This window comes from Xenorhabdus lircayensis (assembly GCF_016306625.1).
GTDB lineage: Bacteria > Pseudomonadota > Gammaproteobacteria > Enterobacterales > Enterobacteriaceae > Xenorhabdus > Xenorhabdus lircayensis.
The window spans coordinates 86,214-130,279 of record NZ_JACOII010000031.1; the positions used below are offsets into that span (position 1 = coordinate 86,214).

The following is a 44,066-nucleotide window of genomic DNA, read 5'->3' on the forward strand; positions in this document are numbered from 1 at the left end:
CGTCAATCTGTTGGGAAAGACAAGCAAGCGTACCCGCAATATCTTTGTCTTCCAGCATGCCAATCACACCACGAATCTTGCTGTCTGGTGAGCGAGGCCATTCTGTCAGTTTCTGCGCTAGATAACCCGCAGCATGGGGATTATGTGCTACATCCAAAATGACCAGAGGATTTTCCCTGACAATTTGGAAACGTCCCGGTAACTGGGCACTTTTCAATCCTGCATGGATCGCTCGCTCATCAATGGCTCGGCTGACTTTGTCGTCCTGCTGCAATAAACAGTGGATCACCCCCATCGCTGTCGCGGCGTTCGCCAGTGGCAAATTAGGTAAAGGCAACTCATTAAATTTATGAGAATTAGTTAACCATTTCCAGCTATTTGCATCCTGAGAGAAATTCCAATCAACGCCACGACGAAAGAGTTTTGCTCCCAATTCATCCGCAACTTCAGCAATTGAGTGTGGCATATCGGGCTCACCCACTACCGCAAAATGACTACGACGGAAAATGCCGGCTTTTTCGCGGCCAATGTGCTCGAGATCGGCTCCAAGCCAATCCGTATGATCCAGTGCGATGCTGGTAATTGCGGCAACATCCGCATCCACGATGTTAGTGGCGTCCAGACGACCACCCAGCCCGACTTCCAGAATCACAACATCAAGATCGGCTTCTTTAAAAAGCTGCAATGCCGCCAGGGTGCCATATTCGAAATAGGTTAATGAGATATCGCCACGCTGGGCTTCAATATCCGCAAACACACGGCAGAAACTCTGTTCTGTCGGTTCCTTACCCTGAATGCGCACCCTTTCGGTATAGCGCACCAAGTGCGGAGAACTATACACGCCAACTTTAAGCCCTGCTGCTAGAAAAATAGACTCAAGGGCATGGCAAGTTGTTCCCTTGCCATTGGTACCTGACACCGTGATGATTTTTGGCGCAGGATTCAACAAACCTAATTGCTTGCCGAGTTTGCCCACGCGCTCAAGCCCCATATCAATGGCTTGGGTATGCAGGTTTCCTAGATAGGAAAGCCACGTCATCAGTGGTGACGTGGCTTGAGGAGTTTGCAAAGTATCAGACATCTTCTTTATTAGTGTTGATATTTATATCAGCTTCGACATCAGCAGGTTCAACAACAATTTCTGCTATTGGCTCCGCTTTCATGCCCGGCTGCGGTTGGTGAGTCAACATGGCAAGCAGGTTAGCGATTTTCCCACGCATTTCTGGACGATGTACGATCATGTCAATCGCGCCTTTCCCCAGCAAGAATTCACTACGCTGAAAACCTTCCGGCAGCTTTTCACGCACTGTCTGCTCTATTACGCGAGGGCCAGCAAAACCAATCAATGCCTTAGGTTCAGCGATGTTGATATCACCGAGCATCCCCAAACTTGCAGTCACTCCACCCATTGTCGGGTTAGTCAGAACACAGACATAAGGCAGGCCACGATCTTGCATTTTTGCCAGCGCGGCACTGGTTTTTGCCATCTGCATCAGTGACATCAGAGCTTCTTGCATACGCGCCCCACCACTGGAAGTAAAACAGACGAACGGACAATTGTCTTCCAAAGACTGCTCAACGGCACGGACAAAACGCGCACCGACTACAGAGCCCATTGAGCCACCCATGAAGCTAAACTCAAATGCACCTGCCACAACTGGCATATCATGCAGTGCACCTTTCATCACGATCAGCGCATCTTTTTCCTGCGTCTGCTTCTGAGCCGCAGCTAAACGATCTTTGTATTTTTTGGTATCGCGAAACTTCAAGATATCTTTAGGTTCCAGCTCACTGCCTAATTCCGTGCCGGTGCCTTCATCCAAAAATGAGATCAGTCTCTGACGGGCTGAAATGCGCATATGGTGGTCACATTTTGGACACACTTCAAGGTTACGCTCTAATTCAGCACGATAAAGTACCTGACCACAACTGTCGCATTTTGTCCAAACTCCTTCAGGTATACTAGCCTTACGAGTTTGCATAATTTTGCTTTTATTTAGAATCTTTTCAATCCAGCTCATTAATGAACCTTTCCGTCTGAATCTGGCTTATGCCAGCTTTTGTTTTACGTGCCATTAAACCACAATGCCATTACAGTGTGGATAAAAAACTGCTCAAACCTGTTAACGGTTATCTACTTACTCTCTGCTGCTTTTTTCGATGCAGCACGGCGATGACGCCAAATTTCTATAACGCCAGGCAGAATAGAAATAAAGATAATTGCAACAATCAATAGTTTCAGGTTCTGCTGTATAATTGGCATATCACCAAATAAATAACCAGCATAAGTGAATAATAGCACCCATACAAATGCACCGATGACATTATAAGTAGCGAAATGGCGATAAGACATTTTCCCCATTCCTGCAACGAACGGTGCAAACGTTCTAATAATTGGCACAAATCTAGCCAAAATTATTGCTTTTCCACCGTGTTTTTCATAAAACTCATGGGTTTTATCTAAATAACTACGACGGAAAATCTTTGAATTTGGATTGGTAAATAATTTCTCACCAAAAATTCGGCCGATTGTATAATTTACAGCATCACCAATAATCGCTGCTGTAATCATCAAGGCCACCATAATGTGTACATTAAGGTCATTGGAATCTAATGCAGATAATGCACCTGCCACAAACAGCAGGGAATCTCCCGGTAAAAATGGTGTAACTACCAGCCCTGTTTCACAAAATATGATCAGGAATAAGATGCCATACACCCAATTACCATAATCCCCAATCAATTCCTTCAAGTGAGCATCAATGTGTAAAATAAAATCGACAATGAACTTCGCAAAATCAACAAAATGAGTTAAAAACTCCATAATATTCCTCGTTATGCTCGAACATCCCTGTCACATTTTGAAAATGTCAGATTAAATCATTAAATAGAAACTAAATTATTTTCCAAAAACAATGGCCCCATAATGGGTTCAGGTAAACCAAAGTGCTCAGAATAATCCACCGCAATTAAATATAATCCCTCAGCTTTGGCTGTTGCCGCAGCTTTTGTTCTGTCTTTCAGTGCCAACAGTTCAGCCATCCAGCCGATATCCTGGTTACCACAGCCAATTTCCAGCAAACTGCCAACGATATTACGTACCATGTGATGAACAAAGGCATTCGCCTTGATGTCCACGACAATATAATGCCCATGTCGGCTGACATTAATGTGCATCATATTGCGCCACGGTGAATTGGACTGACACTGCACTGCCCTGAAAGAAGTAAAATCGTTTTCTCCCAATAAGCTCTGTGCCGCTTCATGCATTTTTTTCTCATCCAATGGATAGTGAAAATGCGTGACGCCCTGTGCCAGTATCGCAGGACGATAGCGATGATTGAAAATCACGTAGCGATAACGGCGAGCCGTTGCACTGAAACGGGCATGAAATTCGTTATCCACCATGTTGACCCAGCGCACTGCAATATCCGGCGGCAAATGGGTATTAACCCCCATTGTCCATGCCGCATCTTTACGTTGTGCCGAGGTTTCAAAGTGCACAACCTGCCCAGTCGCGTGTACTCCCGCATCCGTTCTGCCAGCACAGAAAACTACAATCGGTTCATTCGCTACTTTCGACAGGGCTTTTTCCAAACATTCCTGTACGCTTCTCACTTCTTGCTGACGCTGCCAACCATAATAACGGCTGCCATCATATTCAATCCCCAGTGCAATTTTCACTTTCTTTGCCTCTGGCACAGACTGACTCAGCGCTGTATCAGACATCAGTAAAATTGCTCCTGCATCAATTTTTCTGCGATTTCAACCGCCATCAGTGCACCGCCAAAACGGATATTATCGGCAACCGACCAGAACTGTAGCATTTCTGGCATACCGTAATCATTGCGCAAACAACCAATGCTTAAACCATCACTGCCTGACGCATCCGTCACCTGAGTCGGATAATCACCTTCTTCTGAGACCTGAATTTCTTCAATACGTTCAAGTTCACCACGAGCTTCTTCTATACCAACCGGACGCAGCGTTTCCAGATTCACCATCTGCGCAATACCATAGAAAACGGAGGATTGGACACAACTGACGGAAACTGGCAGCCCTTCATCCTGCAATACCCTGCGAACTTGATCGACAATGCGACGTTCTTCACGCACAGTCCCTTCAACATCAGGCAATAAAGGCAGCAAATTGAAAGCCAATTGTTTGCTGAAACGGCCTTCATCCGGTGGGATACCACTCAATAAGCGGGCACTCTGACCTGCAAGCTCATTAATGGCCGCTTTGCCATGCACGGAAATCGGCAATATATTGGTCAACTGTAAACGTGCAATGCCAGCCGCTTCAATCAATGGCTTGATAGCAGTTAAAACTTGGTTTGTTGAGCTATCCGCCACAGCAACGATGTTACGGTTACGATACTCAGCCAACGCATGTGGGTTAACACTAGGGACAACCAAAGGCACATCCGGATCTGCCGCAAACAGGCCGCTGCTGTCAATGACCAGACAACCAGCTTCTGTGGCTTTTTCAATATGTTGTGCCGTTGCTTCCATCGTCGCTGCAAAAAACGCGAGTTGTACCTGTGACCAGTCAAATTCTGCTGCATCACGAACAGTGATGCTTTTGCCGTTAAAACGCTGGAGCTTTCCAGCACTTTGTTCACTGGCAAGAAGATGCAGTTCACCAACCGGAAATTGACGCTCCTGTAATAACGCCAATATCGCTTCACCTACTGCGCCTGTTGCGCCCAAGAGCGCAATATTCCAACCTTCAGACATGTTGGTTTTCTCCACTTCTTTTATTTTGCTGACAGGCAGGAGCCCCCGCCTGTATCAAATCAATTTTGCGTTAAACCCAATTTGGGATAGTAATTGAGCGCTTTTCTCTGAGTTACAATGCACCGTCAGGGAAGACCATTCCCGACGTTCTGGATAATGTTTACGTAACTGGTCAAAAGCTCCCTCCTGATCCGCCACCTGACGTAGAGGTGCATCATCACGGCGCACATCATACACTAAATGCATTAAACGCTTCAGGACGCTTTGTGTCACTTCACCCTGTACGGTGATCTGGCTAAAATCAGACGTAGGCAACAAATCGGTCAATTCTGTCTTGCGTGGTTGCCCCAAAAATTCACAATAAGCTTCGAAGACCTGAGTTGTGCCCCGAGCCTTGCCTTCCAAGGTATAACCCGCAATATGAGGCGTACCAATATCAACCAAGGCCAGCAGAGGTAGCGAAAGGTTAGGCTCTGGTTCCCAAACATCAAGCACAACACGTAATCTTTTCCCGCCTTGCAGTACGGAAAGTAATGCTTGATTATCAACCACCTCACCACGGCTGGCATTAATCAAAATTCGGTTGTCCGGTAATGCAGAAAGTAATTCTGCATCTGCCAGATGATAGGTCTGGTACGGGCCTGATTGATTAAGTGGCGTATGGAAAGTCAGAATATCCGCTTCCTTTACCAATTTTTCTAAAGGCCAAAATTCACCTTCATCACCACGATCGGCTCGGGGAGGATCACACAGTAAAGTTTTCACACCCAAAGCCGCCAGCCGGTCAGCCAAACGCCCCCCGACATTGCCAACGCCGACAATACCGACAGTTTTATCTTTGAGTTGAAATTGATCTTGTTCCGCCAATAGCATCAATGCAGAAAATACATACTCAACCACAGCAATCGCATTACATCCCGGCGCGGCAGAAAAACCAATCCCTGTCTGCGACAGCCATTGCTGATCAACATGATCCATACCCGCAGTGGCAGTACCCACAAATTTTACTGAACTGCCTTGCAATAAGGATTCATTGACTTTAGTGACAGAACGCACCATAAAAGCATCCGCATGTTCCAAAACCCTTTCAGGCACTGGACGACCCGGAATTGCCTGTACTTCGCCCAATTGCTGAAAGAGCTGTTCAGCATAAGGCATATTTTCATCAACCAATATTTTCACTTTTCTCATCCAACGACTTACATAGGCAGGATCTGCTATTCTGCCACTTTATCCGCATAAAACCTATATGCCCTTCATTTTTCAAGTTACAGAGAATCTGCAAAGTAACAAAGGGAATATGTCCTTTTCAATATCGGGTCAGCCTTTCCTGAAACGTTCTGGCGTCGTACCGGCAATCTGTTGAAACATGGCAATAAAAGCCGATGATGAGCTATAGCCCACATCAAACGCGACTTCATAAACATTTTTACCCTGTTCCAATAAAGAGATGGCATGCAGAAAACGCAGCCGCTGACGCCATTCGCCAAATGACATCCCCAATTCCTGCTGACAACGCCGTGATAAAGTCCTCTCTGAGGTATAACGCTTTTTTGCCCATTCCGCTAAAGAGCTATTATCCGCTGGATTGCGTTCCAACATCTGTAATATCGGGGCGAGTAACTTATCTTTTGAGGAAGGTAAATAAGTGCATTGCGTTGGAGAAAGTTCCAGTTGATCAATTAATATTTGTGCCAGACGCTTATCTTTTTCTGTTTCCGGCTGCCGGATCTTCCGTTCAAAAAAGTCCACCATAATGGCATTGAAAATGCGATTCAATCGGATAATACAAGGCTGTTGAGGTAAGGTATCAGTCCACGAAGGAGAAATATCGATTATCCAAAATCGCAGTGCTTTCCGATTATAACTCGAATGCGTGATATTTTTCGGTATCCAGATACAAAATTCCGGCGGAGCAAGGAATCTTTGCCCTCCCACCTGAGTTTCCATTACACCACAAACGACATAAATTAATTGCCCAAAAGGATGGGTATGCAATCTACATTCAGTATCTGCATTCAACGTTTCATCACGAAATGAGAGTGTATTTAGCATCATTGGCTGAAATACGGTTTGATTCGTCCCCGCCCGTTCGATCATTTTTACTCCCATAGCCTCTTATCCGTAAGGTAATTAAGGGTATATCCTTATATCTGCTTAAAATCCATTCGATATATATATCTTGTCTTAATTGCCACATCTGTTGTCTGATTATCAATATATAGAATAAATCGGTCACTGCTAAACTAAATAAACGATACACTTACATAGATAATCTAGCTCAATGAAGAATTTATTGTTCCCCCTCGTCGCTGTACTGATCTGGTCAATCAATGCCGTTGTCAGTAAAGCTGCCGCCACCTTAATTGAACCTGCTGCAATTGCTTTCTACCGATGGTTCATTGCCTTCCTGACTTTGACTCCATTTATCTTATTGCCCGTCCTGAAACAGCGAAAAATAGTTGCCCAATATTGGTGGAAGTTATTCATCCTGGGCACGCTGGGCATGGTGCTTAACCAAAGTCTGGCATACTACGCAGCCCATACTGTCAGCGCGACGCTAATCGGGATTTTCACTTCATTGATTCCATTATTAACCGTCATTATCAGCATCTTTGCCTTGCGAGTTGCTCCTACTGTTGGTATCACCCTTGGTACAATGTTGTCTTTGTTCGGCCTTATGTGGCTGGTCAGTAAAGGAAATCCGGCCTCTTTATTGCAACATGGTCTGGGGATCGGAGAAATGATGATGTTTATCGCAGCCGCTTCTTACGCCTTGTATGGCGTATTAACAAAACGCTGGGCAATTCCATTACCTAACTGGCAATCACTCTATGTCCAAATTGGGTTTGGTGTTTTATTACTTCTGCCCAACTTTATGATGACGGAAAATGTTCAGTTAACAGCCGATAATATTTCCCTTGTCCTATTTGCTGGCATTCCTGCATCGATTATTGCTCCCTATCTGTGGATACAGGGCGTGGTTCGCATTGGCGCAAACATGACTTCTATCTTTATGAATTTGGCACCCGTATTTACTGCCGTCATTGCTATTGTGGCTCTCCATGAAGAAATGCAAAGTTATCATCTAATTGGAGGAAGCATTGTGTTGGCAGGTGTAATACTCGCACAGCAATTACGCATCCCGCTCACTCGCAGAAAGCCTGAATACAACTCGAACTAGTAAACCTCCCAGTGCCTCACTGGGTAAAAGCTGGAGAGTGGCACCGTGATACAGGCTGATTTCTTTAACAATGGTCAGCCCTAATCCTGCCCCCTCCAGCCCTGCGGCGTTATCCAATCGGTTGAATGCCATGAGCGATTGGCTAATCTCTTCTTGCGCGATACCCGGCCCTGAATCATCAATTTCAAGGCAACAATATTTTTTGTCCGGCGTCATGTTCACCCTGCCTGTCACCATGCCCATTTTCGGGGTATATTTGATGGCATTGTCCAGCAAATTGGCGCACATTTCTGCTAACAGTACAGGCTCCCCTTTGATCCACAAGGCGTCTTCCCCTTCATAGCTCAAGTCAATATTTTTACTTTCTGCTTGCTGTAAACGGGAAAAGCAGGCTTGTTGCAACAGCTCCACAATATTGACTGGCTGATAATTTTGGATCGCCTCCTTTTCATGTAATTTAAGCTGTGATAGGTGCAATAAGCGATCGATCAGCGAAATCATGTTATCCAAGCTCTTGTTAATTGCTGTCAGGATTTTTTCTCTCTGTTCTGGCTTCTTATCACTGCGTGCCACCGCAACCTGTGTTTTCAATACAGCTAAAGGCGTCCTGAGCTGATGGGAAGCATCCGCGCTGAATCGCTCTTGGCGCCCAACCATTAATTTCAAGCGTTCGATATATCGGTTGAATGCCTGAAGTAAAGGGGAAAGTTCAGACCACGGTAAAATATCCGGTAATGGTGTGAGATCATTAGCGGAACGGCGGATCATAATGCCTGAAAGTTTTCGCAGCGGTTTAAGTAGCCGCTTTAACAAAATATAAGCAAGGAGCAACGTCAATAGTACAACCGTGCCCTGACTCACCAACGAAGAGAGCAGTAATTGCTGGGCCATATATTGGCGGGAAATCACAGTTTCAGCCACCAATATCAGTGCCATTCCCATTATGCCGCCCTCATTAATGGGCTGATACAGTGCCACCACACGTATCGGCTGCCCCTGATATTCCGCATCATAAAAATACGCCAGTGCCGTATACAAAGGTGAGCGCTGAATATGTTGTGGTATTAGAGAAAGGTCATCGTAACCAGAAATCGTCTTCCCTTCTGGTGAAATAACTTGATAGTAAAGGCGATCATTCGTATTACGCTCAAAACTGTCCAAGACAACATAAGGCACATCAACGATCAAATGTTTATCTTGAACGATCAGACGTTCAGCAACCGTTCTTGCCGATGCAAGCAAGGTTCGATCATAAGCCAGCGTTGCGGCATTTTCCACACTGACGTATTGGCTATAAACAGAAGCACAACCCAGTAACAATAATGGCACCCCAAAAAACAACAGCAATTGATGGAATAATGATCGGGATATTTTGAAAAACCTCATTATTTCTGTCGCTCCAACTGATATCCCAACCCGCGTAATGTGCCTATTCCCACATCGCTGTTGAGTAATTTTTTCCGCAACCGGTGCACATACAGTTCGATGCTTTGCGGGTTCGCGTCATCCGACAGAGAAAACACCTGCTCAAACAATTGTTGTTTAGAAACAGGGCGCCCTCGACGGTAAAACAGAGTTGTTAACACGGATAACTCTCTGGGAGTCAGTGCTAGCGGTACATTGTTCAATAGAAAATAACCTTCGTCTTCATAAACCAATGAACCGAATTTCTGTGTCTCTTGCGGATTACTTACGGCACGACGCAGCAATGCACGAATACGGGCTTCCAACTCTTGAAAATCAAAAGGCTTGGTTAAGTAATCATCAGCTCCAGCATTCAATCCATTGACACGATCCGTAACATCTATTCTGGCGGTTAATAACAAAACAGGTAAATTCTGCCCACGCTTACGCAACCGCGATAGCAGAGAAAGGCCATCCAGTCTGGGCAGAGCAACATCTAAAATCAGTAAGGCATAATTTTCAGTTTGCAAAAGCTGATCCGCCGCAATGCCATCTTCAGCCAAATCAACTGCAAACCCTGAATTACTTAGTGCTTCCAGAAGCCAATGTGATAAGTCAGGATGGTCTTCAACCAATAAGAGCCGCATGAATAATACCTACTATAAAAAATCAACCTGAGGAATAAAGCGGAGATATTACAGAGTTGCAATATTAAGATTCAGCAATTGTACGTGGGTTAACAAAAAATATAATTTAAAACATTTTATTAACACAGAAATGCGAAACACTACGAAAATTAAGCGACTAAGGTCACATCCAGATAATTTTTGTTGTTAATGAAAGGTAATTGAAAGGTTTCAGTTCTATAAATAAAAATAGGCCAGAAATTTGTCACTCATATCCTTTACTGGCGCTATATGAGGAATCAAAATGAAAACATTCAATACCTTATTAACCGCTGCAAGCCTACTTCTTTGTACCAGTGCTTTTGCAACCTCTGCCTCTGCCCCCAATAGAACCGAATGTATTGCACCAGCCAAACCTGGTGGAGGCTTTGACCTAACCTGCAAACTAGTTCAGGTTTCATTATTGGATACCAAAACCATTAGCTCTCCAATGCGCGTAACATTCATGCCCGGTGGTGTCGGTGCGGTTGCCTATAATGCCATCATTGCCCAGCGGCCTGCTGAACCCGGCACTATCGTCGCCTTTTCCGGTGGTTCTCTGTTGAATCTTGCTCAAGGAAAATTCGGTCGTTATAACGTCAATGATGTACGCTGGCTAGCCAGTGTCGGTACAGACTACGGCATGATTGCTGTTCGTCATGACTCACCCTATAAAACTTTGGCTGATTTGATGGACGCTTTCAAAAAAGTACCCGACAGTATTGTATTTGGTGCAGGCGCCTCCATCGGCAGTCAGGATTGGATGAAAACAGCGTTACTGGCAAAAGAAGCAGGTGTTGATCCCCGCAAAATGCGTTATGTCGCATTTGAAGGGGGCGGTGAACCTATCACGGCTCTGTTAGGTAACCATATTCAAGTCATTTCCGGCGATCTAAGTGAAACTTTACCTTATCTCAAGGGCGATAAGATCCGTGTCCTTGCTGTCTATGCAGATAAACGCCTAGATGGCGATCTGGCAAATATTCCAACGGCAAAAGAACAGGGTTATGACCTCGTTTGGCCAGTCATTCGCGGTTTTTATGTAGGGCCAAAAGTCTCTGATGCACAATACCAGTGGTGGGTGGATACCTTTAAGGTGCTACAGCAAACCGCAGAGTTTAAAAAACAGCGTGATCTACGTGGATTATTTGAATTCAATATGGCTGGCAAAGAACTGGATGACTATGTGAAAAAACAAGTTATCCAATATCATGAGATGGCCAAATCCTTTGGTTTAGCAAAATAACAGGGGTGGCATCATGAGTGATCGTATCTTTGCTGCCATATGGCTAGTGCTATGTGGAATAGGACTGGTCATTGGCTGGAAAATTCATAGCGAATATAGCTATGAGCCTCTGGGCCCCCGACCATTTCCAATCGCTATTATTTCGTTAATGGCGTTCTGTGCATTGCTGTTGCTATTTAAAAAACCTGATTCCATCCAATGGCCGACACTACAAGTATTACGTCGCTTAGTTTTGTTAATTGCCTCACTCACCCTTTATGCATGGTCATTTGAGTGGCTGGGTTTTCCTCTGGCAACAACGTTATTGACCATCAGCGTGGCATTGTTATTTAACGCCACACTTCCTGCGGCGGTTATTTCTGGCATATTTCTTGGTCTTTCTCTCTTTTTTGCCTTTGATCGCTTGTTAGGTGTCACACTGCCAGTCGGCAGTTGGCTCAGTTAAGGAGATAACGATGGATACTTGGATATACCTGAGCCAAGGTTTTGAAGTCGCATTAGTGCCCCAAAACTTGATTATTGCATTAATAGGTTGTTTTATTGGTACTGTTGTTGGCTTACTGCCCGGCCTTGGCCCTATAAATGGCGTTGCGATCCTGCTGCCATTGGCTTTTGCATTAAAATTACCTGCTGAATCCGCCTTAATTTTATTGGCAACCGTCTACATTGGTTGTGAATATGGAGGACGCATTTCCTCGATCTTACTGAATGTCCCCGGAGATGCCGCCGCTATCATGACAGCCCTTGATGGTTATCCGATGGCAAAACAGGGGCGAGCGGGTGTTGCACTCTCTATTTCTGCCGTCAGTTCGTTCTGCGGTTCACTTTTGGCTATTACTGGTATCATTTTGTTTGCTCCTCTTCTGGCACAATGGTCTTTAGCGTTCGGGCCTGCTGAGTATTTTGCACTGATGGTTTTTGCCATTGCCTGTCTTGGCAGCATGATGAGCCAAAACCCCGTAAAATCATTATTGGCAGCTTTAATCGGTCTGGGGTTGGCAACCGTAGGCGTGGATGCGAATACGGGAGTTTATCGTTTCACCTTCAATAGCGTGCATCTTTCCGATGGGATTCAATTCATTGTCGTCGTTATTGGCCTGTTTTCAGTCAGTGAAATTTTGTTGATGCTGGAGAGCACCTCTGCGGGACAAAAAGTAATCAGAAAAACAGGACGTCTGCTATTCAACAGAAAAGAAGCGGCTGCCTGTGTAGGGCCAACATTGCGCTCCTCAGTAATTGGTTTCTTCGTGGGTATATTGCCCGGCGCAGGGGCAACAATCGCCAGTGCAATCACGTATATGACAGAAAAACGGATCAGCGGTAACAGTGATTCATTTGGCAAAGGTGATATTCGCGGCGTAGCTGCACCAGAAGCGGCTAATAATGCTTCTGCGTGTGGTTCATTCATCCCGATGCTCACTCTCGGTGTCCCCGGTTCAGGCACAACAGCTGTAATGATAGGCGCCCTGACCCTTTATAACATCACACCCGGCCCCGCTATGTTCACAGAACAACCAGATATCGTCTGGGGTCTCATTGCCGCCTTATTGATTGCCAATATCTTGTTGCTGATCATGAATATTCCGATGATTGGACTGTTTACCCGCATGCTGAATATTCCGATGTGGTTTCTGGTTCCTTCAATAGCTACTGTTTCCGCAGTCGGGGTGTACGCAGTCCACAGTACCACATTCGATCTAATGTTGATGGTTGGGTTAGGTGTTTTCGGTTATATTCTCCGAAAAATGAATTTTCCAATGTCACCACTGATCTTAGGGTTCGTCTTAGGCGAAATGCTGGAACAAAATCTGCGACGTGCGCTATCAATCAGTAATGGGAATTTCGAGATCCTGTGGAGTAGCGCTATTGCTCAAGTTCTGCTGGTTCTGGCGATATTGGTGATTATTATTCCACCTGTTTTACGCATCATGAATAAACGTCGTAATAAAATCATGGCACCATAATTAAAATAGCCAATCCATTGATTATGTAGATTGGCTTTCATTCTAGCTGATGATTTTTTTCAGTATTTAAAGGATCAGTCTGAATACTTGCGCATCACCAGGGATGCATTTGTACCGCCGAACCCGAAGCTATTGGACATTACCGTTCTTAGCTCGCGTTCGGTAGGTTCAGTGATAATATTCATACCCAATGCTTTTTCATCTAGATCTTCAATATTGATACTTGGTGCAATAATACCATGCTCCAACATCAGCAGACTGTAAATCGTTTCGTGAGCACCAGCCGCACCCAGTGAATGCCCAGTCATCGCTTTAGTAGCAGAAATAGCAGGTGTATCATCACCAAAAACTTCTCTGATGGCTTCCAGCTCTTTCAGATCACCAATTGGTGTCGAAGTTCCGTGGGTATTGATGTAATCAACTCCACCTTCAATACCGTCTAACGCCATCTTCATACAGCGGACAGCCCCTTCCCCAGAAGGCGCAACCATATCCGCACCATCTGAATTTGCCCCATAACCAATAACTTCAGCGTAAATATGTGCACCACGGGCCAATGCATGTTCTAATTCTTCAACAACGACAATACCGCCCCCCCCCGCAATCACAAAACCATCGCGGTTCTGATCATAAGTACGGGAAGCTAGTTCTGGCGTTTCATTATATTTAGTGGAAAGCGCTCCCATAGCATCGAATTCACAAGCCATTTCCCAACTTAATTCTTCGCCGCCACCAGCAAAAATAATATCTTGCTTACCGAGTTGAATGAGTTCAACAGCGTGACCGATACAGTGTGCAGAAGTCGAGCAGGCAGAACTGATGGAGTAGTTGACACCTTTGATTTTGAAAGGTGTTGCTAAACAAGCTGATACGCCGGAAGCCATTGCACGCGTAACCATATAAGGCCCAACGCCACGTAATCCACGGGAACGCATACCATCTGAACCAGCAACTTGGTTATATGGAGAACCGCCACCTGAACCAACAACTAATCCAGTACGAAGATTGGAAACTTGTTCATCGGACAGACCTGAATCTTTAATCGCCTCATCCATTGACAGATAAGCATAAATAGATGCGTCGCTCATAAAACGTTGGACTTTACGGTCAATCAAGCCTGACGTATCCAGTTTCACGCTGCCCCAAACATGGCTGCGCATTCCCATCTCTTTAAATTTTTCTGAGAAAGTTATCCCGGAACGGCCTTCTTTCAGAGATTCCAGCACCTCTTTCTGGTTATTACCAATACTGGAAATAATCCCCAGACCAGTGATTACTGCACGTTTCATTACTTACCTCATCAATATGTTTATCTGCGGGATTTCTTTACCCGCACTTTAGCGTACACTTGTACGCCGAACAAGTCCGATCAGGTTAAAAATTCACAGAAAAATTGATCTGGACTCAGCCCTTAAGCTCTACCATGGGTGGTGCAACCAAATTAAGACCGTTAAAATCCCTATATTATTCTTCTCAACAGTGCAGGAGTTATTGTGAAAAACAGTGCTATCAGCAGCGCAACCCTAAGCTGGAACGAACAGGGCACCCCTATTTCAGAGCAGTTTGATGATGTTTATTTTTCAAATCAAGATGGCTTGGAAGAAACTTTGTATGTATTTTTAAAAGGAAATAATTTTCCTCAACGCTTTAACACACATTCCCGTTCAGACTGCGTCATTGCAGAAACAGGATTCGGTACTGGTTTGAATTTCCTGACGCTTTGGCGAGCATTTTCTCTTTTTAGACAGCAAAGTCCTGAAGCCTCCTTAAAACGACTTCATTATGTCAGTTTTGAAAAATATCCATTAAAGCCAGCCGACCTGAAAACTGCACACCAACGTTGGCCTGAACTTCAGGTGTTTTCTGAACAATTATGTCAACAATGGCCCTTACCGCTGGCGGGCTGCCATAGGTTAATTCTTGATAATGGCGCAATCACATTGGATCTATGGTTTGGGGATGTAAATGATCTATTACCTAAGATAACTTCAAGCCTGACGGGGAAAATTGATGCCTGGTTTTTAGATGGTTTTGCTCCATCCAAAAACCCACAGATGTGGAGCGAACAACTGTTCGCTGCAATGGCAAAATTTTGTCGTCCTGAAGGTACATTCGCAACCTTCACCTCTGCCGGTATAGTTCGCCGGGGATTACAGGAAGCCGGTTTTACTGTCATGAAAGTTAAAGGATTTGGGCATAAAAGAGAAATGCTGACTGGCATTTTATCTCCATCGACCAGCGCCCTCTCCTTATCTCATACTCCATGGTTTGCTCGCCAAGCGGCTATCTATACCGATGATATTGCCATTATCGGTGGCGGTCTTGCCAGTGCAATGACCGCACTTGCCTTATTACGTCGTGGTGCTAAAGTCACGTTATATTGTCAGGATGAACAACCTGCTCAGAATGCATCAGGCAATCAACAGGGAGCCCTTTATCCCTTACTGAATGGTTGTGACGATCCACTAGAACGTTTCTTCACATCGGCGTTCACCTTTGCCCGTCGTCAGTATGATCAGTTGCTTGATGAAAATGTATTGTTTGATCATCAATGGTGCGGTGTCAGCCAGTTAGCTTACGATGAAAAAAGCGGTAAAAAAATTGACAAAATGCTGCAAACATTATGGCCATCAGAAATTGCAATTGGCATGGATCGCCAACAATTAAGCCACGTGAGTGGATTGGATGTGAATTATCATGGCATTCACTATCCACAAGGAGGGTGGTTATACCCCGCACAATTAACTCAGACGGCAATTAAACATGCAGAACAACGTGGAATGCGAATTTATTTCAATCATAAAGTGACACAGCTAATTCAAGATGAAAACGGCTGGCAGTTACAGATTGAACATCAGGAAAACCTACAACATAAAAACCATAACGTTGTCATTATTGCCAACGGTCACTGTCTATCTGAATTTGAGCAAACTCAAAAACTTCCTGTAACCGCTGTCCGCGGTCAAGTTAGCCATATCCCAACCACGGACAGTCTCAGTCAATTGAAAAGCGTGCTATGTTACAATGGCTACATAACGCCTGTTAATCCCCATAATCAATATCACTGTATCGGTGCCAGCTACCAACGCCAACAACTGGACACTCAGTACTCTTCTCTCGAACAACAAGAAAACCGTACTCGTTTATTGAAATGTTTTCCTGATGTCGATTGGGTACAGCAAGTTGATATTTCGGAAGAAAAATCCCGCCAAGGTATACGGTGTGTCATTCGGGATCATATGCCGATGGTTGGAAACGTCCCAGCCCTCAGTGAAATTATGGAGAAATACTCTGATTTATCTCAACGAATAAATACTGATGAACGTGTTGAAGAGTCCCCTTGTTACCCTGATTTATTTGTTCTCGGAGCATTAGGTTCCCGTGGATTATGTTCCGCGCCTTTGAGTGCTGAATTACTGGCCAGTCAGATTTTTGGGGAAGCTTTACCGCTTGATGATGAAACATTAGCCGCCTTACACCCAAACCGCTTTTGGGTCAGAAAACTATTACGCGGTAAAGCCATTAAAACAGAAAAACCTTAAAGCAAGTTATACTTCTGCATCAGGTATGGAAAACCAGATATGGAAAATATAGTGCCTGATGCAAACTACAGAATTTCCATTCTCAAAAATCAGCACAACGCTCAGATACAGTGATCAAACGTTTCATTGCACAGCGTTGTTCTTCAGCAAACCCGTAACCAATTTCACTTTGTAAAATTTGATGTAATGCTTCAGTAAGCTGCTGAGGGCCTAAAATGTCAAATCCCAATCTATGATAAAAAGGGGCGTTCCAATTAACATGACGAAAAGTTGTCAATGTAACGACTTGAAGATAACGCTGCTCCGCAACTTGAACCACTTTATCAATCAATGCCTTTCCGATACCTTTCCTCTGCCAATCTCCATGTACGGAAAGTTCCATAATATGTAACCCATCATCTAACGGCTTAGTCAAAATAAAGCCAATAGGCTGAGAGTTTTCGCTAAGGGCAACCCAGCTATTGCCTTGCAAAATATAATCCAGATGTTGTTGCTCGGTTTGTACATGACCCTCCGCTATCCAAGATAAGTCAGGTACAAAACGAAACAATTGCGCAGCAGAATGCTCTACTGCGGGTAACTTGCTTACATCTGATTTCTGTGTTAAGCGAATAGAAAACATAGTTTACCTTGGTAATTCCTAAAATTTAGCCCCTTCATTAATACCAGCAATAAAAAAATAAACAAACAGACAAGAAGAAAAAAACAAATCAAACTTAAATAAGTTAAGATTTTTATTTAATACTTTAGTGAATATTCAAAACATAAATCTTATGGAGGCAATAATCACACCAGAAACACCAAGCATTATTGTCACCATCCATTTTGTTTGAGAAACTATTTTATCGGATAGATCCTTATGTACAGATGATATGTCTTTATGTACAGATGATATGTCCTTGCGTATAGATGATATATCCTTGCGCATTGATACCATTTCACTATTCAACAACGAAATATTACTACGTACAGATACCATATTACTCTGCAAGGATGATATATCACTGCGTGCAGATACCACTTCATTACTCAACCACGACATATCACCACGCAAAGAGGATACTTCTTTATAGATCAATGTATTAATCACCTCGACATCCGCTTTTGTCGCATAATTTGATTTTATGACAGCAACATCCGTTTTTATTTTGGCAACATCTGACTCCAAATTTTCAACTCTTTTTTCCAATGTCGTATTCATCATTTTTTTCTCAACAAATTTTAAGTAACTAGAATTTATCGATTCAGGTAACAGAGGTGTTTTTTTATTTTCAGCATGATCACTGTAACCACTTTGAACAAAACTATTTTTCAGCTTCATCGCACTATCTCCTGAAGTATCCTTTTCCAATTTTGATTTCTCAAAAGTAACTCATCTATTTTTCTAATAAGAAATTTTATTGATTTTTTTACTTAGAGAGCTTCCCCCTATTCCATTAGGCTCTTAATAGTCAATTAAATTGTAATGATAAGAGTTATAGCAAGAACTAACATCATTATTATTGCCAACCATTTGGTCTGATCAATGATTTGTTCGTAACCTGAGATATTTTATCGTACAACTGAGATATCTTATTGTATATAGACGAAATTTATCCATAAATAATCTTCTTAACCGACTCAATATTTTTTGGTGTGATGCTGTTAGATTTTATAACATAAATATCCTTTTTTAACAGTGAAATATCTAATTTCATACACTCACCTTTTTTCTCCAATTCCGATAATCGTGTATCAATACCAACCTCTTATTTATAGATTTCAGTTATCTAATCAAGTAAAAAACACTTCACTCTCCACCTTTTCATTATCCAAACTTTAGCATTACTACTTATTTTAATCATCAAGCGTTCTATTAATAACATTAAAATTTAAAAAAATAATAAAATTTTATATTCACATCAGTTAAAATATGCCATATTTATATATTATTTTAACACCACATAGAAAACCCTCCTTAGATAATAGTAAAAAATAGAATGCCATTGCTTTATTTATTATTTGGTTTTATTGCATTCAATACATTAACACTCTAATTATTTTAACTATAAATAATTAAAACAATACCCATAAATAAAAGTATATTTAAAGTTATATTTGCAATCAATTTAACAACCACATAACTGTACTTTATATTCACTATAAAAAGATCAGTAAAGATAGAGTTATTGCTATTTATTCTAATTATTGAGAACTACTACGAATTTTTTTGTAATCGTGAATGTGCAATTACCCGATACAACCAGAAAAAATAAAGGGCTACATGAATAGCCCCAAAGCAAACTATTTTGTATCAGTTAATTAGGATTTCGCATTATCCAGCAGTTTTTGCCATGTTGCCAAAACCAAAACCTGATCCGGTGGAGCCAGTTCTCCCGCTTTAATCGCTTTGTAAACGCTTTCTTCAACACGCTGATGGAGCTGTTCGACAGTATTTGCGCCTTCTTGCTCCAACTCAGCAACAGCCAAAGTCAGATGCCCGCGGAGGTATCCACCAGCAAATAATTCGTCATCACTGGCATATTCAACCATGTCATCAATTTGTGCCAGAATGCGTGTTTCAAACTCTGCGAGCATTGTTTTTCCTCAAAATCAATTTCAATTAGCAAAAGGCTCTTCCGGGTAGGGAAAACGTTCTGCTTTTAGTGGGGGCGTATTGTAAAACGATTGCAGACCTTGAATAAAGCATGATGCTCGTGTGGGTATTCCATTTTCAAGGTATTGTATGACTTGTGCATGTACTTTTCGATGAAAAGCAAGGCGATCTGGCTCAAAATCCCCATCGAGGCTGTCACAACTGACATTAAACGGAAAACCCGCCGCGACGCAAAATAACCACTCCAACGACTGCGGCTTGATTTCCACTTTTTCAAATTCTCCCTGCATTTGAGCATCACGCCCATCAGGGCAATACCAGTAACCGAAATCGACCAATTTACGGCGCTCTTTACCTGCAATACACCAATGTGAAATTTCATGTAACCCACTGGCATAGAAACCGTGGGCAAACACAATCCGGTTATAGTTCACCTCGTCATCTACGGGCAGGTAAATCGGTTCACCATCACCTTTTATCAAACGGGTATTACAGTCATCGCTGAAGCAATTATCAAAAATTTCTATCAGTTGTTGATAATGATGTGCAGTCATGTATTAATGCAGAATCCTAAAATCAAAAATAAAATGCCAGCCAAGAGCGGATAGTATCCCCATGATGGTCATGGAGAAGTTTGATGCTCATCAAAAAAGAAATCGTTACCAACATCGGACGGATCAGCTTTTGTCCTCTGCTCAGTACTAAACTAGCACCTAGTCGCGCACCAATTATTTGCCCTATCAGCATTACAGAACCCACCAGCCATAAAACCTGTCCGCCAAGAATAAAAAACCCCAAGGCCCCGATGTTAGATGCAAAATTCAGTACCTTGGCATGAGCCGTTGCTTTTGCCAAATTGTAGCCACAAAGCATGACATAAGACAGTGCGAAAAAGGAACCCGTCCCCGGCCCAAATACGCCATCGTAAAAACCGATTCCACACCCAGCAAAACAACCAAATGCGATAGGGCCGAGACGACGTTGCCGATCTTCGGCTCCAATATTCGGTACCAATAGAAAATAAAGGCCGATGATTATCACTAATGCCGGCAATAAATAACGCAAAAAATCCGGTGATACGAATTGAATCAATATGGCGCCCAACATGGCGCCAATTAGCGTCATGACAATAGCAAAACGCTGGGATCGCCAATCCACTACCCCACGGCGGATAAAGTAAAGACTGGCAGAGAACGAACTACCTACAGCTTGAAGTTTATTCGTCGCTAGTGTCTGGACAGGCGAAACGCCCACCGACAGCAAAGCTGGAATGGTTAATAACCCACCCCCACCCGCTATGGAATCAATAAAACCCGCAACTATCGCAACCAAAAAAAGAAAACCGTAAATTTCTGGACCTAAGAATGACCATTCCATTATTCATTTCACCAGAAAACTGCTTACCATTATCATGATGTCTTTCGGCATCGACCGGAGCTTATATCAGGGGCTCCCTTTTTTCCCGATTTACCAGCGTGGAAGCGGCTGTGTCACGTCGGCACATTGAGCCCGCTGGCGCAATAAGTGATCCATCAGCACAATCGCCATCATCGCTTCTGCGATAGGTACAGCACGGATGCCAACACAAGGATCGTGCCGGCCGCGAGTCACCATATCCACTTCTTCGCCCTGACGATTAATTGTCTTGCCTGGCACCATAATACTGGATGTCGGTTTCAGGGCGATATGCGCGACAATCGGCTGGCTGCTGCTGATCCCGCCCAGAATGCCACCAGCATGGTTGCTGGTGAACCCCTGTGTCGTTATTTCATCACGGTTTTCACTGCCACGTAAGTTAACAACACCGAAACCGTCACCGATTTCAACACCTTTCACCGCATTAATGCTCATCAAGGCATGAGCGATATCTGCATCCAAACGGTCAAAAACCGGTTCTCCCAACCCCGCAGGCACATTCTCGGCAACCACAGTGACTTTTGCACCGATGGAATTACCTTCTTTTTTCAGTACTCGCAGAAATTCATCAAGTTGAGTCAATTTACTCTCATCAGGGCAGAAAAAAGGATTCTGTTCAACAAGATCCCAATCTTTCAGTTCGCAGTGAATATCCCCCATCTGAGTCAGGCAGGCACGAATGAGAATGCCGTATTTTTCAAATAGGTATTTTTTAGCAATCGCTCCCGCCGCAACGCGCATGGCGGTTTCACGGGCAGATGAACGCCCACCACCACGATAATCACGCAGTCCATATTTCTGTTCGTAGGTATAGTCAGCATGCCCTGGGCGGAAAACATCTTTAATCGCACTGTAATCCTGTGAACGCTGATCGGTGTTTTCAATCATCAGGCCAATGCTGGTCCCTGTTGTCACTCCATCAAAAACACCAGAAAGAATGCGAACTTGATCGGGTTCACGACGCTGTGTCGTATAACGGGAAGTTCCCGGACGACGTCTGTCTAAATCGATTTGTAAATCAGCTTCCGTAATAGCAATGCCTGGTGGAACACCATCTACAATGCATCCCAGTGCGATCCCGTGGGATTCACCAAATGTGGTGACACGAAAAAACTGCCCAATACTATTTCCTGCCATTCCTACCCTGCCATCATTATTTGCGTTAAAAATGAGATCGAATAACAATAACTCACCCAATGATTAAAACCTATCTTATTTCAGCAATTTTATTTGCCTTTAATGTCATGAGGTATCAGTTTTAACCATTGAGTGGTGTGAACAATATTACTCTTTGAATTGCTGGAAATATTCGTGATGTTCAACAAGCTGCTGGCGAGTCAGCACGAAAACACCATCGCCATAAGCATGTTCGAATTTCAGCCACTTAAATGGTACGTCAGGGTATTGTTCAATCAGGTGTACCATACTGTTCCCGACTTCACATACCAGTATTCCATCTTCCGCAAGGAAATCTGGGGCTGTCGCAAGAATACGGAGAGCCAACTTCAACCCATCAACACCTGCTGCCATAGCTAACTCAGGTTCATGATGGTACTCTTTAGGTAAGTCACTGAGATCTTCCTCATCGACATAAGGAGGGTTAGTAACAATGATGTCGTATTTCACTAATGGCATATCATGAAATAGATCTGAGCGAATCGGGATTACACGGTGGGAAAGCCTGTGGTTCTCTATATTTATTTCTGCGACGGCCAAAGCATCAGGAGAAATGTCAACAGCATCAACTTCAGCTTCTGGGAAGGCATGGGCACAGGCAATTGCAATACAACCGCTGCCTGTACAAAGATCCAAAATTGTCGATGGCTGACGTGAGATAAGTCCTTCAAATTGGTTGTCAATCACATATCTAACCAGTGAACGTGGAATCAAAACCCGCTCATCGACATAAAATTCATGACCACAGAACCAGGCACGATTTATCAAATAAGCAACAGGAACGCGTTCATTAACACGACGCAAGACAAGTTCCACAATGCGCTGACGCTCTGTTGATGTCAGACGTGAAGCCAACATTGAATCTGGAATATCCAGAGGCAAGTGCAACGTGGGAAGAACTAATTGCAAAGCCTCATCCCACGGATGACATGTGGAATGCCCACAATAGATACTCGATTCGTTAAAACGGCTGGCAGACCAACGCAACATATCTAGTATGGTATGCAGCTCTGCAACAGCCTCATCGACTAAAATCTTATCCAAAAAACACCTCCAAATAACAAAAAAATATATATCCTATAAACTTCAGGTTACAGCCCGCAAAACAAACACCGTTTATTATCTCCCCCGCACTGCGGGGAGATAATAAACGCATCTTGAAGTGCGACGAGTATATCAGATTGTTAGTTTGCCATGATCCCGAACACAAATCAGCTTCCTTAGCATGAGAATTGCCTTGGGATGAAATTGTCTTTGAATGAAACTGTATAAAGCGAAAACCACCCTATGTATATAGAGTGGTATGAGATTGGTTAGCTATTACTTGTTTTTTTCACCCACTTTTTTTAACCCATAAATAATAGCTGATGGTTAATAATGCTATCCACATTATCCCAACGTACAATGCGATTCGGGTATTAGGGAAATAGCCCAATACGGCAATTATAAATGCCATAAAAGCAATGGCTAAGGCAGGCGCAACGGGCCAGAAGGGAACAGGGAATTTAAGCTGTTTAGCTTCTTCTGCCGGCATCTTACGACGCATGATATATTGTGACAGCAGAATCATCAGCCATACCCAGACGGTTGCAAATGTCGCAATCGAAGCAATAATCCCGAAAACTTTTCCCGGCAGCAAATAATTCAAAACGACACCAATCAGCAAGATCCCTGACATCACCAGCACGGTGACCCACGGTACACCGTTTTTAGTTAGTTGTGTGAAAGCCGCCGGAGCTTGTTTTTCCTGCGCCATGCCATACATCATCCGACCAGCACCAAAGATATCACTGTTGATCGCGGAAATAGCCGCAGTAATCACAACAATATTCAAGATATTCGCCGCTGAATCAATGCCTAGACTGGAGAATATCTGAACAAATGGGCTGCCATTTTGACCCACTTGATTCCATGGATAAATGCACATCAAAACAAACAACGTAAGAACATAGAACAGCAAGATGCGGAACGGAACTGCATTGATTGCACGCGGGATGGATTTCTCCGGATTTTTCGCTTCACTGGCGGTGATGCCGATGACTTCAATACCACCGAATGCAAACATAACGACCGTAAACGAGGCGATCACCCCTGCAATGCCATTTGGCATGAACCCGCCATGTTCCCACAAGTTTGATAGGCCGGTGACGTGTCCAGATTCTTGTCCGAAGCCATACATCATAATGGCAAATCCACCGACAATCATGGAAATAATCGCAGCAACTTTGATGATAGAAAGCCAGAATTCCATTTCACCAAATACTTTGACGTTACATAGATTTATCGCCCCAATGAAAAAGACAATACTGAGTACCCAGATCCACTGCTCGACATGAGGAAACCAGAGTTTCATATAAATGCCAAATGCGGTGATATCAGCAAGGCAAACAACCAGCATTTCAAAGACGTAAGTCCATCCGGTCAGAAAACCCGCCAATGGTCCTAAGTAGTGAGTGGCATAATAAGAGAAAGATCCCGGTGCGGAACGATGAACCGCCATCTCTCCCAATGCCCGCATGACCATGAAAACCGCTGCTCCACCAATCGCATAGGCTAATAGTACCGCGGGCCCCGCTGCTTTAATGGCTTCCGCCGAACCATAGAAAAGTCCTGTGCCAATTGCCGACCCCAACGCCATAAACCGAATGTGGCGAACACTTAACCCTCGTTTGAGTTGTGAAATGTTTTGCATGATTTATCCTTGTGTCTTTTATTATTAGATTGGAAAAGATAAATACTACGATAAGGCCGGTTTTATCCGGCCTAAAACGACGTGTTTGTACTTAGTTTTCTATGATCTTTCCAGCAGGCAATAATGCAGCAAGTTGCTGTTCAGCCAACAGTTGAATAGCTTCATTAATATCCGGTGCGAAAAAGCGATCCTTATCATAATATGCGACTTTATCACGGAGGATATGGCGAGCTTTTTCCAGTATCGGGCTGCTCTTCAAGCCATGACGGAAATCCATGCCCTGACAAGCTGTCAGCCATTCAATCGCTAAAATTCCACGCACGTTATCTGCCATTTCCCATAAGCGGCGACCCGCGGCGGGTGCCATTGATACGTGATCTTCCTGATTGGCCGAGGTTGGCAGGCTGTCAACACTGGAAGGATGTGCTAACGCTTTGTTTTCACTCGCCAGAGCCGCCGCAGTTACCTGTGCAATCATAAAACCGGAGTTCACCCCGCTGTTTTCGACCAAGAATGGTGGCAACTGAGACATATTGCTATCCATCAGTAAGGCAATTCGGCGTTCTGACAATGAGCCAATTTCTGCCAACGCGATAGCCAAGTTATCCGATGCCATGGCGACAGGTTCAGCATGGAAATTACCCCCAGAAATCACTTCATCTTCTTCAGTAAATACTAACGGATTATCGGAAACCGCATTGGCTTCAACCATAATCACATCAGCAGCATGGCGGATCTGGGTTAAGCAAGCACCCATCACTTGTGGCTGACAACGCAATGAGTAAGGATCCTGAACTTTCGGACAGTTTTTGTGAGATTCAGAGATACCACTTTGTTCTTCCAGTACCAAACGGTAAAGGATTGCCACATCAATTTGACCTTTCTGACCACGTGCTTCATGAATACGCATATCAAATGGCTTACGGGAACCAAGGGCAGCTTCAACAGACAACGCGCCACAAACAATCGCTGATGCGAGTAAATCTTCGGCGGCAAAAAGACCTTTCAAGGCAAAAGCGGTTGAAGTTTGTGTGCCATTGAGCAACGCCAGACCTTCTTTTGCTGCAAGACGAATCGGCTTAAGTCCCGCTTTCTCCAGTGCTGCTTTGGCCGACAGCCATTCACCACGATAACGAGCTTTACCTTCACCCAGCAATAACAAACTCATATGTGCCAATGGAGCCAAATCACCTGAAGCCCCTACTGAACCTTTAGTTGGGATGCAAGGATAAACTTCAGCGTTGACCAAAGCGATCAATCCCTGAATCACTTCCAGACGGATGCCAGAATAACCACGGGCAAGGCTATTGATTTTCAATACCATAATCAGTCGGACAATCTTATCCGACAAAGGCTTACCCACTCCCGCAGCATGTGACATGACAAGAGAACGCTGCAATTCTTCCAAATCTTGCTCTGCAATGCGGGTACTCGCCAGCAAACCAAAACCCGTATTGATACCGTAAGCTGTTCTGTTTTCACTGATGATGCGATTCACACAAGCGACGCTGCTCTCAATGGCAGGGAAACATTGCTCGTCCAAACTAATATGAACAGGATGCTGATAAACATGGCGTAATTCTTCACGCGTCATTTGTCCCGGATGAATAGTAATGTTTTTCATATCAATAATGCTCCTTATTTTGCATCAATCATTGGCAGGTTCAGCCCCTGCTCTTTCGCACACTGGATAGCCAGCTCATAACCCGCATCGGCATGACGCATAACACCCGTTGCTGGATCATTATGCAGGACACGGGCAATGCGTTCTGCTGCTTCATCAGTGCCATCACAGACAATTACCATGCCGGAATGCTGTGAGAATCCCATACCAACACCACCGCCATGATGCAGCGAAACCCATGTCGCGCCACCGGCGGTATTCAGTAAGGCATTCAATAACGGCCAGTCAGAAACCGCATCGGAACCATCTTGCATAGACTCTGTTTCACGGTTAGGGCTAGCTACAGAGCCAGAATCCAAGTGGTCACGACCAATCACGACTGGTGCAGAAAGTTCTCCGCTGCGTACCATTTCATTGAATGCCAATCCCAATTTAGCGCGATCACCCAACCCCACCCAGCAAATACGTGCCGGCAAACCTTGGAAACTGATGCGCTCTCTCGCCATATCCAACCAACGGTGTAAATGGGAATCATCTGGCAGCAGCTCTTTTACTTTGATATCGGTTTTATAAATGTCTTCAGGATCACCAGAGAGTGCCGCCCAGCGGAAAGGCCCGATGCCACGACAGAATAGAGGACGAATATAAGCAGGAACAAATCCCGGAAAATCAAAGGCGTGTTCAACTCCCGATTCTTTCGCCATTTGACGGATGTTATTGCCATAATCGAAAGTAGGTACGCCCTGTTTCTGGAAGGCCAACATGGCTTCAACGTGCACAGCCATTGAGGTTTTCGCAGCTTGAATCACTATTTCTGGTTCAGTCTCGGCACGGTGGCAATACTCTTCCCATGTCCAACCCGCTGGCAAATAACCATGTAATGGATCATGTGCGCTGGTTTGATCTGTCACCATATCAGGACGGACGCCGCGGCGTACCAACTCAGGCAGAATCTCTGCCGCATTACCGCACAATGCGATTGATACTGTTTTGCCTTCTTGGGTATAGCGTTCAATGCGCGCCAAAGCATCATCCAGATCAATGGCCTGTTCATCCACGTACTTAGTACGCAGGCGAAAATCAATGCGGCTTTGCTGGCACTCTATGGTCAGTGAAGACGCACCTGCTAACGTTGCGGCCAGCGGCTGTGCGCCTCCCATGCCACCCAAACCCGCAGTCAGTACCCAGCGTCCAGTCAAATTACCGTTGTAGTGCTGGCGACCTGCTTCCACAAAGGTTTCGTAAGTGCCCTGAACAATGCCCTGACTACCAATGTATATCCAGCTACCCGCAGTCATCTGTCCATACATCGCCAGCCCTTTGGCATCCAGTTCGTTAAAATGTTCCCACGTCGCCCAATGTGGAACCAAATTCGAGTTTGCAATTAATACGCGCGGTGCGTTTTCATGTGTTTTGAAAACGCCTACTGGCTTGCCTGACTGCACCAGCAAAGTTTCGTCATTCTCCAGATTCTTTAGGGTTTCAACAATTTTTTCATAACATGCCCAATTTCTGGCTGCGCGACCGATCCCGCCATAAACCACCAACTCACCCGGATTTTCAGCGACATCAGGATCAAGGTTGTTCATAAGCATACGGAGTGGTGCTTCCGTCAGCCAACTTTTTGCTGTGAGTTGTGTTCCTCTAGGGGCACGAATAATTACGTTGCTGAATTTATTATTTTGCGTCGTCACGGCTTTTTCCTATTTCATCTTTATGAATTTTGTTAATTGTATAGTTGTATATACATGTATATTCAATAGGAAAAAATGTGACGCAGATAGAGTCGATAATATGGAGTACATTATCATTTATAATAAATATCAATAAGATGATAATGATTTATTCTGTGATAAATAGAGGAATGTTTTTACTGGTTTTGTGTTTTGCATCACATTGATTTTACATTGTCGTTACAACGTTTAATAAAAAAACCTCTTCAACCCAAAAGGGAAAAAGAGGTTTTTTGTGACTTGATGTGCAAACTATGAACTAAAATGTCCTTTCAATTTATATCGATATCCAGGAAACAATAACTTGGCACTGGAAACAATAAATTCTTTCGACCAAGTCCGGCGACTGATTAACAAACAAGGCGTATTTGCCTCAATTTGTAATAATCTGCAAGAACGGGCATCTCCCGCAACAGCTTCAACAATATGCTCTCCTTCTGTCAGGGGCGCTACTTGCGATAAATAATCATGAGCAGTTTGCTGGCTGAAATCTTGTCTCAGGTATTCCGGTGCGGCCTGGGCATTGACATAACGATCTTCAATTTGTACAGGCACATCATTTTCATAATGGACAATAATGGAATGGTAGATAGACGCACCTACTGCAATACCAAATTCCGCAGCCTGAGTCACATTGGCATTCACTTCAGAGAGTTTCAGCACTTTACAACTGTGCTGGTGAGAGCGTGAAGCAATTTCATCCGCAATACTGTGAATTTCAAACAGGGCAGACTGTCCTTTCGGCTCAGAAACAAACGAACCCACACCTTGCAGACGGAATAGAAAACCTTCTGCCGTGAGCTCCCTCAGAGCCCTGTTAGCCGTCATGCGACTACAGTTAAATTGCTTGACTAATTCCGCCTCCGAAGGGATCCGGTCATGTGGTTTCCATTCCCCTGTATAGATATTTTCAATAATCGCTTGTTTGACTTTCGCATACAAAGGCACCGGTTTGACAAATGTATCTGGGAAATCAGTTGTCACTATCACTTCCTTCTTGCTTTTTACCCATTCCACCAGTGCACCAATTGCCACGCAAGACGAGCAGCCACTTTGCCTCCCATTCCTTGGATGTCATACAAAGGATTAAGCTCGACCAAATCTGCGGCTTGCAATTTTTTGCTCTGACAGATGAGTTGAATTAATGGCAGCAAACGTTCTAACGGAACACCCAACGCCGCAGGTGCGGAAACTGCTGGCATTTGCCAGATTGGCAGCACGTCTAAATCGATAGTCATATAAATTATATCAACTTGATTAATGATATCTTGTAGTTGCTGCTGTACTTTGTCCAACATGGACTCAACACAATGAGTATCCCAAATAATTGTGACATCAAGATGATTAGCCTCGTCTAACAACGCTTGGGTATTCGATGCCAAACTGGCCCCGACACAAGTGTAATTAAATAGACGCTGGTGCTGCTGACAATAATGGGCAAGCTGCCGAAATGGAGTTCCTGATGTGGGCTGTGGCGAATTTCGCAGATCCAGATGTGCATCAAAATTGATGATACCGACACGCTGAGTCGGAAACGCACGATAAATTCCCATTCCATGAGCAAATGCCGTTTCATGCCCGCCACCCAAAATAAGCGTTTTCATCTTATGCTGCTGGCATTCATATACCGCATCACTGAGGGCATTCTGTGCTTCACTCAGTTTTTCAGGATTGGCGCGAATATTTCCCAAATCCACCAGCCGATCATGACCATCATAGCTAGCCAGATTTGCCATTGATTGACGCAAATATTCAGGCCCTAACTTCGCTCCCAGACGACCTTGATTGAGCTTGACGCCTTCATCACACTCAAATCCTAATAACGCAATGTGGTGAGGAAATTCATCTGGGGAGAAACTGGCTGGTTGTTTTATTGTCTGGAATACGCGCAAAGCATTATCCGCTTCTGCAAGATCATTACGCCCTTGCCAAATGTTTTCTGATGTTGGATGCCATAAATTCATGTTCTATTCCTCGCCACCATTAATTATCGCAAATGTTTTTTAAGTGAGCATGACACGTGATTTCACCGCGATAAACACGATAAACCAACGGATTACTGCCCAATTCATATAAGATATCAACTGGATTCTGAGCATCCCAGACAACAAAATCTGCCATATGACCCACCGCCAATTGGCCGTGACTATCTGCCCGCCCTAATGCGCGAGCCGCATGAATGGTTACGCCCTGCCACGCTTCTTCTGGCGTTAAACCAAATTGTACGCAAGCCATATTCATGATCAGACGCAAGGAGGTAAAAGGGCTGGTTCCCGGATTGAAATCCGTCGAAATAGCCATCGGAACACTATATTGGCGCAATAATGCAATAGGGGGACGTTTAGTTTCTCTCAGGAAATAAAATGCGCCTGGCAGCAGCACAGCAACGGTTCCACTGCGACTGATGGCCTCAATACCTTTTTCATCCAAATATTCGATGTGATCAACTGACAAGCCTTGATATTCAGCAACCAGTTCACTCCCCCCTAAATTAGAAAGTTGCTCAACATGGCCTTTTACAGGAATATTCAGGTGTTTTGCTGCATCAAACAGGCGTTTGGTCTGGCTGAGATTAAAACCAACAGTTTCGCAGAACACATCCACGGATTCGAATAACTGTTTCTGCCAAAGTATGGGAAGGATGGAATCACAAACTAAATCGATATAGGCATCAGGATTATGTTTATATTCAGGTGGGACAGCATGGGCAGAAAGTAATGTCGGGCTAATTTCTATCGGATTTTTCAGTGCCAATGCCCGCACGACCTTCAACTGTTTCTCTTCATTTTCCAGATCTAGCCCATAACCTGATTTCATCTCAATGGTTGTTACCCCTTCGGCAATCAAGGCATCAAGCCGTTTTTGAGAAGACACTTCCAATTGATGGGCCGAACTTTTTCTAGTGGCATTGACCGTCGAATTAATCCCTCCACCTTTAGCACTAATTTCTTCATAAGAAGCACCATTCAAACGCTGTTCCCATTCAGAGGCCCGATTACCACCAAAAACTAAGTGGGAGTGACAATCGATCAAGCCAGGGGTGATTAGCCGCTGCCCTACATCGATAATTTTACACTGGCCGGTTAGCACGCTATCTGTCGGCAAAATCGCTAAGATTTTTTCATTCCGAACAATAAGATCATGCTGCTCTAACATGCCGTAATTACTTTTGCCATCAATGTTCTTAATAGTAGGGTTCATTGTGGCGAGTCTGGCATTACGCCAAATAACATCGGTATCTTTCAGCTCAATCGACATTATTATCGTCCTGTTATTTTTTCTTATTAATATCAATCTTCATGTTGTATATACATTTATTTTATAACCAAGCATGATTGTCAAATCATTTTGTGAATAACTTGTTCCCCAAAACGATAGCTTCAAAGAAAAATCACAAAAAATCAGGTACAATTACCAAAATTTGTTAGTGAATTAACGTGTAATGAAGAAGAAAAATCGACTAAACGAAGAAGACATCAATCTATTCAGAACGTCTGTTACAGGAACTCACCGCATTGTTCACGATACGGTTTCCCATATTCCGAAAAGAAAAAAAATAAGCCATGTTGCCCCTGAGCGTCTTATGCAGGAACAGGTCGATGCCAGTTACTATTTTTCCGATGAGTTTCAACCTAATCTCGATACGGAAGGAGCAACCCGCTATGTAAGAGAAGGGGCTAATCATTATGAATTAAAGAAGTTACGTCGCGGAGATTATCCTCCTGAGCTGTTTCTCGACTTACATGGATTAACTCAATTACAAGCCAAACAAGAAATTGGAGCTTTGATCGCAGCCTGTCGTCGTGAACATGTTTATTGCTCTTGTGTCATGCATGGTCACGGTAAACATATTCTTAAACAGCAAGCCCCATTATGGCTTGCCCAACACCCTGATATTATTGCCTTTCATCAAGCGCCCAAAGAGTGGGGAGGGAACGCTGCGTTGCTCATTTTGGTAGAGATGGATGAATTTACGCAGCGTTAATTTAGTTTCTATATTTAATTAAGGTGTCTAGTTGGCTTTTGCCGCTAATTGTGCCGGAGATGTTTGCCATAACAGACGTCCTCTTTCTGCCTGATGATCCAACTCTACACAAGCAATACTGGATGTGGCAAACATAGGCGGTGTTTGCGCAGGGCAAAGCTCAGACACTAAATAACCCACCAGAGGTAAATGAGAAACCACCAATACAGCCTTGCGGCCTTGCGTTGCCAAAACCTGCAAATAACTCGCTACCAGTGCCACATCACCCGATGGTGTTAACTCAGCCAGCACTTCTTCGTTGTCAGGCAGCGCCAAATTTTCACGAACTGCCTTTAACGTCTGTTCCGCACGGATATAAGGGCTGACCAAGACATAATCAATGTCAGGCACTTGTTGTGAAAACCAGCAAGCCATTTTCTGTGATTCTTGACACCCACGGGGAGTAAGTTCCCGTGTTGCATCACTGATTGAATCTAAAGCAGCATCACCATGACGCATAATAAAAACGTACATAATCCACCGTCTAGTTAATTGCGAACCTGTCCCAAGACAACGCACGATTAGATCTTCTTGAGACAAGACATTGGTTATACGGCATTAATAAGTAGGCTCAAGTGATATTACCAAGCTAATATTTGATACAAAAACGTTTCAGTCAACATTAGTTGGCATTCTGCCCTAAAACAAGGGTAAATAAAATGACTAAAAATGATTTATATATGCAGTGTGACATTGTTATTATTTCTTTTTATATGAAAAATAGAAACCATAAATAAACAATCAATTATTAAATTATTTCCCATAAAAAAATCGACCCTTGGTTAAAAGGGCCGATCTGACTTATTTTGCAAATAGAACTGTAAGTTATGAGTAAAATTTCTTCCTCTGTTCAGCCATCTGGATTAAACCTTCACATGGTGTGAATCTCTCTCCATGCTGCTGCTCCAGACGACGTAAAATTTCTACAACCTTATCACTGCCAAGCTTATCAACATAACGGAATGGCCCTCCCAAGAATGGCGGGAATCCAATGCCAAATACAGCGCCAATATCACCATCACGAGGGCTTCTGATAATCCCTTCATCTAAACAGCGAACGGCTTCATTCAACATGAGCATCACACAACGCTGGGCAATGTCAGCAGGTAACATTTTTACAACTGGTTTGATTTTTAATAAGGAATAAATGGAGGCGTCCACTTCTTTGGATTTTTTTCCAAAAGACCAGAATGCGCCCTTTCTATTCGCATACGAATAAAAACCACGGCCATTTTTCTTACCTTTCCGATCATCTTTTAAGGTCGCTTCCAAAAACTCTGGCGCAACAAATCTATTACCTAACTGTTCCACCAAAATAGGGATGATTTTGGTGCCTACATCGATGCCAACCTCATCCAACAAATTGATTGGGCCAATAGGAAAACCGAAGCCCACCAGCGCCTTGTCAATATGATCAACTGGTTCCCCTTCTGCCAAACAATAACCGGCCTCATTAATGTAAGGTGTCAGAATTCGGTTCACATAGAATCCCGCTTTATCTCCTACAACAATGGCGGTTTTTCCCTGTTTCTTAGCCAGTGCCACGGTGGTTGCAATCGTTTTTTCACTCGTTCCTGCATGTGGAATGACTTCCACCAACGGCATTTTGTCAACGGGACTAAAATAGTGAAGGCCAATCACCTGCTCTGGCCGGGCAGCAACTTCAGCAATCTTGTGGATTGGCAACGAAGATGTGTTGGAAGCAAAAATAGTTTCGCATTTCGCATTTTCTTCAACTTCTGAGACCATTTTACGTTTCAATACCAAATCTTCAAATACTGCTTCGACCACAATATCCGCTTGCTTAAATCCGCTGTAATCCGTAGTTCCTGTCAATAGAGACATCTGGCGAGAACGCTCACTTGATTTCAAACGACGCTGTTTTACTCGCCTGGAGAGGAGATCCCATGTATATTTCAGAGCCTGATTGATGCCTTTTGTATTAATGTCCCTAATGCGGACAGGCAGATTTCCTCGTGTCATGGTAACGTTAGCAATACCACCGCCCATCAGGCCTCCACCCAAGATACCCACATGCTTGATCTCAGCAGGCTGCTCTGACGAGCCAGTTTCATTTTTTAACGCAGTCGAAGCAAAAAACAAGCTCCGTAATGCTGCTGATTCCTGTGACATCGCCAATTCGCCAAATGCCTTAGCTTCAGCCTGAAAGCCTCTGTCTAACCCTTTTTCCAAACCTGTGCGAATCACATTGATGATTTTCTCTGGAGCCGGATAATGGCCATGAGTTTTCGCTCTCGTTTTTTGATGCACCATATGGAACAACAGCGGCCTACCCAGTGCACTCGCCAACATACGCTGTGACCATGCCAATGGCTTGCGTTTAGCTATGCCTTTTTTAACATATTGCACAGCGACATCCAGCAAGATGTCCAAAGGAACTGCATCATCCACGACACCCAATCGTTGCGCCTGTTTTGCCTTGAGCTGACGACCCGTTAATATCATGTCCAGAGCAGCGCTGACACCAATCAAACGGGGCAATCGCTGAGTTCCGCCTGATCCCGGCAACAACCCGAGCTGAACTTCCGGTAAACCAAGACGCGTTTTCTCATCCAAAGAACAGATACGAGCATGACAAGCCAAGGCCAGCTCCAGCCCACCGCCCAAACACGCTCCATGAATGGCTGCCACAACAGGCAAAGGATAATTGGCAATCTGCGCAAATAATTTTTGACCTTTCTCGGCCAATTCTGTCGCTTCTTCCTGAGTGTGGCAGCCTGCTATCATGCTGATATCTGCACCAGCAATGAAAGTGTCTGGCTTACCAGACACAATCACTAACCCTTTCAAACCGGAAACTTGTTGTGCTTTCTCAAACATCATTAAGAACTGTTCAACAAATTCGGCTTTCAGCGTGTTTACTTTCTCATTTGGTACATCAATGGTGATAACGCCTACCTTATCGTCCCTAACAGAAAAGCTGAATACTGATTGATCTGGTTGCGTCGTTGACATGACAGTGTCTTTCTCAGCCTGAGCCATTATTCTACCTCCAATACCATTGCTGCACCCAAACCACCTGCGGCACAGGCGGTCGTTAGCCCAAACCCACCACCACGGCGACGTAATTCATTCAATGTTTGGGTAACCATTCGGGCTCCTGTCGCAGCAAATGGATGCCCATAAGCAATTGACCCACCCAATACATTGAATTTATCCATATCCACTTCACCAATTGCCTGAGCACGCCCCAACTTTTCACGGGCAAATTTTTCACTGGCAAACATTTTTAAATTCGTCAATGTTTGGGCAGCAAACGCTTCATGCATGTCAATGAGAGTGAGTTCATTCAAAGTGATGCCAGCCCGATCCAGCGCCAGAGGTGTCGCATAAGATGGCCCCAGTAGCATATCCTGCCAAACGTCAATAGCAGAAAACGCATAACTGCGTAAATACCCCAATGGAATCATACCCAGTTCTTTGGCAACCGATTCACGCATCAACATAACTGCGGCTGCACCATCAGTCAGTGGCGTACTATTCGCCGCAGTGACTGTGCCATATTTACGATCAAAGGCTGGACGCAATTTAGCATAAGAGGCTAGAACTGAATTTTTTCTAATGTTGTTATCTTCTGCTAATGTGTTGCAGTACGGCGGAAAATGCGGCGATATAATTTCTTCATTCAAAAGCCCCTGTTCCCAAGCTTTAGCCGCCAATATATGAGAACGGTGCGCCAAGGCATCTTGATCTTCTCGACTAATATGATAGGTTTTTGCCATCTGCTCTGCCGTATCACCCATTCTCAACCCCGTCGAATATTCAGCAACAGCAGGAGATACTGGCAGTAAATCACGTAATTTCAATCGGCTGATTAATTTTAGCCGTTGAGACAAGCTCTTGGCTTTGTTCATATCTACCAAAGTGCGAGCCAATGTCTTAGTTACCCCAATCGGCAAAACGGATGAAGAGTCAGCGCCACCAGCGATTCCCACATTAACTGTACCCGCCATAATACTTTCAGCCACATTTGCAATCGCCTGAAAACTCGTCGCACAAGCACGGGAAACACTATAAGCATCAGTATTCACACTTAAGCCTGCACCCAAAACAATTTCCCTTGCAATATTTGGTGCTTCCGACATTTGAACAACCTGCCCAAAAACTAATTGGTCGATCTTCTCAGGCGACAAACCGCTCCTAATGACCAGCTCACTGACGACAGCTTTTCCCAAATCGACAGCCGGAATACCGTGGTATAAAGTTGCCTGTTTCGCAAAAGGAATGCGCAACCCGCTGACAATAGCAACACGTTCCTTTTGCTGTGTTACTTTTGTTGAAGAACGACCCATAGCAACTCCTGACAATAATTATTAATTAAATCAATTGATTGATTAAAAATATTTACTCACCTCATAAGAGGTCAGACCTGATGGAGCATTGTTAACGCAATGTTGGGAAATAGCAAATAGGAATAAACGAAAAATGCGAGCAAGCGCAACTTTAAGGCATTTATAATTTATACAACTTGGATAGAGAATGTGCGAAGAAAATATAAAAAAAGACTATTATTTACAATCGTTGACAACCGATTCTCCCACCGTTTGAGATCACAAAACAATGAGAAAACCGTTATTCAGAATGGATTAACGCAACCCTAACTGAAAAATCAGGGCTTCTGCCTGACAGCTAAAGGTGAAATCTACAGATAATTGCATTCCACCATCAACTGTTTCGATTCTATCGTGTATGATGCATGGCTCTGATTCCACAGCTTTTGCCTTTTTAGTCAATATATTAAGCATCGTTTCCGCTTCTTGCTCACGGACAAAAACACACTGATAAGAAGCAGAGCAATCTTCATTATCAATGACTGTTCCCACATCAACACAACAGCAAGCAGCAGTTTCTTCCGCACTACAACGGTTAATTGCATCAGGCATCTTTAATCTCTCCAACTATAAAAACTTACTGATGATTGTACGTTGTCATAATTGCTGATAACCAGCGTTTACGCTGTTTAAGGCTATTTATCTCACTATTTATTGATCTCATCACGTCCAAAAATACTTATTTACATTTAATTAACATTTATTGTCTATTTTTTGTTAAGCAAGTCCCATTTTGGCAATCATCTTGGTTATATTTTAAAAACATTCTTGCAACATCTTCTATTATCAGGCCTATACTTCGTGCACTGGTCTGATTTGTCACTTTGGCAAACCGACTCTACAATCCCGCGCTCTCAGCTACTTGAGTAGCACTTTAATAATAATTAAACAATGAGGTTTTGGTTATGAACCAGAAAAACCTGTTTACACGTTCAGCATTAGCAGTGGCGGTTGCAGTTATTTCATCCAACGCTAGTGCTGCCGGTTTTCAATTGAATGAGTATTCATCATCAGCACTAGGTCGTGCATTTTCTGGGGCAGGTGTCGTTGCAGACAACGCTTCTGTGGGCAGTCGTAACCCTGCGGCCATGACCTTATTTGATCGCCCATCGTTTTCTAGCGGTTTAATTTATGTCAACCCAGATGTTGATATCACAGGAAAATCCCCTGTAACTAGCAATAGCACCGACGCTAAAAATATTGCACCACATGCATGGATTCCAAACCTGCATTTTATTACACCGATCAATGAGCAATGGTATGTGGGGGCATCTGCGACTTCCAACTTTGGCTTAGCGACCAGTTTCAGCAACAACTATACTGCTGGCCCAATTGGCGGTAAAACTGATCTCAAAACCGTGAACCTAAACCTAAGCGGTGCTTACAAGTTTAATGATCAGTTCAGCTTTGGCTTAGGTGTCAATGCTGTTTATGCAGATGCTAAAATCACTCGCCATATGGGAGAAACAGGCCCCGCGTTGTCTAAAATGACAGGACTCAATATTCCAGCAAGTGCTGAGGCAGCCAAATTGGAAGGTAAGGATTGGGGCTATGGCTGGAATGCGGGGCTGCTATATCAATATGACGAAAATAACCGTTATAGCCTGACTTACCGTTCAAAAGTCAAAGTGAAGTTCAAAAGCGGGGATTTCAGCAATGATTTGCCTGAACCTATTGGAACAAGTGGTAAGACAGTCAAAGGTAAACTGGATCTGAATTTACCTGATATGTGGGAACTCTCTGGTTATAACCGTGTTGCACCACAATGGGCAATTCACTATAGCTTCCTGTACACAGGCTGGAGCGAATTCAAGGAATTAAAAGCAACAAGAAATGATACTGGTAAAATCGCATTTGAGAAGCACGAAGGTTTCCGTGACGCTTACCGTATTTCGCTGGGTACAACTTACTACTATGACGATAACTGGACATTCCGTACTGGTATCGCCTTCGATGAAAGCCCAGTTCCAGCCAAAAATCGCTCTATATCCATTCCCGATCAAGATCGTATCTGGTTAAGTGTCGGAACTACTTACGCATTCAATAAAGATGCCTCTGTGGATGTCGGTGTTTCCTATATGCGCGGTAAAAAAGTACGTGTTAGCGAAAAACTGAAAGAAGACATGCCGGCACCTTTCAACGCACCCTATGAGTTTGATTCCAAAGGAACTGCGTGGCTGTACGGTGTGAACTTTAACTATTCGTTCTAACTGAATGCGGTGATCTAAAAAGGATAGCACCTGCTATCCTTTTTTGGTTATGGATCCCAGATTAATCGATGGAATCCAATTCATCTTGAATACTTGCTGCGTTAGGATTTTTTTCTGGTGCTAGCTTGCCGCCATTAGCCATAAAATCGTGGCGCTGGAAGTAGGCATCACGCATCATCAAATAAGGATCGGAAGAGTTCTTTAACAAGCCGTCAGAATCCAGCAGACGAGAGCGGGTTTCTATACCTTCAAACACCCATTTCCCCACCGACATCCAGCCCGTGAGATAACTAAGCACGGGATAAGTCATATCCGCAAAGTTACCACCTTCATCACGCAGTGTGAAACTGCCGTAACCGGGCAGAACAACATACGGACCATAGCCCACACTATAGTGCCCTAATGTGCTACCAAAACGCATCGAATCTTCTTTTGCCAGTTTAGAGTTTGCCATTGAAGCAACATCAATAAACCCGCCCATTCCCAAGATAGTATTCAAAAAGAAACGGTTAAAGTGTTTTGCACCTTCATGGACATCACCACGCAAAAAACTGTTAACCATGCTAGCCGGCTCTTCAAGATTACTCATAAAATTGCCGATACCATTTCGTGCGGGCATAGGCACATAATTACGCCAAGCTACAGCAACAGGCCGCAGAACATAAGGGTCGAGAACATCATAATTAAAGCTGAACATAGCACGGTTAAGTCCTTCCAGTGGGTCAGAACGCCCCTGTTTCACCGTATTCGATGAACTGGCACATCCCACTAATAAGACTGCTGCAAGAGCAACCCCGCTCAGACGATACTTCATATTGTTCTCCGCATAATGACTTTTAGACATTGACTCTCACACTGCATACCAATCAATGAACCCAATATGTTAAATATACTGCCAATTTTTCATTAATGGTAATCAAAAAGAGTGGTGATTATATAGGCAAACAGTTCGCTATGCCTTATCTCCGGCAAGAAAAACAGGTATACTGCTTCTCATTGTCCCCTTAGTTAAATGGATATAACGAGCCCCTCCTAAGGGCTAGTTGCAGGTTCGATCCCTGCAGGGGACGCCATACTACAGTTCACCGCAGTTCTTATCCGTTCGCAAAATCCTTTAAAATCATATCTCATACATAAATCATCGTTCGTAGAAGTTCGTATTAGTTCGTTGACAGCCGCACTCTTATCTGGGTAAATTTTGGGTAAAGAATCTTACCCAATGGAATTTTACCCAATGCTCACTGTAAAACAGGTTGATTCAGCTAAACCAAAAGAAAAACCATATCGTCTATCAGACAGTAATGGTCTTTATCTATATATTCCGTTATCTGGTAAAAAGGTATGGCAACTGCGTTACCAATTTGATGGTAAGGAAAAAATTCATACAGTAGGTAAATATCCTGAAATATCCCTTGCAGAGGCTAGAGGCAAGGTGTTCGAATTAAAAAAAGAACTAGCTAATGGGATAGATCCATCAAAAAAGAATATATTCACAGATAAGCCCAAAGATACATTTTCATTTATCTATCATGAGTGGTATCAATTCAAGCATGGCGTCTGGTCTGAAAGATACGCAAAAGAATTACAAAGTATGTTTCAGAATGACATTCTGCCAAACATTGGTCATATGACAATGGAAGAGATAGAGCCACTAATTCTACTCAAGGTGATACGTCAGTTCGAAGAGCGCGGAGCTATGGAAAGAGCATGTAAGGCTCGGCGTAGATGTGGGGAGGTATTCAGATATGCAATAGTAACAGGACGAGCAAAATATAATCCTGCGCCAGATTTAGCTGACGCAATGACCGGATATAAGAAGAAGCACTATCCATTCCTGACGGTAGATCAAATCCCCTCTTTCAATCAGGCACTATCCTCATATTCAGGTAGTATCATCTCAAAAATAGCCACCCAGATTCTACAATACACAGCGCTGCGTACTAAAGAGTTACGTAGCATGGTATGGAGTAACGTTGATTTCAATAACAAGCTGATTACCATCGCACCTGAGATAATGAAGAATCGGAAATTACACGTAGTTCCAATGTCGAATCAGGTCGTCGAGTTACTCACAGTTCTGAAACCAATACCTACCTATGCGTCCAAACCTGCACCATGCGGGAGATAAGAGATATCAATGAGTTAAAGAGGACAATTCTCCCGTTTAACGTAACCTATTGATTTTACGTAATTCTGTCACCGTGCCAGAGATTAGTAAAATCAAAGAGTTAAAAGGTGATTAATCCCACCTTTATTATAACCAATTTATTTTATTTAATTACCGCTCAGGATGGGATTACAAAGTCCTGTCGGAAATGAAGGTGGAGCAAAGGATTGGAATGAAGGCATATTCAGGGTGCTAGAAGGGTATTTGGATTGTATCTTTGTCTATAAACTTGCCCATTGAGAAAAACTACACAATGATAAGGTTGATTAGGAGTATCTTTGCGTACTTTAAAATGATCACTTAACCCGTCTTCAGTATATTCACTACCATAATCATCATTAAACTCCTTAATACTCGCAGGATCATAATTCGTACCTATATTACCCTTATATGCCTTTACAAAAACATTTGGCAGCAGAATAGATAGCTGTGAGCCAAAAGAGCTTGAAAAAGGAAAACCATCTATTGGCCAAATCCCTCCGCTGGGTTTAGAATTCGCCGAATAACAAGCAATAAGTCGAACACTGTACAGCTTATTAAATTCTGACCATTGTTTTATACTATCCGAAAGCTGCCCAGGATTATAATCCTGACCATTTATTCGGACTCTGGGTATCCTCGGCCCATACCCATGACATCCGATAGTTAGTCGATTTTTCCTCTCGTTTTTCCTAAGTGGTTCTTCGAATATATAGGAATCTTCATATGCATGAATTAGCCTCATGTTAAAATCCTCCGCCTCCAAGAATACAATCAACCCTACTCCCCCTGCGTGACCATGTAAACTTTTTCCTAACCCGAATCTTGTGCTTTTTTCCTCAAATTCAACACCGAATCTGCTGGTTCTGAAAGCGTATCAGAAAGGGGCGCGCAGCCCCTGTCATTACTTCGGCTGTTCAGGCCATGGGATATCGGGGGCGGTATCTGCTGATTTCTGTTGCTGCTGGTTCCACACCGAATCTGCCGGCATCTGGACACGGACGTCCAAGCGACACCCTTCGGGAATGTCACAGGGTTCCCCATCAGCGTAGTAAACCTTCTCGCCGTCCACGATGGCTTTTATCCGCCGGTTCTGAAACCGTTCAGGCAAATGCGCGTGCTGACGGTGGAACGTCTCAATGGTGATGCTGCCGCCCTTCTTCATCTGTGCAGTTGCTTTAGCAACACGAGATATTTCATTATTACTAAATACCCCTGTACCAACTACGCTCGAAATAGACGCAGCCATATCAGACCGAGTTATGCCGTTGCCCGCCATTACCCGCGCCATTTCATTGAGTTGTCCGGCTGTTTTATTGGCATAATTACCCGTCAAAATAAGCTGCTTATTGAATTGGGTGAATTCCCGTTCCGCGTCATAAGCGACCTTGGCGATACCGCCTATCGCTGTAACTACTGCGCCAATTCCACCACCACGCAATAGCCCGCCCATGCCTATTGTGTTTGCGATGTTTTTCAGGCTGCTAATCACAGATTTATTTTTCCCGCTTAAATCATTAGTAGCTCTGCCCGTTTCTTTTAGCTTGTTGATGTAAATATCTGCCGCAGAGCTAACCCCTAATTGCGCTGCCCTGTGCCTCAGTAATTCATTGCGGCTCAGATTTTGGGTTGCGAGCTGATCTTTTAATCTGGACAGAAACATCTGGCTCGCAGCCGATTGTTTCGCATCAGCATCTGCCATCTGTTTCTTTTTGCCGATAATGTCAGACAGGATATTGCGGTAAGACTCAAGGTCTAACTTTTCAGATTGCCGGGCTTTTCTGGCTTCTGCCTGAATCTTGGTTAACTGTTCTGTGGCGGTCGCATTGCGCTTAATCGCATCAATCTGTTTAAAGAACGACTCTGCGACTTTATCTTACTCTGCTGCAAGAACCTTTGAGGCGGACGCTGCTTGCCGTTCCTTAGCTGCCAGCTCTGCAATACTTCGGTGTGTCCTGTCAATTTCTTTCGCCATTTCAGCAGAAGCGGCGGCTTGCTTTTCCGACTGGTTAGCTAATTTATTTGTAGAATTCCCTGCCTTTTCAGCGGCACCACTAAATGAGTTTAATTTCTGCTCGCCCCTCTCAAGGTCAGAAGTAATAACCTTCAATGAGATAGTTGCTACATCAGTCATTTTTGTTTCCTTCGGGTATAAAAAAACCTCCCGAAGGAGGTTGATAATTGATGATGTTTCTAGACCTGTCTATTCGACGGAATGTGCAATTAAGCAAAAACCAAGATAATGCAAAAAGCCGCACTGGGCGGCAAATGTGAAAAAGACCACAGATATGTGACCTTGCAATCAGGAGACAAATTTGAACTACTGCAATTTATTTATTCTTTATCACGCCAGTTGCAGTAGAAACGTTTAGTTTGTCCTGTTTGTTTCAACATGGTACTTAATTCTTGCGCTTTAATATCAAGATAAGCTCCAACGTATTCGTATTCACCTTTACCTTTTAGTGTTTGAGGACTCGCACTACCAAGGTTATAGGTTATACCATCAACAGTTACAAAAAGATTTTTGTTAAACACCTCACTCATTTTCTGATAACCTTTTTTACTATTATCAGAAGATACTTTCCACCACAAACCCTTGGAGAGTTCTTCGCTTTTTTTTCTTTCTTCCCAATAGAATAATGAGATTTTTTCAATATCTGTTTTGTTTTGAATTCTGGTTAATATACCGAAAGCGCGTTCATTTAGACCTTCAAATTCATCGTCAGCAATATACCCCCAATCCTGTCCACCTTCATATGTACTACTTCCTAATTCAAGATCAAAAGACAACATATAGTCTATCTGACTCCAGTCACAAGCCATCAGGTCTTCTTGTGTTGGTTGCCACGATACAAAGTTATTATGCTTACGCTTCTTAATAACATAAGACAGGTTGTTACTTTCACCGTTAGCCGCTGATTCAGGAGTAAGACCAATGTATTCATCGGGGTAGTCCCAATTATTGCGATACACAAGACTTCCTAAATACACTTGCACCATTGCCCACGGGAAAGAACCAATGGGTACGATTACATCGTTACTCTTGTATTGAACGGGGTTAAGTGAACAGTTCCTCTCAGTATTCTCTGGCTTATTAACTTCAGACATAAATCCCTCACTTATTATTCGTTAAAGTTCAAGGTCATTCATCCTACTAATAAACAGCCAGTTAATATTACTTAGGTCAGATTTTTACTTCAATCGAATACCATAACACAGAGATTAATACGCCTTAATATCGGGTGACAGATTATAAAATCTGATTATCCGCAGTCATAGGTATCGGTTGGGGTGTAAATTCAACGTTTGCTGCTGATGAAAAACCCGCGCGGTGATCTGACCCCCGAAAGTTG

The 44,066-nt window shown here is 43.6% G+C and carries 39 protein-coding genes, 1 tRNA gene and 1 pseudogene (1 of these 41 only partly in view); 9 read left to right on the forward strand and 32 right to left on the reverse strand.

All coding sequences use genetic code 11. The features are described 5' to 3' along the window. From folC to H8A87_RS08060, 7 genes are all read right to left on the reverse strand, one after another. Positions 1-1,081, reverse strand: the 5' portion of a protein-coding gene (gene folC, locus H8A87_RS08030) for a bifunctional tetrahydrofolate synthase/dihydrofolate synthase (protein ID WP_198689458.1). Its footprint begins 218 nt before the window's first position; 1,081 of the gene's 1,299 nt are visible here — the first part of the coding sequence; it begins with the start codon at positions 1,079-1,081; the stop codon falls past the left edge of the window. Then, positions 1,074-2,021, reverse strand: a complete 948-nt coding sequence (gene accD, locus H8A87_RS08035) for an acetyl-CoA carboxylase, carboxyltransferase subunit beta (RefSeq protein ID WP_198689459.1) — start codon at positions 2,019-2,021, stop codon at positions 1,074-1,076. Before accD ends, folC begins: the two co-directional genes overlap by 8 nt. 113 nt (positions 2,022-2,134) lie before the next feature. Next, the gene (locus tag H8A87_RS08040; protein ID WP_198689460.1) at positions 2,135-2,824 is read right to left on the reverse strand and encodes a DedA family protein; all 690 of its coding nucleotides are present in this window, start codon (positions 2,822-2,824) and stop codon (positions 2,135-2,137) included. Between the two features lie 59 nt (positions 2,825-2,883). Then, entirely contained in the window at positions 2,884-3,729 is an 846-nt protein-coding gene (gene truA / locus H8A87_RS08045; RefSeq protein WP_198689461.1) for a tRNA pseudouridine(38-40) synthase TruA, read from the reverse strand. After that, positions 3,729-4,739 (reverse strand): aspartate-semialdehyde dehydrogenase, encoded by a 1,011-nt coding sequence (locus H8A87_RS08050; RefSeq protein WP_198689462.1) that lies wholly within the window; start codon positions 4,737-4,739, stop codon positions 3,729-3,731. Before H8A87_RS08050 ends, truA begins: the two co-directional genes overlap by 1 nt. A 54-nt stretch (positions 4,740-4,793) precedes the next feature. After that, positions 4,794-5,921: a 4-phosphoerythronate dehydrogenase PdxB gene (gene pdxB / locus H8A87_RS08055; RefSeq protein WP_198689463.1), complete on the reverse strand. Its 1,128-nt coding sequence runs from the start codon at positions 5,919-5,921 to the stop codon at positions 4,794-4,796. A 138-nt stretch (positions 5,922-6,059) separates the two neighbouring features. Continuing rightward, positions 6,060-6,797, reverse strand: a complete 738-nt coding sequence (locus tag H8A87_RS08060) for an AraC family transcriptional regulator (RefSeq protein ID WP_198689495.1) — start codon at positions 6,795-6,797, stop codon at positions 6,060-6,062. A 226-nt stretch (positions 6,798-7,023) separates the two neighbouring features. Here H8A87_RS08060 and H8A87_RS08065 point away from each other — a divergent pair, with 226 nt between their 5' ends. Beyond that, on the forward strand, positions 7,024-7,923 hold the full coding sequence (locus tag H8A87_RS08065) for a DMT family transporter (protein ID WP_198689464.1): 900 nt from the start codon (positions 7,024-7,026) through the stop codon (positions 7,921-7,923). Here the strand turns inward: H8A87_RS08065 and H8A87_RS08070 are convergent. Both H8A87_RS08070 and tctD read right to left on the reverse strand, forming a co-directional pair. Next, positions 7,876-9,309 carry a sensor histidine kinase gene (locus tag H8A87_RS08070; protein WP_198689465.1) on the reverse strand — a complete coding sequence of 478 codons (1,434 nt, stop codon included), beginning with the start codon at positions 9,307-9,309 and terminating at the stop codon, positions 7,876-7,878. The two genes, H8A87_RS08065 and H8A87_RS08070, sit on opposite strands and share 48 nt — an antisense overlap. Continuing rightward, positions 9,309-9,974, reverse strand: coding sequence for a transcriptional regulator TctD (gene tctD, locus H8A87_RS08075; RefSeq protein ID WP_198689466.1), 666 nt, complete (start codon positions 9,972-9,974; stop codon positions 9,309-9,311). Before tctD ends, H8A87_RS08070 begins: the two co-directional genes overlap by 1 nt. 283 nt (positions 9,975-10,257) lie before the next feature. Here tctD and H8A87_RS08080 point away from each other — a divergent pair, with 283 nt between their 5' ends. From H8A87_RS08080 to H8A87_RS08090, 3 genes are read left to right on the forward strand one after another with little or no spacing between them, the layout of a single operon-like run. Then, positions 10,258-11,238: a Bug family tripartite tricarboxylate transporter substrate binding protein gene (locus tag H8A87_RS08080; RefSeq protein ID WP_198689467.1), complete on the forward strand. Its 981-nt coding sequence runs from the start codon at positions 10,258-10,260 to the stop codon at positions 11,236-11,238. Positions 11,239-11,251: 13 nt separating this feature from the next. Beyond that, positions 11,252-11,683 carry a tripartite tricarboxylate transporter TctB family protein gene (locus H8A87_RS08085; RefSeq protein ID WP_198689468.1) on the forward strand — a complete coding sequence of 144 codons (432 nt, stop codon included), beginning with the start codon at positions 11,252-11,254 and terminating at the stop codon, positions 11,681-11,683. A gap of 10 nt (positions 11,684-11,693) precedes the next feature. After that, entirely contained in the window at positions 11,694-13,202 is a 1,509-nt protein-coding gene (locus H8A87_RS08090) for a tripartite tricarboxylate transporter permease (RefSeq protein WP_198689469.1), read from the forward strand. 74 nt (positions 13,203-13,276) lie between these two features. Here H8A87_RS08090 and fabB read toward each other — a convergent pair whose 3' ends face one another. Continuing rightward, positions 13,277-14,491: a beta-ketoacyl-ACP synthase I gene (gene fabB, locus H8A87_RS08095; protein ID WP_198689470.1), complete on the reverse strand. Its 1,215-nt coding sequence runs from the start codon at positions 14,489-14,491 to the stop codon at positions 13,277-13,279. Between the two features lie 204 nt (positions 14,492-14,695). Here fabB and mnmC point away from each other — a divergent pair, with 204 nt between their 5' ends. After that, the gene (mnmC, locus tag H8A87_RS08100; RefSeq protein ID WP_198689471.1) at positions 14,696-16,744 is read left to right on the forward strand and encodes a bifunctional tRNA (5-methylaminomethyl-2-thiouridine)(34)-methyltransferase MnmD/FAD-dependent 5-carboxymethylaminomethyl-2-thiouridine(34) oxidoreductase MnmC; all 2,049 of its coding nucleotides are present in this window, start codon (positions 14,696-14,698) and stop codon (positions 16,742-16,744) included. Between the two features lie 82 nt (positions 16,745-16,826). On the opposite strand, the gene H8A87_RS08105 is transcribed toward mnmC, so the two are convergent. The 13 genes from H8A87_RS08105 to hutI all read right to left on the reverse strand — a co-directional run bounded on the left by H8A87_RS08105 (position 16,827) and on the right by hutI (position 31,239). After that, positions 16,827-17,366 (reverse strand): GNAT family N-acetyltransferase, encoded by a 540-nt coding sequence (locus tag H8A87_RS08105; protein WP_198689472.1) that lies wholly within the window; start codon positions 17,364-17,366, stop codon positions 16,827-16,829. Between the two features lie 135 nt (positions 17,367-17,501). Further along, the gene (locus tag H8A87_RS08110) at positions 17,502-18,065 is read right to left on the reverse strand and encodes a hypothetical protein (protein WP_232370136.1); all 564 of its coding nucleotides are present in this window, start codon (positions 18,063-18,065) and stop codon (positions 17,502-17,504) included. Positions 18,066-19,045: 980 nt separating this feature from the next. Then, positions 19,046-19,321: a YfcL family protein gene (locus H8A87_RS08115; protein ID WP_198689473.1), complete on the reverse strand. Its 276-nt coding sequence runs from the start codon at positions 19,319-19,321 to the stop codon at positions 19,046-19,048. Between the two features lie 21 nt (positions 19,322-19,342). Next, on the reverse strand, positions 19,343-19,894 hold the full coding sequence (locus H8A87_RS08120) for an elongation factor P hydroxylase (protein ID WP_198689474.1): 552 nt from the start codon (positions 19,892-19,894) through the stop codon (positions 19,343-19,345). A gap of 22 nt (positions 19,895-19,916) precedes the next feature. Further along, entirely contained in the window at positions 19,917-20,717 is an 801-nt protein-coding gene (locus H8A87_RS08125; protein ID WP_198689475.1) for a sulfite exporter TauE/SafE family protein, read from the reverse strand. A gap of 90 nt (positions 20,718-20,807) precedes the next feature. After that, positions 20,808-21,893 carry a chorismate synthase gene (aroC, locus tag H8A87_RS08130; protein WP_198689476.1) on the reverse strand — a complete coding sequence of 362 codons (1,086 nt, stop codon included), beginning with the start codon at positions 21,891-21,893 and terminating at the stop codon, positions 20,808-20,810. 147 nt (positions 21,894-22,040) lie between these two features. After that, positions 22,041-22,976: a 50S ribosomal protein L3 N(5)-glutamine methyltransferase gene (prmB, locus tag H8A87_RS08135; RefSeq protein WP_198689477.1), complete on the reverse strand. Its 936-nt coding sequence runs from the start codon at positions 22,974-22,976 to the stop codon at positions 22,041-22,043. 289 nt (positions 22,977-23,265) lie between these two features. After that, positions 23,266-24,624: an amino acid permease gene (locus H8A87_RS08140; RefSeq protein WP_198689478.1), complete on the reverse strand. Its 1,359-nt coding sequence runs from the start codon at positions 24,622-24,624 to the stop codon at positions 23,266-23,268. 91 nt (positions 24,625-24,715) lie between these two features. Continuing rightward, on the reverse strand, positions 24,716-26,248 hold the full coding sequence (gene hutH, locus H8A87_RS08145; protein ID WP_198689479.1) for a histidine ammonia-lyase: 1,533 nt from the start codon (positions 26,246-26,248) through the stop codon (positions 24,716-24,718). 14 nt (positions 26,249-26,262) lie between these two features. After that, positions 26,263-27,942, reverse strand: coding sequence for a urocanate hydratase (hutU, locus tag H8A87_RS08150; RefSeq protein ID WP_198689480.1), 1,680 nt, complete (start codon positions 27,940-27,942; stop codon positions 26,263-26,265). Between the two features lie 291 nt (positions 27,943-28,233). Next, complete coding sequence (gene hutC, locus H8A87_RS08155; RefSeq protein ID WP_408646883.1) at positions 28,234-28,965, reverse strand: histidine utilization repressor; 732 nt, start codon at positions 28,963-28,965, stop codon at positions 28,234-28,236. A 20-nt stretch (positions 28,966-28,985) separates the two neighbouring features. Further along, positions 28,986-29,945, reverse strand: coding sequence for a formimidoylglutamase (gene hutG / locus H8A87_RS08160; RefSeq protein ID WP_198689481.1), 960 nt, complete (start codon positions 29,943-29,945; stop codon positions 28,986-28,988). Between the two features lie 19 nt (positions 29,946-29,964). Next, positions 29,965-31,239 carry an imidazolonepropionase gene (gene hutI, locus H8A87_RS08165; RefSeq protein ID WP_198689482.1) on the reverse strand — a complete coding sequence of 425 codons (1,275 nt, stop codon included), beginning with the start codon at positions 31,237-31,239 and terminating at the stop codon, positions 29,965-29,967. A gap of 184 nt (positions 31,240-31,423) precedes the next feature. Here hutI and smrB point away from each other — a divergent pair, with 184 nt between their 5' ends. Next, positions 31,424-31,966, forward strand: a complete 543-nt coding sequence (gene smrB, locus H8A87_RS08170) for an endonuclease SmrB (RefSeq protein WP_198689483.1) — start codon at positions 31,424-31,426, stop codon at positions 31,964-31,966. Positions 31,967-31,993: 27 nt separating this feature from the next. On the opposite strand, the gene sixA is transcribed toward smrB, so the two are convergent. The 4 genes from sixA to H8A87_RS08190 all read right to left on the reverse strand — a co-directional run bounded on the left by sixA (position 31,994) and on the right by H8A87_RS08190 (position 36,909). Further along, positions 31,994-32,479 (reverse strand): phosphohistidine phosphatase SixA, encoded by a 486-nt coding sequence (sixA, locus tag H8A87_RS08175; protein WP_198689484.1) that lies wholly within the window; start codon positions 32,477-32,479, stop codon positions 31,994-31,996. Positions 32,480-32,830: 351 nt separating this feature from the next. After that, positions 32,831-35,008, reverse strand: coding sequence for a fatty acid oxidation complex subunit alpha FadJ (gene fadJ, locus H8A87_RS08180; RefSeq protein ID WP_198689485.1), 2,178 nt, complete (start codon positions 35,006-35,008; stop codon positions 32,831-32,833). Beyond that, positions 35,008-36,318 (reverse strand): acetyl-CoA C-acyltransferase FadI, encoded by a 1,311-nt coding sequence (fadI, locus tag H8A87_RS08185; RefSeq protein ID WP_198689486.1) that lies wholly within the window; start codon positions 36,316-36,318, stop codon positions 35,008-35,010. Before fadI ends, fadJ begins: the two co-directional genes overlap by 1 nt. Before the next feature lie 294 nt (positions 36,319-36,612). Further along, positions 36,613-36,909, reverse strand: coding sequence for a YfcZ/YiiS family protein (locus tag H8A87_RS08190; RefSeq protein ID WP_198689487.1), 297 nt, complete (start codon positions 36,907-36,909; stop codon positions 36,613-36,615). Between the two features lie 353 nt (positions 36,910-37,262). Here H8A87_RS08190 and fadL point away from each other — a divergent pair, with 353 nt between their 5' ends. Then, positions 37,263-38,567, forward strand: a complete 1,305-nt coding sequence (gene fadL / locus H8A87_RS08195) for a long-chain fatty acid transporter FadL (RefSeq protein ID WP_198689488.1) — start codon at positions 37,263-37,265, stop codon at positions 38,565-38,567. Between the two features lie 61 nt (positions 38,568-38,628). On the opposite strand, the gene mlaA is transcribed toward fadL, so the two are convergent. Further along, positions 38,629-39,381 (reverse strand): phospholipid-binding lipoprotein MlaA, encoded by a 753-nt coding sequence (gene mlaA / locus H8A87_RS08200; RefSeq protein WP_198689489.1) that lies wholly within the window; start codon positions 39,379-39,381, stop codon positions 38,629-38,631. Between the two features lie 184 nt (positions 39,382-39,565). On the opposite strand from mlaA, the gene H8A87_RS08205 reads away from it, so the two are divergent. Both H8A87_RS08205 and H8A87_RS08210 read left to right on the forward strand, forming a co-directional pair. Beyond that, positions 39,566-39,640 (forward strand) — tRNA-Arg (locus tag H8A87_RS08205). A gap of 161 nt (positions 39,641-39,801) precedes the next feature. Further along, positions 39,802-40,692, forward strand: a pseudogene (locus tag H8A87_RS08210) (tyrosine-type recombinase/integrase); the annotation flags it as partial. Positions 40,693-40,918: 226 nt separating this feature from the next. On the opposite strand, the gene H8A87_RS08215 reads toward H8A87_RS08210, so the two are convergent. From H8A87_RS08215 to H8A87_RS08230, 4 genes are all read right to left on the reverse strand, one after another. Next, positions 40,919-41,458, reverse strand: a complete 540-nt coding sequence (locus H8A87_RS08215) for a hypothetical protein (RefSeq protein ID WP_198689490.1) — start codon at positions 41,456-41,458, stop codon at positions 40,919-40,921. Between the two features lie 159 nt (positions 41,459-41,617). Next, positions 41,618-42,415, reverse strand: coding sequence for a phage tail length tape measure family protein (locus H8A87_RS08220; RefSeq protein ID WP_198689491.1), 798 nt, complete (start codon positions 42,413-42,415; stop codon positions 41,618-41,620). A gap of 174 nt (positions 42,416-42,589) precedes the next feature. Beyond that, positions 42,590-42,847: a hypothetical protein gene (locus tag H8A87_RS08225; RefSeq protein ID WP_198689492.1), complete on the reverse strand. Its 258-nt coding sequence runs from the start codon at positions 42,845-42,847 to the stop codon at positions 42,590-42,592. A gap of 200 nt (positions 42,848-43,047) precedes the next feature. Beyond that, positions 43,048-43,821, reverse strand: a complete 774-nt coding sequence (locus H8A87_RS08230) for a Thoeris anti-defense Tad2 family protein (RefSeq protein ID WP_198689493.1) — start codon at positions 43,819-43,821, stop codon at positions 43,048-43,050. Positions 43,822-44,066 lie beyond the last annotated feature (245 nt).

Excerpts from the sequence above, each read along its gene's own strand:
- accD (WP_198689459.1), bottom strand. The coding sequence starts at position 2,021 with ATGAGCTGGATTGAAAAGATTCTAAATAAAAGCAAAATTATGCAAACT.
- H8A87_RS08040 (WP_198689460.1), bottom strand. The coding sequence starts at position 2,824 with ATGGAGTTTTTAACTCATTTTGTTGATTTTGCGAAGTTCATTGTCGAT.
- truA (WP_198689461.1), bottom strand. The coding sequence starts at position 3,729 with ATGTCTGATACAGCGCTGAGTCAGTCTGTGCCAGAGGCAAAGAAAGTG.
- H8A87_RS08050 (WP_198689462.1), bottom strand. The coding sequence starts at position 4,739 with ATGTCTGAAGGTTGGAATATTGCGCTCTTGGGCGCAACAGGCGCAGTA.
- H8A87_RS08060 (WP_198689495.1), bottom strand. The coding sequence starts at position 6,797 with ATGATGCTAAATACACTCTCATTTCGTGATGAAACGTTGAATGCAGAT.
- H8A87_RS08065 (WP_198689464.1), top strand. The coding sequence starts at position 7,024 with ATGAAGAATTTATTGTTCCCCCTCGTCGCTGTACTGATCTGGTCAATC.
- H8A87_RS08070 (WP_198689465.1), bottom strand. The coding sequence starts at position 9,309 with ATGAGGTTTTTCAAAATATCCCGATCATTATTCCATCAATTGCTGTTG.
- tctD (WP_198689466.1), bottom strand. The coding sequence starts at position 9,974 with ATGCGGCTCTTATTGGTTGAAGACCATCCTGACTTATCACATTGGCTT.
- H8A87_RS08080 (WP_198689467.1), top strand. The coding sequence starts at position 10,258 with ATGAAAACATTCAATACCTTATTAACCGCTGCAAGCCTACTTCTTTGT.
- H8A87_RS08085 (WP_198689468.1), top strand. The coding sequence starts at position 11,252 with ATGAGTGATCGTATCTTTGCTGCCATATGGCTAGTGCTATGTGGAATA.
- H8A87_RS08090 (WP_198689469.1), top strand. The coding sequence starts at position 11,694 with ATGGATACTTGGATATACCTGAGCCAAGGTTTTGAAGTCGCATTAGTG.
- fabB (WP_198689470.1), bottom strand. The coding sequence starts at position 14,491 with ATGAAACGTGCAGTAATCACTGGTCTGGGGATTATTTCCAGTATTGGT.
- H8A87_RS08105 (WP_198689472.1), bottom strand. The coding sequence starts at position 17,366 with ATGTTTTCTATTCGCTTAACACAGAAATCAGATGTAAGCAAGTTACCC.
- H8A87_RS08110 (WP_232370136.1), bottom strand. The coding sequence starts at position 18,065 with ATGAAGCTGAAAAATAGTTTTGTTCAAAGTGGTTACAGTGATCATGCT.
- H8A87_RS08115 (WP_198689473.1), bottom strand. The coding sequence starts at position 19,321 with ATGCTCGCAGAGTTTGAAACACGCATTCTGGCACAAATTGATGACATG.
- H8A87_RS08120 (WP_198689474.1), bottom strand. The coding sequence starts at position 19,894 with ATGACTGCACATCATTATCAACAACTGATAGAAATTTTTGATAATTGC.
- H8A87_RS08125 (WP_198689475.1), bottom strand. The coding sequence starts at position 20,717 with ATGGAATGGTCATTCTTAGGTCCAGAAATTTACGGTTTTCTTTTTTTG.
- aroC (WP_198689476.1), bottom strand. The coding sequence starts at position 21,893 with ATGGCAGGAAATAGTATTGGGCAGTTTTTTCGTGTCACCACATTTGGT.
- H8A87_RS08140 (WP_198689478.1), bottom strand. The coding sequence starts at position 24,624 with ATGCAAAACATTTCACAACTCAAACGAGGGTTAAGTGTTCGCCACATT.
- hutH (WP_198689479.1), bottom strand. The coding sequence starts at position 26,248 with ATGAAAAACATTACTATTCATCCGGGACAAATGACGCGTGAAGAATTA.
- hutG (WP_198689481.1), bottom strand. The coding sequence starts at position 29,945 with ATGAATTTATGGCATCCAACATCAGAAAACATTTGGCAAGGGCGTAAT.
- hutI (WP_198689482.1), bottom strand. The coding sequence starts at position 31,239 with ATGTCGATTGAGCTGAAAGATACCGATGTTATTTGGCGTAATGCCAGA.
- smrB (WP_198689483.1), top strand. The coding sequence starts at position 31,424 with ATGAAGAAGAAAAATCGACTAAACGAAGAAGACATCAATCTATTCAGA.
- sixA (WP_198689484.1), bottom strand. The coding sequence starts at position 32,479 with ATGTACGTTTTTATTATGCGTCATGGTGATGCTGCTTTAGATTCAATC.
- fadJ (WP_198689485.1), bottom strand. The coding sequence starts at position 35,008 with ATGGCTCAGGCTGAGAAAGACACTGTCATGTCAACGACGCAACCAGAT.
- fadI (WP_198689486.1), bottom strand. The coding sequence starts at position 36,318 with ATGGGTCGTTCTTCAACAAAAGTAACACAGCAAAAGGAACGTGTTGCT.
- H8A87_RS08190 (WP_198689487.1), bottom strand. The coding sequence starts at position 36,909 with ATGCCTGATGCAATTAACCGTTGTAGTGCGGAAGAAACTGCTGCTTGC.
- fadL (WP_198689488.1), top strand. The coding sequence starts at position 37,263 with ATGAACCAGAAAAACCTGTTTACACGTTCAGCATTAGCAGTGGCGGTT.
- mlaA (WP_198689489.1), bottom strand. The coding sequence starts at position 39,381 with ATGAAGTATCGTCTGAGCGGGGTTGCTCTTGCAGCAGTCTTATTAGTG.
- H8A87_RS08215 (WP_198689490.1), bottom strand. The coding sequence starts at position 41,458 with ATGAGGCTAATTCATGCATATGAAGATTCCTATATATTCGAAGAACCA.
- H8A87_RS08220 (WP_198689491.1), bottom strand. The coding sequence starts at position 42,415 with ATGGCAGATGCTGATGCGAAACAATCGGCTGCGAGCCAGATGTTTCTG.
- H8A87_RS08225 (WP_198689492.1), bottom strand. The coding sequence starts at position 42,847 with ATGACTGATGTAGCAACTATCTCATTGAAGGTTATTACTTCTGACCTT.
- H8A87_RS08230 (WP_198689493.1), bottom strand. The coding sequence starts at position 43,821 with ATGTCTGAAGTTAATAAGCCAGAGAATACTGAGAGGAACTGTTCACTT.